General features: G+C 70.7%; 50 protein-coding genes and 1 pseudogene (2 of these 51 only partly in view). 33 read left to right on the top strand and 18 right to left on the bottom strand.

All coding sequences use genetic code 11. The features are described 5' to 3' along the window. A protein-coding gene (locus tag IE331_RS13425; RefSeq protein WP_318646824.1) for an ATP-dependent DNA helicase crosses the window boundary here: on the top strand, positions 1-2,022 show its 3' portion. 48 nt of this gene lie to the left of the window's left edge; the window shows 2,022 of its 2,070 coding nt (coding positions 49-2,070); the start codon falls outside the window, past its left edge; its stop codon occupies positions 2,020-2,022. A 113-nt stretch (positions 2,023-2,135) separates the two neighbouring features. Here the strand turns inward: IE331_RS13425 and IE331_RS13420 are convergent, their stop codons facing one another. From IE331_RS13420 to lexA, 4 genes are all read right to left on the bottom strand, one after another. Continuing rightward, complete coding sequence (locus IE331_RS13420) at positions 2,136-4,106, bottom strand: fibronectin type III domain-containing protein (protein WP_192143909.1); 1,971 nt, start codon at positions 4,104-4,106, stop codon at positions 2,136-2,138. A gap of 189 nt (positions 4,107-4,295) precedes the next feature. Beyond that, positions 4,296-5,609 (bottom strand): alkaline phosphatase family protein, encoded by a 1,314-nt coding sequence (locus tag IE331_RS13415; RefSeq protein ID WP_192143908.1) that lies wholly within the window; start codon positions 5,607-5,609, stop codon positions 4,296-4,298. Further along, on the bottom strand, positions 5,609-7,342 hold the full coding sequence (locus IE331_RS13410; RefSeq protein WP_192143907.1) for an alkaline phosphatase D family protein: 1,734 nt from the start codon (positions 7,340-7,342) through the stop codon (positions 5,609-5,611). Before IE331_RS13410 ends, IE331_RS13415 begins: the two co-directional genes overlap by 1 nt. A 78-nt stretch (positions 7,343-7,420) precedes the next feature. Then, the gene (gene lexA, locus IE331_RS13405) at positions 7,421-8,143 is read right to left on the bottom strand and encodes a transcriptional repressor LexA (RefSeq protein WP_192143906.1); all 723 of its coding nucleotides are present in this window, start codon (positions 8,141-8,143) and stop codon (positions 7,421-7,423) included. Positions 8,144-8,344: 201 nt separating this feature from the next. Here lexA and IE331_RS13400 point away from each other — a divergent pair, with 201 nt between their 5' ends. Beyond that, positions 8,345-9,148: an SDR family oxidoreductase gene (locus tag IE331_RS13400; protein WP_192143905.1), complete on the top strand. Its 804-nt coding sequence runs from the start codon at positions 8,345-8,347 to the stop codon at positions 9,146-9,148. A 167-nt stretch (positions 9,149-9,315) separates the two neighbouring features. Here the strand turns inward: IE331_RS13400 and IE331_RS13395 are convergent, their stop codons facing one another. From IE331_RS13395 to IE331_RS13385, 3 genes and pseudogenes are all read right to left on the bottom strand, one after another. Then, positions 9,316-9,675, bottom strand: a complete 360-nt coding sequence (locus IE331_RS13395) for a LysM peptidoglycan-binding domain-containing protein (protein WP_192143904.1) — start codon at positions 9,673-9,675, stop codon at positions 9,316-9,318. Between the two features lie 568 nt (positions 9,676-10,243). After that, a pseudogene (locus IE331_RS17100) lies at positions 10,244-10,495 on the bottom strand (thrombospondin type 3 repeat-containing protein); the annotation flags it as partial. 658 nt (positions 10,496-11,153) lie between these two features. Then, entirely contained in the window at positions 11,154-11,477 is a 324-nt protein-coding gene (locus IE331_RS13385; RefSeq protein WP_192143903.1) for a hypothetical protein, read from the bottom strand. A gap of 201 nt (positions 11,478-11,678) precedes the next feature. Between IE331_RS13385 and IE331_RS13380 the strand changes: the two genes are divergently transcribed. The 3 genes from IE331_RS13380 to IE331_RS13370 all read left to right on the top strand — a co-directional run bounded on the left by IE331_RS13380 (position 11,679) and on the right by IE331_RS13370 (position 16,178). Then, entirely contained in the window at positions 11,679-12,206 is a 528-nt protein-coding gene (locus tag IE331_RS13380) for a calcium-binding protein (protein ID WP_192143902.1), read from the top strand. Between the two features lie 461 nt (positions 12,207-12,667). After that, positions 12,668-13,138, top strand: coding sequence for a transcriptional regulator NrdR (gene nrdR / locus IE331_RS13375; RefSeq protein WP_192143901.1), 471 nt, complete (start codon positions 12,668-12,670; stop codon positions 13,136-13,138). A gap of 172 nt (positions 13,139-13,310) precedes the next feature. Then, on the top strand, positions 13,311-16,178 hold the full coding sequence (locus IE331_RS13370; protein ID WP_192143900.1) for a vitamin B12-dependent ribonucleotide reductase: 2,868 nt from the start codon (positions 13,311-13,313) through the stop codon (positions 16,176-16,178). 170 nt (positions 16,179-16,348) lie between these two features. Here the strand turns inward: IE331_RS13370 and IE331_RS13365 are convergent, their stop codons facing one another. Both IE331_RS13365 and IE331_RS13360 read right to left on the bottom strand, forming a co-directional pair. Beyond that, positions 16,349-16,558, bottom strand: coding sequence for a hypothetical protein (locus IE331_RS13365; protein WP_192143899.1), 210 nt, complete (start codon positions 16,556-16,558; stop codon positions 16,349-16,351). A 427-nt stretch (positions 16,559-16,985) separates the two neighbouring features. After that, positions 16,986-17,723 (bottom strand): DUF7255 family protein, encoded by a 738-nt coding sequence (locus IE331_RS13360; protein ID WP_201931772.1) that lies wholly within the window; start codon positions 17,721-17,723, stop codon positions 16,986-16,988. On the opposite strand from IE331_RS13360, the gene IE331_RS13355 reads away from it, so the two are divergent. From IE331_RS13355 to IE331_RS13305, 11 genes are all read left to right on the top strand, one after another. Continuing rightward, positions 17,722-19,215 carry a DUF3375 family protein gene (locus IE331_RS13355; protein ID WP_192143898.1) on the top strand — a complete coding sequence of 498 codons (1,494 nt, stop codon included), beginning with the start codon at positions 17,722-17,724 and terminating at the stop codon, positions 19,213-19,215. The two genes, IE331_RS13360 and IE331_RS13355, sit on opposite strands and share 2 nt — an antisense overlap. Beyond that, positions 19,208-20,029 carry a DUF4194 domain-containing protein gene (locus IE331_RS13350; protein ID WP_192143897.1) on the top strand — a complete coding sequence of 274 codons (822 nt, stop codon included), beginning with the start codon at positions 19,208-19,210 and terminating at the stop codon, positions 20,027-20,029. The genes IE331_RS13355 and IE331_RS13350 overlap by 8 nt, the downstream gene beginning before the upstream one ends. Continuing rightward, entirely contained in the window at positions 20,026-23,418 is a 3,393-nt protein-coding gene (locus IE331_RS13345) for an ATP-binding protein (protein ID WP_192143896.1), read from the top strand. The genes IE331_RS13350 and IE331_RS13345 overlap by 4 nt, the downstream gene beginning before the upstream one ends. Continuing rightward, positions 23,415-24,560, top strand: a complete 1,146-nt coding sequence (locus IE331_RS13340; protein WP_192143895.1) for a Wadjet anti-phage system protein JetD domain-containing protein — start codon at positions 23,415-23,417, stop codon at positions 24,558-24,560. Before IE331_RS13345 ends, IE331_RS13340 begins: the two co-directional genes overlap by 4 nt. After that, on the top strand, positions 24,557-25,540 hold the full coding sequence (locus tag IE331_RS13335; protein ID WP_192143894.1) for a hypothetical protein: 984 nt from the start codon (positions 24,557-24,559) through the stop codon (positions 25,538-25,540). The genes IE331_RS13340 and IE331_RS13335 overlap by 4 nt, the downstream gene beginning before the upstream one ends. Positions 25,541-25,874: 334 nt before the next feature. Then, a complete protein-coding gene (locus IE331_RS13330; RefSeq protein WP_192143893.1) occupies positions 25,875-26,846 on the top strand; it encodes an SMODS domain-containing nucleotidyltransferase in 972 nt (323 codons plus the stop codon). Continuing rightward, the gene (locus tag IE331_RS13325; protein ID WP_192143892.1) at positions 26,843-27,421 is read left to right on the top strand and encodes a hypothetical protein; all 579 of its coding nucleotides are present in this window, start codon (positions 26,843-26,845) and stop codon (positions 27,419-27,421) included. The genes IE331_RS13330 and IE331_RS13325 overlap by 4 nt, the downstream gene beginning before the upstream one ends. After that, positions 27,421-28,713: a HesA/MoeB/ThiF family protein gene (locus IE331_RS13320; RefSeq protein WP_192143891.1), complete on the top strand. Its 1,293-nt coding sequence runs from the start codon at positions 27,421-27,423 to the stop codon at positions 28,711-28,713. Before IE331_RS13325 ends, IE331_RS13320 begins: the two co-directional genes overlap by 1 nt. Next, entirely contained in the window at positions 28,698-29,186 is a 489-nt protein-coding gene (locus IE331_RS17095; protein WP_201931771.1) for a Mov34/MPN/PAD-1 family protein, read from the top strand. Before IE331_RS13320 ends, IE331_RS17095 begins: the two co-directional genes overlap by 16 nt. Before the next feature lie 46 nt (positions 29,187-29,232). Beyond that, the gene (locus IE331_RS13310; RefSeq protein WP_201931770.1) at positions 29,233-30,507 is read left to right on the top strand and encodes an SAVED domain-containing protein; all 1,275 of its coding nucleotides are present in this window, start codon (positions 29,233-29,235) and stop codon (positions 30,505-30,507) included. 503 nt (positions 30,508-31,010) lie between these two features. Next, the gene (locus IE331_RS13305) at positions 31,011-31,241 is read left to right on the top strand and encodes a zinc-binding dehydrogenase (protein ID WP_192143889.1); all 231 of its coding nucleotides are present in this window, start codon (positions 31,011-31,013) and stop codon (positions 31,239-31,241) included. Positions 31,242-31,291: 50 nt separating this feature from the next. Here IE331_RS13305 and IE331_RS13300 read toward each other — a convergent pair whose 3' ends face one another. From IE331_RS13300 to IE331_RS13290, 3 genes are all read right to left on the bottom strand, one after another. After that, entirely contained in the window at positions 31,292-32,746 is a 1,455-nt protein-coding gene (locus IE331_RS13300) for an MFS transporter (protein ID WP_192143888.1), read from the bottom strand. A 42-nt stretch (positions 32,747-32,788) separates the two neighbouring features. Continuing rightward, positions 32,789-34,129: an alpha/beta fold hydrolase gene (locus IE331_RS13295; protein ID WP_192143887.1), complete on the bottom strand. Its 1,341-nt coding sequence runs from the start codon at positions 34,127-34,129 to the stop codon at positions 32,789-32,791. Positions 34,130-34,220: 91 nt separating this feature from the next. Then, positions 34,221-36,935: a helix-turn-helix transcriptional regulator gene (locus IE331_RS13290; protein WP_192143886.1), complete on the bottom strand. Its 2,715-nt coding sequence runs from the start codon at positions 36,933-36,935 to the stop codon at positions 34,221-34,223. Positions 36,936-37,032: 97 nt separating this feature from the next. Between IE331_RS13290 and IE331_RS13285 the strand changes: the two genes are divergently transcribed. The 3 genes from IE331_RS13285 (at position 37,033) to IE331_RS13275 (ending at position 41,842) form a co-directional block, all read left to right on the top strand. Continuing rightward, a complete protein-coding gene (locus IE331_RS13285; RefSeq protein WP_192143885.1) occupies positions 37,033-37,674 on the top strand; it encodes a DJ-1/PfpI family protein in 642 nt (213 codons plus the stop codon). Between the two features lie 25 nt (positions 37,675-37,699). Next, positions 37,700-38,695, top strand: coding sequence for an NAD(P)-dependent alcohol dehydrogenase (locus tag IE331_RS13280; RefSeq protein WP_201931769.1), 996 nt, complete (start codon positions 37,700-37,702; stop codon positions 38,693-38,695). Between the two features lie 216 nt (positions 38,696-38,911). After that, complete coding sequence (locus IE331_RS13275; RefSeq protein WP_192143884.1) at positions 38,912-41,842, top strand: MFS transporter; 2,931 nt, start codon at positions 38,912-38,914, stop codon at positions 41,840-41,842. Between the two features lie 248 nt (positions 41,843-42,090). Here IE331_RS13275 and IE331_RS13270 read toward each other — a convergent pair whose 3' ends face one another. From IE331_RS13270 to IE331_RS13260, 3 genes are read right to left on the bottom strand one after another with little or no spacing between them, the layout of a single operon-like run. Next, positions 42,091-43,332, bottom strand: coding sequence for an alpha/beta hydrolase family protein (locus IE331_RS13270; protein WP_192143883.1), 1,242 nt, complete (start codon positions 43,330-43,332; stop codon positions 42,091-42,093). 26 nt (positions 43,333-43,358) lie between these two features. After that, positions 43,359-44,138, bottom strand: a complete 780-nt coding sequence (locus tag IE331_RS13265) for a DUF4386 domain-containing protein (protein ID WP_192143882.1) — start codon at positions 44,136-44,138, stop codon at positions 43,359-43,361. 27 nt (positions 44,139-44,165) lie between these two features. Beyond that, positions 44,166-45,149 (bottom strand): NAD(P)-dependent alcohol dehydrogenase, encoded by a 984-nt coding sequence (locus IE331_RS13260; RefSeq protein WP_192143881.1) that lies wholly within the window; start codon positions 45,147-45,149, stop codon positions 44,166-44,168. A 95-nt stretch (positions 45,150-45,244) separates the two neighbouring features. Between IE331_RS13260 and IE331_RS13255 the strand changes: the two genes are divergently transcribed. The 4 genes from IE331_RS13255 to IE331_RS16785 all read left to right on the top strand — a co-directional run bounded on the left by IE331_RS13255 (position 45,245) and on the right by IE331_RS16785 (position 47,408). Continuing rightward, positions 45,245-46,252 carry an AraC family transcriptional regulator gene (locus tag IE331_RS13255; protein WP_192143880.1) on the top strand — a complete coding sequence of 336 codons (1,008 nt, stop codon included), beginning with the start codon at positions 45,245-45,247 and terminating at the stop codon, positions 46,250-46,252. 594 nt (positions 46,253-46,846) lie between these two features. Further along, positions 46,847-46,969 (top strand): hypothetical protein, encoded by a 123-nt coding sequence (locus IE331_RS16795; protein ID WP_263863364.1) that lies wholly within the window; start codon positions 46,847-46,849, stop codon positions 46,967-46,969. A gap of 70 nt (positions 46,970-47,039) precedes the next feature. Continuing rightward, a complete protein-coding gene (locus IE331_RS16790; protein WP_263863363.1) occupies positions 47,040-47,162 on the top strand; it encodes a hypothetical protein in 123 nt (40 codons plus the stop codon). Positions 47,163-47,285: 123 nt separating this feature from the next. Continuing rightward, on the top strand, positions 47,286-47,408 hold the full coding sequence (locus tag IE331_RS16785) for a hypothetical protein (protein ID WP_263863363.1): 123 nt from the start codon (positions 47,286-47,288) through the stop codon (positions 47,406-47,408). A gap of 31 nt (positions 47,409-47,439) precedes the next feature. On the opposite strand, the gene IE331_RS13250 is transcribed toward IE331_RS16785, so the two are convergent. Continuing rightward, a complete protein-coding gene (locus tag IE331_RS13250) occupies positions 47,440-48,795 on the bottom strand; it encodes a helix-turn-helix domain-containing protein (RefSeq protein ID WP_192143879.1) in 1,356 nt (451 codons plus the stop codon). A gap of 103 nt (positions 48,796-48,898) precedes the next feature. After that, on the bottom strand, positions 48,899-49,285 hold the full coding sequence (locus IE331_RS13245; protein WP_192143878.1) for a VOC family protein: 387 nt from the start codon (positions 49,283-49,285) through the stop codon (positions 48,899-48,901). A 139-nt stretch (positions 49,286-49,424) separates the two neighbouring features. On the opposite strand from IE331_RS13245, the gene IE331_RS13240 reads away from it, so the two are divergent. From IE331_RS13240 to IE331_RS13205, 8 genes are all read left to right on the top strand, one after another. Next, the gene (locus tag IE331_RS13240; RefSeq protein ID WP_192143877.1) at positions 49,425-50,309 is read left to right on the top strand and encodes an ABC transporter ATP-binding protein; all 885 of its coding nucleotides are present in this window, start codon (positions 49,425-49,427) and stop codon (positions 50,307-50,309) included. Further along, positions 50,306-51,478 carry an ABC transporter permease gene (locus IE331_RS13235; RefSeq protein ID WP_192143876.1) on the top strand — a complete coding sequence of 391 codons (1,173 nt, stop codon included), beginning with the start codon at positions 50,306-50,308 and terminating at the stop codon, positions 51,476-51,478. Before IE331_RS13240 ends, IE331_RS13235 begins: the two co-directional genes overlap by 4 nt. 45 nt (positions 51,479-51,523) lie before the next feature. Then, positions 51,524-51,880: a TraR/DksA family transcriptional regulator gene (locus tag IE331_RS13230; protein WP_192143875.1), complete on the top strand. Its 357-nt coding sequence runs from the start codon at positions 51,524-51,526 to the stop codon at positions 51,878-51,880. A 72-nt stretch (positions 51,881-51,952) separates the two neighbouring features. After that, positions 51,953-52,135: a DUF1918 domain-containing protein gene (locus tag IE331_RS13225; protein WP_192143874.1), complete on the top strand. Its 183-nt coding sequence runs from the start codon at positions 51,953-51,955 to the stop codon at positions 52,133-52,135. A 70-nt stretch (positions 52,136-52,205) separates the two neighbouring features. After that, positions 52,206-52,607 (top strand): DUF2695 domain-containing protein, encoded by a 402-nt coding sequence (locus tag IE331_RS13220; RefSeq protein ID WP_192143873.1) that lies wholly within the window; start codon positions 52,206-52,208, stop codon positions 52,605-52,607. A 53-nt stretch (positions 52,608-52,660) separates the two neighbouring features. After that, positions 52,661-53,068, top strand: a complete 408-nt coding sequence (locus tag IE331_RS13215; protein WP_192143872.1) for a homing endonuclease associated repeat-containing protein — start codon at positions 52,661-52,663, stop codon at positions 53,066-53,068. Between the two features lie 134 nt (positions 53,069-53,202). Next, the gene (locus tag IE331_RS13210) at positions 53,203-53,820 is read left to right on the top strand and encodes an excalibur calcium-binding domain-containing protein (protein WP_201931768.1); all 618 of its coding nucleotides are present in this window, start codon (positions 53,203-53,205) and stop codon (positions 53,818-53,820) included. 101 nt (positions 53,821-53,921) lie between these two features. Then, positions 53,922-54,848 (top strand): hypothetical protein, encoded by a 927-nt coding sequence (locus IE331_RS13205; RefSeq protein ID WP_192143870.1) that lies wholly within the window; start codon positions 53,922-53,924, stop codon positions 54,846-54,848. A gap of 3 nt (positions 54,849-54,851) precedes the next feature. Here IE331_RS13205 and IE331_RS13200 read toward each other — a convergent pair whose 3' ends face one another. Further along, positions 54,852-55,241, bottom strand: coding sequence for a DUF2237 family protein (locus IE331_RS13200; protein WP_192143869.1), 390 nt, complete (start codon positions 55,239-55,241; stop codon positions 54,852-54,854). A gap of 120 nt (positions 55,242-55,361) precedes the next feature. Here IE331_RS13200 and IE331_RS13195 point away from each other — a divergent pair, with 120 nt between their 5' ends. Then, the gene (locus IE331_RS13195) at positions 55,362-56,618 is read left to right on the top strand and encodes a hypothetical protein (protein WP_192143868.1); all 1,257 of its coding nucleotides are present in this window, start codon (positions 55,362-55,364) and stop codon (positions 56,616-56,618) included. Between the two features lie 30 nt (positions 56,619-56,648). After that, positions 56,649-57,113, top strand: the 5' portion of a protein-coding gene (locus IE331_RS13190) for a dienelactone hydrolase family protein (protein WP_192143867.1). 267 nt of this gene lie beyond the right edge of the window; only the first 465 of its 732 coding nucleotides appear in the window; its start codon is at positions 56,649-56,651; its stop codon lies off the right edge, out of view.

Raw genomic sequence — 57,113 nt, 5'->3', positions numbered from 1 at the left:
GTGCTCGCCGAGGCGGTCTCCGCCCTCGGCGGCCAGGAGCGCCCCGGACAGGTGCAGATGGCCGAGGCGGTCGCCGACGCCCTGCGCGAGCGGCAGCACCTGCTCGTCCAGGCCGGCACCGGCACCGGCAAGTCGCTGGCCTACCTGGTCCCGAGCCTCCTGCACGGGGACCGCGTGGTCATCGCCACCGCGACCCTCGCCCTGCAGCACCAGCTGGTCGAGCGCGACCTGCCCCGGCTGGTGGAGGCGGTCGGCGGTCACGACGACGTCGACCCGTCGTACGCCGTCCTCAAGGGCCGCTCCAACTACGCGTGCCTGCACCGGATCCGGGAGGGCGTGCCCGACGACCAGGGCACCCTGGTCGACGTCCCGGCCGGCTCGCTGGGGGCCGAGGTGCTGGCGATGCGCGAGTGGGCCGAGGGCGAGGCGACGTCGCGGGGCACCGGTGAGCGCGACAACGCCCCCCGGCACACCGACCGGGTCTGGCGGCAGGTGTCGGTGTCGGCACGCGAGTGCCTCGGCAAGGCCCGGTGCCCGTTCGGCGAGGAGTGCTTCGCCGAGCTCGCGAAGGACCGCGCGGCCGACTCCCAGCTGGTGGTGACCAACCACTCCCTGCTGGCCATCGACGCCGTCGAGGGGATCCCGATGATCCCCGACTACGACGTCGTCGTGGTCGACGAGGCCCATGAGGTGGTCTCCCGGATCACCCAGGCGGCGACCGACGAGCTGAGCGCCAGCGAGGTGGAGCGGGCCGCCCGCCGGGCCCAGCGGCACGTCGACGGCGACGAGGCCAACGACCTGGACGACGCGGCCGGGGCGCTGGGCGACGCGCTCTCGGCACTCGCCCCGGGCCGGCTCGACTCCCTGCCCGGCGACCTCGGCGACGCGCTCGTCCTGGTCCGTGACGCGGCCCGGGCCTGTGTGGGCGCCATGCCGAAGGACAAGGACGCCGACGCGGACGCAGGACGGGCGCAGGCCAAGGCGATGGTGCAGGAGGTGTTCGACCACGCCGACCGGATGGCCGCCGACCTGGCCACCGACGTGCTCTGGCGCAACGACCGGGACCCGGCCCGTGGCGGTCCCCAGCTGTGTGTGGCGCCGCTCCAGGTGTGGGGTCCCATGCGCGACAAGCTGCTGGCCGAGAAGACGGTGGTGTTCACCTCCGCCACCCTGATGCTCGGCGGCGACTTCACGGCGGTGGCGACCTCGGTCGGGCTGAAGCCGACCGAGCGGGTGACGGCGCCGGAGGTGCCGGGCCCCGACCTGCCGGCCTCGGACCGGGGTCCGGGAGGCACCGACGGGGGCGACCGGGCCGACGGGGGCGACGGGGGCCAGGACCCGCAGCCGTGGCGGGGCCTGGACGTCGGCTCCCCGTTCGACTACGGCAAGCAGGCCATCCTGTACCTCGCCCGGCACCTGCCCCCACCGGGCCGGGACGGCCTCGGGTCTGCCCAGCTGGACGAGATCACCGACCTGGTCGACGCCGCCCAGGGTCGCACCCTCGGCCTGTTCTCGAGCCGTCGGGCCGCGGAGACCGCCGCCGAGGAGGTACGCCGCCGGCTGCCGCACCTGACCACCCTGGCCCAGGGGGACGCCCAGCTGGCCGAGCTCGGCCGCCAGTTCGTCGAGGACCCGCACACCTGTCTCTTCGGGACCCTCAGCCTCTGGCAGGGCCTCGACGTGCCGGGGGAGACCTGCCAGCTGGTGATCATCGACCGGATCCCGTTCCCCCGGCCCGACGACCCGTTGATGTCGGCCCGCCAACGCGCGGTCGACCAGGCCGGGGGCAACGGGTTCATGCAGGTCGCGGCCACCCATGCGGCGCTGCTGCTGGCCCAGGGCTCGGGTCGCCTGATCCGCACCACCGAGGACCGCGGCGTGGTCGCGGTGCTCGACCCGCGCCTGGCGACCGCCCGGTACGGCGGCTTCCTGAAGGCCAGCCTGCCCCCGATGTGGGCCACGCAGGACGCACAGGTGGTGCGCCAGGCGTTGACCCGCCTCGCCACCCCCAACGCCCCCTGACCCGTCGCTTGTGTAGGCCTCCAGACCGCCGACCTGTCGCTTGTGTCACCGAGCGCCCGACACAAGCGACGGGTCGAGGTGTCTCAACCCGACACAAGCGACGGGTCGGCGTCTCAGCGGGCTCGGACCCGGTTGGACTTCGGTGACCAGGGTCCGGCGCCGACCGCGTTCACCGCACGCACCCGGAACACGTACCGGCCCGGCGCCAGCTTCACGACCTTCTTGCGGCGGTCCGGGTCGACGGTGACGGTCTTCCGCCCCACGACGTCCCCGCTGGAGTCCACCCTCAACGCCCGGAGCTTGTACCGCGTGCGCGTCGAGCCACCGGACTCCAGGGGAGCCCGCCACCGGGCCTTCGCGGTCACCTTCCCGCCGGGGGAGCCAGCCACCGCGTCGCGGATCCGGGCCGCACCCGGCCGGGTGGCCGGGGTGCGCACCGAGATCGCCCGCTCGGGGCCGGCGCCGACGGCGTTCACCGCGTGCACCCGCAGGGCGTAGTCGGTGCCCGGTGCCAGGCCGGTGAAGGTGTGCTCCCGTGCGTCCGCGGCGAGCGAGACCGTCGTACCTCCGAACGTGAGGAGGTAGCCGGTGACGGCGGAGCCGCCGTTGCTGGTCGGAGGTCGCCACGTGGCGGTGACCGACGTCGGCGTGGCCGATCCGGTCAGGGAGTTGAGTTGGGTCGGTGCAGCCGCGACGGCGCAGGACGCATCGACGTCGAGCGAGTACCCGCCGATGCTGCCGTAGTCGGAGTAGCCCGTGCTCCGAGGATTGCCGGCACCGACGCCGTCGATCTCGAGGGTGTAGCTGCCGGCCGGCAGGTTGCTCGAGGTGACCTGCGCGTCGAGCCCGACCGCCTCGAAGTCGTTGGCGCCCCGGCCCGACGGCGGATCGTTGCTGCTCACCAAGGATCCGTCCGCGCTCCGCAATGTCAGCCGGATGTCGAGGTTCGGGCCGCGGGGAGCGGGGGAGGCAGTGGCGGTGAACGGGCCGGCGCAGCCCTGGGTGACCGCGAACGTGTCGGTGTCCGTGCGGCGGCCGATCACACCAGTCACCGCTCGTGAGAGAGGGGCTCCCGTGGGCACGGTGTGGTCGTCCTGCCGGTAGGCGATGCCAGACTTCGCCATCACGGCCAGGTCGTCCTGGAGGTTGTCCGGATCGACGTACTCACCCTTGCTGAACTGGGTGAGCGCGCCGTACGCCGCACCCATGACCGGGCTCCAGATGCCGTGTCCGACGTAGTAGGCGGACCCGCTGTTCTGCCCGTCGTGGTTCAGAGCGAGCGTGTGCCCGACCTCGTGCGTGATCGTCTCCGCGATCTGGATGGGGTCGTTGTCCACCTCGTCGGAGAAGGCCCACGCCGGCTGGAAGTACCCCGTCGACGACACCTTGTCGAACACGTCGACGTAGGCGACGCCGAGGCAGCCGCCGCCACACCAGTTCACGGGCGTGACCAGGGCGCGCACCCCGAAGACCTGGTCCCCGCTGCTGTCGCGGGTGAGCCCGGCCCGGCCCGGGTCCTGGGTGGTGACGTCGACGTCGTACGGCGCGAAGTCCTCACTGACCCGCAGCCACACGTCCTGGACGATGTCGCGCTCGGCATCGCTGAAGGTTGCCGATGCGTCGAGGCTGAGCCCCGGGTAGTTGCGCGCTTGCACCCCGGCCTGGTCGTTCCAGGCGGTGTCGACAACGCTGTGGCCGTCGAAGTCGAGGTAGATGGTCCGGTTCGACCCCGGGCGGCTGTGCAGGGTGAAGGTCTCGGCGTAGGGGAAAGGCGCCGCCGGTACGGCGCGGGCCGAGGTCGTCGGCCCCCCGCTCTCCGCGCCGCCCGCGGCACCCGCCTTGGCGGTGTCGCGGTAGAACAGCCGGCCGCCGCGGTCCAGCCGGGCCGCGGGGTCCCGCTCGAGCAGACGCTCGAGCCGGGTGGCGGACATCCCGTTGACCGCGGCGGCGGCGCGCAGCCGCGCGTCCGGGCCGATGCCGGGGCCGGGTGCGGGATCCGCCGACGGTCCGGCGAGGGCGGGCGTGGTGAGCGAGACGGCCAGCGCGATCCCGAGGACCAGCGGCACCAGGGGGAAGCGGCGCATGCGGTCATGATGGGGTCAGTCGCCCGTGCGTGTGGGCGGAACGGGCCGGAACCACCCGATCCGGCCACGCCGATCCGGCCACGCCGGTTCGGCGTGGTCGCCCGGGCCGCCCGGGTCCCACGGGGCGCCGGGAGGGGCCGGGGGCGGCGGACGCGCCAGCCGCAGATCCGCCGCCTCAGATCCGGCGCCTCAGATCCGGCGCCGGCCGTCCCAGCCGCCGGGCGGTGCGTCGAGGCCGAAGAACCGCGCCACCGTCGGCGCCACGTCGACGGTGTGCGCGTGCGCCGAGGAGGTGGTGCCCGCCCGGACCAGGCGGTGCCCGCCGGCGAGGAAGAACGGGATCGGGTACGACGCGGGGTGGCCGTGGTTGCCCGGGATCGGGTTGGCCGTGGCGTCGGGGTCGCTGAACCGCCAACCGGCCCGGCACCAGACCACGACGTCGCCGGCCCGGCGCCCCAGCCGGAGCGAGGACCGCTGCGCGGCGCGGTCGTGCGCCACCAGCACCCCCGGGTGCCGCTCGGCCAGTGCGCGCATCCGGGCCACCGCGGCCTCACGCCGCTTCGCCCCGCCGACCCAGTACAGCAGGTCGGCGCCGCCGTTCTGCGCGATCCGGACCTTGCCGGCGAGCAGCGGGTCGGCGTCCATGACCGGTTGCAGCGAGATCAGGTCGCCCGGCGTCGACCAGTCCATCGAGTGGTCGGCGAGCACCACGACCAGTGACCGCTCCCAGCGGCCCGTGTCCTTCAACAGGTCCACGAACCGCTTCACCTGCTGGTCGGTGGAGACCAGGGCGGCGCGGCGGGCCAGGGCGAGCGTGGTGCCACTGACGTCGCTGTGGCCGACCCGGTCCACGTCACCGAGGTTGACGAAGACCAGGTGCGGGTCGAACTCCTCGACCATGGAGATCGCGGCGTCCATCGTGAACTGATCCGGCGCGTGACCGGAGACCGGCACCAGCGGCTGCGGCTCCCAGCGGTGGCTGGCGCGCTCGCCGAAGATCCCGTGCAGGTACTCCTTGCTCAGCACCGTGCCGGTGGCCCGCCCGGTCCGGTTGAGCTGCTCGATGACGGTGTCCGCGCGCAGGTCGGAGGGCCGGTCGAGCTCGCGCACCTCGCCGAGCCGGCGGTCGTAGATCGTGTTCGCGGGCACGCCGCTGCGGTCGGGCCGCACACCGGTCATCATCATCACGTGGTTGGGGATGGTCTCGGCGACCGGCAGCGAGGAGGCCCGCGGGAAGCTCCGCCCGCCGTCGCGCAGCGCCCGCACGTTAGGCATCAGTCCGCCCGAGATCTCACCCGGGCGCAGCCCGTCGAGCACCAGCACGTAGCACCGCCTCCCGCCGGCCGCGGCCGCCGGTGCCCCGAGCGCGGAGGAGAACAGCAGGCCGGCGCCGCCGGCTCCGGCCACCTTGAGCAGGGATCGCCGGCCCACCCCACCGGTGACGCTGGCCGGGCCGGTCACGCTGGTCGAGCCGGTCGCGCTGGGCGAGCCCGTCGAGGCCATCACGCACCACCCTCCCGAGCCGGCACCTCGACCGGTCCCGTGACCGGCCCACCCACCGGGCGCACCCGCTGGGTGCCGGAGTCGCACGCGTAGGACGCGCTCCACCGCACCCCGGCCCGCCGGTCGGCCCGGTCGCCGATGACGTACCAGTCCATCTGCACCCGGGCCGGGGTGATGTCGAGGACCGAGTAGCCGTGGTTGTCGAAGTCGAGGTACCTCACGTGCCGGTTGCCGGCCATGATCGCGGTCTCCACCGCCCGGCTGCTGGTGCCGGGCGGGGTGCCGGTGATGTCCTTGAGGTTGTTGCTGGTCACCGAGGTGCACACGAACTCGACACCGGCGCTCTCCCGGGCGGCGGGGTAGGCCCCCACGTCGTACGGCAGGTCGCACGCCCAGCCGGAGTGGATGTCGCCGGTGAGGAAGACGGTGTCGGTGACGCCGCGGTCACGGATGTGGGCGAAGACCTCGCGCCGGTCGTCGGTGTAGCCGTCCCACTGGTCGGCGTTGTAGGCCAGGCCGTCGTCGGGCAGCAGGCCGGTCACGTCGTTGACCGGGCCGATCAGGTCGCGCGGCACCGAGCCGAACGTGACCGGCGCGATCATCACCGGGTTGCCGACCAGCTTCCACTGGGCGCGGTCGCGGGCCAGCGAGTCCTTGAGCCAGTCCATCTGCCGGCGTCCGGTGATGGTGCGGTCGGGGTCGCTGAGCTCGGGGTCGGCGTACGGCCCGACCGGCGACTCGGGCACGCTTGAGGCGACCTGCTGGTCGCGGTGGGTGCGCAGGTCGAGCATGCTCAGCTCCGCGAGCGTGCCGAACGACAGCCGCCGGAAGAGCCGGGTGCCGTCGCGCAGGTCCGCGGTGCCGTTCATCCGGACCGGCATCCACTCGTCGTACGCGCGGTGCGCCCGGGCCCGGCGGACCCGGTAGCCGCCCTCGTCGGCCTGGTGGTTCTCGGCGCCGTCGCGCCACTGGTCGTTGGTGACCTCGTGGTCGTCCCAGGTGACGATGAACGGGTACGCCGCGTGCAGGCGCTGCAGGTCGGGGTCGCGCTTGTACTGCCCGTGCCGCTGTCGGTAGTCGGCCAGCGAGACCATCTCCCGCGCCGGCCGGTGCGGTCGGATGTCGGCGTTCTCCCGGCCGTAGCCGTACTCGCCCGGGGCGTACTCGTAGAGGTAGTCGCCCAGGTGCAGCACGGCGTGCAGGTCGTCGCGGTCGGCGAGGTGCCGGTAGGCGCTGAACCAGCCGGCCTGGAGGTTCGCGCAGCTCACGACGCCCAGGCGCAGGTTGGCCACGTCGGCGTCGCGGGCCGGTGCGGTGCGGGTGCGCCCGACCGGGCTGGACTGGCCGCGGTGCCGGAAGCGGAAGTAGTACCAGCGTGCCGGCCGGAGCCCGGTCGCGTCGATCTTGACCGTGTGATCGCGGGCCGGCCCGGTCGCCGCCCGGCCCGAGCGGACCACGTTGCGGAACGCGCGGTCGGTGGCGACCTGCCAGGTGACCGATGTCCGCGGCCCCACCCCCGAGCCGGGGGTGGCGGCGTCGGTGGGGGTCACCCGAGTCCAGAGCACGACGGCGTGCGGGAGCGGGTCCCCGGAGGCGACGCCGTGCCGGAACGGCCCGCGGCTGGCCGTGGCCCGGCCGGAGCCGGCCACCAGGGTCGCGGCGCCGGCGGTGGCCGCGGAGGACTTCAGGACGGTACGTCGGTCGAGGCTGGTCGGTTGCGTAGACGTGGTCACGCGGGCTCAACGAGGCGCCCGCGGTTGCGTGACGGCAGCGCGGCCGATGTCACACGTCGTTCACCGTGCGGACACCGCTCAGACCCGGCGCAGCACCGCGGTGACAATGCCGAGGATCGTGGCGTGGGTGCCGTCGATCGGGTCGTAGGCCTCGTTGTGCGGGAGCAGCCAGACCTGCCCGTCCTTGCGCTGGAAGGTCTTCACGGTGGCCTCGCCGTCGATCATGGCGGCGACGAAGTCGCCGTTGTCCGCGGTGGGCTGCTGGCGGATCACGACGTAGTCGCCGTCGCAGATGGCCGCGTCGACCATCGAGTCGCCGGAGACCTCGAGCAGGAACAGGGTCCCGTCGCCGACCAGCTGCTTGGGCAGCGGGAAGACGTCCTCGACCCGCTCCTCGGCGAGGATCGGCCCGCCGGCGGCGATCCGGCCCACGACCGGCACGTAGCTGGCGGCCGGCATCGCGTCGCCGACGCCGGTCTCGTCGAAGCCGGTCTCCTCGGCGGCGCTGATCGACCGCCGTGCGGCCATGATCTCGGGGAGGAAGACCTCGAGCGCGCGCGGCCGGTTCGGGTCCCGCTTGAGGAACCCCTTCTGCTCCAGCACCTTGAGCTGGTGGGAGACCGAGGAGGAGCTGGTCAGGCCGACCAGGTCGCCGATCTCGCGCATGCTCGGCGGGTAGCCCCGGTGCTCGATGGCGTCGCGGATCACGGTCAGCACCCGCTGCTGGCGGGGGGTGAGGCCGGTGGCGTCGGGTGGGCCGTCGGGGAGCTCGGTGACCTTGTCGGGGGATCGGGGAGCCATGAGTGGTGCCTTCCGCAGTGCCGGCCGGTGTGGAGCTCCACGGTATCCGCCCGTACCGGGATGTTTCAAACACCTGTTCGAACGGCGTGTCGGGAGGTGCACGTAACCCCGCAATTGCGGCCGTTCGACATGTTCTCGGCGCGAGAACATGTCATTCGGCCGCAATTGCGGCTCTTCGGCGCCCTTGGTTGACTTCCGCGCATGAGCGAGACGAGCAGGGTGGCCGTGGTCACGGGAGCGGCGCGCGGGATCGGCCGCGGGATCGCCGAGCGGCTGGTGGAGCGCGGGTACGCGGTGCTGGTCACCGACGTGGACGGGGCGGCGGCCGAGGCGACCGCCGGCGAGATCGGGGCGGCCCTCGGGTCCGCCCTCGACGTCCGGGACCGGCAGGGGCACCTCGACCTGGCCCGGGTGGCGGCCGCGCACGGCACCCTGACCGCCTGGTTCAACAACGCCGGCGTCGGAGACGTCGGGACGCTCCGCGAGCTGGACCCGGACCAGATCGACCGACTTGTCGACGTCAACCTCAAGGGCGTGCTGTGGGGGACCCGGGCCGCCCTGGACGGCTTCGGGCCGCGCGGCGGGGACGTGGTGAACACGGCCTCGCTCAGCGGGCTCGGGCCGGTGCCCGGGTTGGGCGTGTACGCCGCCACGAAGGCCGCGGTGGTCTCTCTCAGCATGTCGGTCGCGGCCGAGGCGCCGAGCGGGGTCAGGGTGCACGCACTGTGCCCGGACGGGGTGGCCACCCGGATGGTCGACGAGATGCCCGACGAGAGCCTGGCCAAGGCGCTGGTGCACTCGGGCGGTCGGATCCTCACCGTCGACGAGGTGGCCGACGCCGCGCTCGCCCTCCTGGGGAGCTCCCGGGTGGTGCGCACCCTGCCGGGTTGGCGGGGCGCGCTGATGCGCTCCACGTCGGTCGCGCCGTCGCTGGCTGCGCGCGGTGCCGGCCTGTTCGCCGCGCAGGGCCGCCGGGCGATGCGACGGGGTCGCGCCGGCACCTGAGTCCCGCCCGCGCCGGGCGATCACCTGCCCGTCCCCGCCGTGACCTCGGCCGGGAACGGTGCGAGGGGCGGGACCAGCGCGTGGTCCCGCCCCTCGTCTTCCCCAGTGCCGCGGGCCGGGGTCGAGTCGGCCTGCGGACGTGTGTGCTCCGCGGTGCGCGGGGGCGGTCAGTCGACCGGGACGAACAGCTCCTGGCCGGCGAGCAGCATCGAGTCGCTGAGGGCGTTGAGCTCGCGGATCTCGTGCATCATCGCGCGGATCTCGCCCGGCTCGGCGCGCTCGGCGGCGATCGTCCACAGCGTCTGGCCGCTGCTGACGCGGATCATCTCCGTCGGCTGGTCGGCGGCGGGCCCGGAGTCGGAGGTGGCCATCGAGCCGGCCGCCAGCCAGAGGGCGGCGCCGAGCGCCAGCGTCAGCGCGAGGAGGAACACGACCAGGCGACCCCGACGGGTGAGCCGGACCTCGGCCCGGGCGGCGGACCGCGGGCGGGCGACGTACACGGCGGGGGAGAGGGTCATGGTGCTCATCGATGCCTCCGGGGAGTGGCTGGTTGCGTTCGACCCGATGTCTACCGGCGACCACCGACAACGGGTGATCCCGTCGAGTGGGCCTCCGGTGCCCAACGTGTTCGATCACAGGTTCGATCGAACATGTGTACGAAGGTAGAGCACCTGTTCGAACAAAGCAAGCACCACGCCGAACAGGTGTTCGACGTGGTGCCTGCCCAGGGAGGATCCGTGGGGGGGTGCCGCGCTCGGGGGGTCAGCGCAGCCGGAACCTCGCCGATCTCGCGACCAGGCACTCGCCGTGCTTGGCGCGGACCTCGCGGGGGACGACGACGTAGAACGTCCCGGCGCGAGCCTTGCGCGGCAGCGCCCACCGACCGCTCCTGGCGGTGCGGGTCGCGGCCAGCTGCGGGTCGGGGCCCGGTGCCCGGCGCATCAGCCGCACGCTCCGGCCGCGGTGGCAGCCGGCCGCGTCCGGGGCGGAGAGTCGGCCGACCACCTTCTCCTTGCCGGCCCGGTAGCGCGCGGTGACGGTGCGCTCGACCACCGGGCAGCCGGTCGCGGTGAAGGGTGCCCGGATCCGCGGGCACTCGTCCCCCCGGGAGAAGCCGTCGCCGTCGGCGTCCTCGTCACAGGGGTCGCCGATGCCGTCCTCGTCCAGGTCGGCCTGGCCGGCGTTGGGCCGCGCCGGGCAGTTGTCGGCCGCGTTGGCCAGCCCGTCGCCGTCCAGGTCGGGGTCGCAGGCGTCGCCGGTCCGGTCCGAGTCGAGGTCGGCCTGGTCGGGGTTGGCCGACGCCGGGCAGTTGTCACCGAGGTTCGGCACCCCGTCGAGGTCGCGGTCGCAGTCGTAGACCACGGTGACCTGCCAGGCGTCCAGCGTGCCGCCGCCGGCGCCGGTCTCGAACAGGCCCTCGGCGAGGCTGAGGGTCCAGGTGCCGCCGGCCTCCGTGCCGTCGAAGCTCGAGAGTGGGTCGCGCGGGCGGAGCGGTCCGGTGAACGGCGGCTCGGCCCCGTCCATGCCGGTGCCGGCCTCGTCGTCGAAGACGGTGTCGACGAGGTTGGCCTCGTTGGGCTCGAGGGCGTCGAGCGGTCCCTCCCAGGCCAGCGCGCTGGCGGCCTCGGTCGTGCTGAGTCGCAGGTTGAGCTTGTTCACCGCGGGATGGGTCGCGGTGACGGTGACGTCGACGTCCAGGATCGGGGCCGGTTCCGGCGCGACCAGGTCGAGCGTGACGACGGCGGTGCCCACGTCGGGGATCTCCGCGGCCGGGCCGGACTGGACCAGGGTGCAGGTCGCCGGTGTCGGGCTGCTGCTGGCGAGCGCCGCACCCCCGGTCAGGGTCGGGACGCCGAGTCCGGCGCCTCCGATCAGGAGCGCGAGCAGTCCGCGGGCGATGCCGCCGATGCGAGGGGACATGGCCTCAGGCTAGGACGATCCGAACGATTGGAGAGTGAGAATCCCCAAAATTGGCAAGTAAGAATTGCCAAGACTTGCCAGTCCGTCAGCGGGAGGCCCGCCGACCGCCCGGGAGGCGGGGTGCGCGCGGCTCGGAGAGCCCCAGCGCCCGGAGCAGTCGAGCTCCGAGCAGCAGCCCGGTGAACAGGCACGCGGCGGCGCCCAGGCAGGCCAGGGCGAGGAACCACCAGGCCTCGGACTCGCCCCCGCGGGCGGCCGCCCCGAAGTCGATCGCAGCCACGACCAGGTAGCCCCAGGCCACGACGCAGACGGTCAGGCCCAGGGTGAGCAGGAAGGCGCTGCGCAGGGACAGCGACCGCTTCCTCGGTGCTGCCCGTCTCGACCCCGCACGCTTGCCCCCCTGATCCACGCGGTCATTCTGGCACCCGGGGCCACGCCCCGCCGTGGGACGGCCGGACCGGCGCGTTGGAGGCGGCTCCGGGTACGTCGCCCGCGCGTGGTCGGCGCCGCGATGGCCCGAACCGCCCCGTCCGCCCGGAGTTCGTGCAAGGATCAACCAACGAGCCGGGGGGCTCGTGACCCGGGCCGGGGGGCCGGGGTCGGTTCTGAGATGGGGATCTCGATGCGCCGTGCGCTGATCGCTGCACTGCTCCTGGGGGGAGCACTCCTGGGCTCGACCGCGCCCGCCGCGGCCCAGCCGTTCGTGGGCACCGCGGGCGCGGACCGGGTGCTCGGCACCGCCGGCGACGACGTGGTCCACCTGCGAGGCGGTGCCGATCGGGCCCGCACGCGCGAGGGCGACGACCTGGTCCACGGCGGCGACGGCGCCGACCGGCTGCGCGGCGGCCGCGGTGACGATCGCCTGCACGGCGGGGCCGGATGGGACCTCCTCGTGGGGGCCGCCGGGGCCGACCGCATCCACGCCGGCCCGCAGGCCGACGTCGTGCGGCCTGGGACCGGCGCCGACCGGGTCCGGCTCGGCCGCGGCGACGACGAGGTGCTGCTCGAGCCGGACGGCGCCGTCGACGTCATCCGCTGCGGCAGTGGCCGCGACGTCGTGGTCGCCCTGCCCGAGCTCGAGGAGCACGACGTGCTGATCGGCTGCGAGCGGGTCGAGTTCCTCTCCATCGAGGCCTGAGCGCCCGCCCCCGCGGCGTACCAGGCATCCGCCCGGCCGGATCGCGGCCGGATCGCCGCCTGATCGCCGCCTGTCGGCGGCTGATGGTGGCGTGGACCCGACGCGCCTCCGCGGCCCGATCGCGGCGACACGCCCGGCGGCCGCGACACACCGCTGATCTCGGCGGTCCGGACCAGCCCAGACGCCGCTGACCTGCGGTTTTGTCCACGTACTCCGAGTACGTGGACTTTTCTCGTCAACCCGCTTGCACGGGTCCCGGGCCGGGCGTACGGTTACCACTACATCTAGTAGTTACACCGATGTAGTTATCCACATCTAGTCCACAGGGCCGGGGTGGTTCGCTCACAGGTGGCGACTGGTTGTCCACAGGAAAACGGCCTGGCTCCACAGCTCCGGCACCGGAATCAGGCACACCGTACCGACGTTGACCAGACGTCCGGAGACCAGGGAGGAGGCCCGCGATGCACTGTCCGTACTGCCGGAACTCCGACACCCGGGTCCTCGACTCCCGGGTCGCCGACGACGGCGGCGCGATCCGCCGGCGGCGCTCCTGCCCGAGCTGCGAGAAGCGGTTCACCACGGTGGAGCAGATGCAGCTCAGCGTCCTGAAGCGCTCCGGCGCGGTCGAGCCGTTCGCCCGCGACAAGGCGATCTCCGGGGCCCGCAAGGCGTGCAAGGGCCGCCCGGTCACCGAGGACCAGCTCGACTGCCTCGGCCAGACCGTGGAGGACACGCTGCGCGGCGAGGGCTGGGCCGAGGTGCCCGCCCACGAGGTCGGCCTGGCCATCCTCGGTCCGCTCCGCGAGCTCGACGAGGTCGCCTACCTGCGCTTCGCCAGCGTCTACCGCGCGTTCGAGTCGGCCGAGGACTTCGAGGCCGAGATCGCGGTGCTGCGCATGGAGCGCCAGCCACAACCTCAGCCCACGGGCTGACCACAGACCGCCCGGCGTGTGTAGTGGGGAAGCTGCACGCGCCGGGCGCACCAACCTCGACCTCGGTCGGGACGGTCGCCAGGCGACCCTCCCCGGGCGAACGTCGTCGGCGTCACCAGGCAACACACACACGACAGATCAGTCCAGGGATCGGCAGAGGGGAACAGGAAACATGACCGAGACGGTGAGCGGGCCGGCAAAGGCGCAGGGCTCGACGGCAGGTGTGAGGATCGAGCGGGTCTTCAGCACCGAGGGCGTCCACCCCTACGACGAGATCACCTGGGAGCGGCGCGACGTCGTCCAGACCAACTGGAAGACCGGCGAGGCCGTCTTCGAGCAGCGCGGCGTGGAGTACCCCGACTTCTGGAGCGTCAACGCCTCCACCATCGTCACCACGAAGTACTTCCGCGGCGCGGTGGGCACCGACGCTCGCGAATGGAGCCTCAAGCAGCTCATCGACCGGGTCGTGAAGACCTACCGCAAGGGCGGCGAGGACCACGGCTACTTCGCCTCGGTCGCCGACGCCGAGCTGTTCGAGCACGAGCTCACCTGGCTGCTGGTCCACCAGTACTTCTCGTTCAACTCCCCGGTCTGGTTCAACGTCGGTACGCCGTCGCCGCAGCAGGTCTCGGCCTGCTTCATCCTCTCCGTCGACGACTCGATGGACTCGATCCTGAACTGGTACAAGGAGGAGGGCTTCATCTTCAAGGGCGGCTCCGGCGCCGGCCTGAACCTCTCCCGGATCCGCTCCTCCAAGGAGCTGCTCTCCTCCGGTGGCACCGCGTCCGGCCCGGTCTCCTTCATGCGCGGCGCGGACGCCTCCGCGGGCACGATCAAGTCCGGCGGCGCCACGCGTCGGGCGGCGAAGATGGTCGTCCTGGACGTCGACCACCCCGACATCGAGGAGTTCGTGCAGACCAAGGCGCGCGAGGAGGACAAGATCCGCGCCCTGCGCGACGCCGGCTTCGACATGGACCTCGGCGGCGCCGACATCACCTCGGTGCAGTACCAGAACGCCAACAACTCGGTCCGGGTGACCGACGAGTTCATGCGGGCGGTCGAGGACGGCACCGAGTTCGGCCTGAGGTCGCGTGGCACCGGCGAGGTCATCGAGACCGTCGACGCCCGCGAGCTGTTCACGAAGATCAGCGCGGCCGCGTGGGAGTGCGCCGACCCCGGTCTGCAGTACGACGACACGATCAACGACTGGCACACCAACCCCGAGACCGGCCGGATCACCGCGTCCAACCCGTGCTCGGAGTACATGTCGCTGGACAACTCCTCGTGCAACCTCGCGTCGCTCAACCTGCTGAAGTTCCTCAAGGACGACGACACCTTCGACGCCGAGCTGTTCGCCAAGGCCGTCGAGGTGATCATCACCGCGATGGACATCTCGATCTGCTTCGCCGACTTCCCGACCGAGGCGATCGGCGACACCACCCGCGACTACCGCCAGCTCGGCATCGGCTACGCCAACCTCGGCGCGCTGCTGATGGCGATGGGCCTGGGCTACGACTCCGAGGGTGGCCGGTCGATGGCCGCCGCCCTGACGTCGCTGATGACCGGCACGTCGTACAAGCGCTCGGCGGAGATCGCCGGGGTGGTCGGCCCGTACGCCGGCTACGGCCGCAACGCGGAGGCCCACAAGCGGGTCATGCGCAAGCACCAGGCCGCCAACGACGCGGTCCGGACGCTGCACGTGGAGGACGCCCGGGTGCACAGGCTCGCGACCGCCGCGTGGGACGGCGTGATCAAGGGCGGCGAGGCGCACGGCTTCCGCAACGCCCAGGCCTCGGTGCTCGCGCCGACCGGCACGATCGGCTTCATGATGGACTGCGACACCACCGGCATCGAGCCGGACTTCTCGCTGGTGAAGTTCAAGAAGCTGGTCGGCGGCGGCTCGATGCAGATCGTCAACCAGACGATCCCGCGGGCGCTGCGGCGCATGGGCTACCAGCCCGAGCAGGTGGAGGCGATCGTCGACTACATCGCCGAGCACGGCCACGTGATCGACGCCCCGGGCCTGCGCCAGGAGCACTACGAGGTCTTCGACACCGCCATGGGCGCCCGGGCGCTGAAGCCGATGGGCCACGTGCGGATGATGGCCGCGGCGCAGCCGTTCCTCTCCGGCGCGATCTCGAAGACGGTGAACCTGCCGGAGTCGGCCTCGGTCGAGGAGATCGAGGACATCTACCTGCAGTCGTGGAAGCTGGGTCTCAAGGCGACCGCGATCTACCGCGACAACTGCAAGGTGGGCCAGCCGCTCTCCTCCGGCAAGGGGGAGAACAAGGGCACCGACTCCAACGCCTCGCAGGCCGGGCAGGGCGAGACCACGACGGTGGAGAAGATCGTCTACGCCCCCACCCGCAAGCGGCTCCCGAAGTCGCGGGTCTCGCGCACCACGTCGTTCACCGTCGGCGGCGCCGAGGGCTACATGACCTCGGGTGCCCACGACGACGGCCAGCTCGGCGAGGTGTTCCTCAAGCTCGGCAAGCAGGGCTCGACCCTGGCCGGCGTGATGGACGCCTTCTCGATCGCGGTCTCGATCGGCCTGCAGTACGGCGTCCCGCTGGAGACCTACGTCTCGAAGTTCACCAACCTGCGGTTCGAGCCGGCCGGCCTCACCGACGACCCGGACGTCCGGATGGCGCAGTCGCTGATGGACTACGTCTGGCGCCGCCTGGCCCTGGACTACCTGACCTTCGAGCAGCGCTCGATGCTCGGCATCTACACCGCCGAGGAGCGTCAGCGGCACCTCGAGACCGGCTCCTACGAGCCCGTCGAGGAGACCGGCTCCGCCGCCGAGCTCACCTCGTCGGTCGAGCTGGTCGAGACCGAGGCTGCGGTGGTCGAGGAGGTCGCGCAGCAGCCGTCCCGGGGCGAGGACGCCCGCGAGGCGCACACCTCGGCCGAGCTCCTGGAGAAGCTCACCGGCACCGCGGTCGACAGCCCGCTCTGCTTCACCTGCGGCACGAAGATGCGGCCCGCCGGCTCGTGCTTCGTCTGCGAGGGATGCGGGAGCACCAGCGGCTGCAGCTGATATCGAGACTCACGAGAATGGCAGCGGAATCTTACGATTCTGGCAGCACGTTCTCACGAGAATGGCAGCACTCGTTCTCACGGGAAATGGCAGCGGAGTGACCCGCTAGCAAACGCAAGAGGGCCAGCCACCTCCTCAGGTGGCTGGCCCTCTCGCATTTCTGGACCCGCTTACCGCAGGTCGGGGATGGCGGCGTGCAGGTCGTCGGTGGGCCGCCAGGCGGCCTTGTCGTCGAGTTCGATGCAGCCCATGTTCTTGAGTGCGCCGAGAATCACTCGTTCTGCGTTGCCGATGTTGCGTTTCGTGGAGTGCGTGCCGTCGACGACTCGTTTGAGCGTGGCGGCTTGCGTCACGGTGAGTCCCCGCGACTTGGTCTGCATGGTTGCAAGCGCACGTCGGATGTTCCCGGTGTTGCGCCGCGTGGGCAGGATCGCGACCTTGTCCTCGTCAGAGTGCAGGGCGAGACCGGTTCCTTCCAGCGCAGCGGGGATGGCCCCTATCGCATCGGCGGTGCGTGAGCGGTCCCATCCGCCGCGAGGACCTTGTTCTCCGACCAGCAGGCCCCGACCACTTCCGCGATCTCATTCTTGGTGACAGGCCCGCCGGTCATTCGATCCTCCCGCTCCTCCGAGTTGGTTCACCGTGGAATCCCGACCGCCGACCGCCAGTCCCTTCGCGAGGCACCAAGGTCGACGTGTGCCGGATACGCCGGGCGAGAGCCGCGCCTCGTCGACAGCATCCGGCCGACCGCACGATTTACGCAAGGCGCGTATTCGCCGACCGACGATCGTCCTCGGAACCGGCTGGTTAGCCGAGGAGTCCGAGCAAGCGGTTGCGAACCCGGTGATATGCCGCAGCACCGTCTCGGTCGGGAGCAGCGACCCGGATCACCGGGGGATGTCCCATCGCGGGGGTGACGAGGTCACGGAGCGCATCGTGATAGGCGCGCTGTCGCTGACGCCCGCCCTCCCCAAACCCCACTGCGGCCTTGCTCGCGCGGTACTTGTCCGACCGAGGCGACCACGTTGTGCACAGCCCCCGGTACTCCTCGATGTCGAACCCCAGCGGACAGTCGGTCGGATAGAGGTTCAAGGTCGTGAGCCGGTGGGTGGTGAAGTGCTGGGACTCGTCTACTTCGATGAACGTGCCCGTTGGCTCATGGATGAAGTCGCCGGGCAGTGCAGTGAGTCGCTTGGTCGCCTGAGCCTCGGAGTCACCCTTCAACGCCCCGAAGATGTCGGCGAGGACGCGGCGAGCAGACTCGGCCCGCTCGGGTAGCCCGAGGTGTCCTCGCTGATTCAGCCACGGCACCCGAGCCCGCGTTAGCGCGACACCGTCGTCGCCCGCCGCAGCAACGAACGCCCTCTCGCAATCTCCGACCGGCATGCAGGCAGCCAACCACACTCCGCCGACTCCCGGTTTCTTCTCGGGATGGCTGCCGCCAGCATCGGCACTGGAACCCCTCTCTTGCCCGATCGTCCCTGATGTGTCGGTGGGGTCACTTAGCCTGCCGATGACATGCGCGGACAGGACGGGGGTGGGCATGAGCGACATCGAAGGCGAGGTGGCGCGCGTCAAGGACGCGCTCGACCGCCCCACGCTGCAACTGCTGGACCGGAAGTGGGCAGCGGTTGCCCTGCCCATCTTCGTCTGCTCGTTCAGCCAAGAAGTTCGGTCTCTACCGGCCGAGCGGCTCCATGCGCAGGTCGGCACCTACCTGGATGAACTGCAGACGGCTGGGCACCCGGTGCCTGCGGGCAACGGGAAGAGCCTGTGCATGCAGTGGGTCCGGCAGCAGTGGCTCTACCGCGAACCCGGTGCGGACGGGCAGGAGCAGTACCGGCTCACGTCCCACGCGCAGGATGCGCTCAACATCATCGAGGAGATGACCCGCGAACGTTCCTTCCTCAGCGGGTCGCGCATCACCACCATCATGGAAACCGTCTCGCGTGTCGCGATGGACGCAAACCCGGACCGGGAGGCGCGCATCAACCGGCTCGACGAGCAGATTGCCGCGCTGACCGCTGAACGAGAGCGGCTCGCGTTGGGCGGCGAAATCGTCGACGCCTCCGAGAATGACCTGATCTCCGGGTTCGTTGAGGTGCTGCGCAACCTCGACGGCCTGCCCGGCGACTTCAAGCGGGTCGAGGAGTCGGTCACCGCGATGCACCGGAGCATCCTGCGGAACCTCCGCGAAGACGAACGGCCCATCGGCGAGGTGCTTGATGAGTACCTGCACACCTCGCGCAACCTCCTCAAGACCACCCCCGAAGGGCAAGCGTTCGAGGGTGCCTTCGAATTGCTTCGCAACAAGGACTGGCTCTCGCGACTGCGCCGCGACATCGACACCATCCTGACCCACCCCTACGCCGGGACACTCCTCCCTGACGAGCAGAAGAAAATGCGAGCCACCGTCGAAGTCATCCGCTCAGGCATCGACGACGTCCTGAACCGGCGTACCCGGCTCAGTGCGACGCTGCGCGAGCACATCGAGAACTACGACCAGATCAGGAACCGGGAATTGGACGCGACGCTGCGCGGCATCGACCGGGAACTGCGGACCTGGATGCAGACGGCCCGTGCCCGCTCCAACGTCGAGGTGGAACTGTTCCCGCCCGCGCTCGATGTGGACCACCTGCGGCTGCGGACCTATGACACCGATTCCGAGCGGGCACCGGAGCCGCTCGAAGACGTGTCCGGCGACGCCCCGGAGCCGCTGTCCCTCGCCGAGATTCGACAACAAGGCGGCCCTTCGCTGGGCGACCTGCGACGCGAACTCGACCAGGCGCTCACCACGGGTGACACCGATACCGCCGCCGCCCTGTTCAACCGGCTTCCGGGGGACCTGCGCCGCCCGGTCGAAATCCTCGGCCTGATGCACCTGCTGGCGCGCCTCGACGCGATGCCCGAGGCCGACCGGGAACCGGTGGAGGCCATCCGGCCCGACGGGAGCCGTCGAGAGTTCCACATGCCGAAGTTCGCGCTGGTCCCGACCAGCGAGCAACCTGCCGATGCACGAGGGGATGCAGATGACTGACACCTGGGCCAGCGGCGAGCCCGCCACGCTCGACGATCTCGACGAGCAGGTGGATGACCTGTCGGAGATGGACCTCGACCTCGACGCCCTCACAGTGGACCCTGCCCCCTTGAACGACGGTCCGACCGACCCCTTCGAGGATGACGACGAAGGCACGTCTCTGGCCTGCTTCGAGGGCGACACCGGGCGGCTCGACTACGCCCAGCGACGGGTCCTGCACGCCTTGATGAAGAACCGCTACATCTCCGCTGACCGGCACCACGACCAGTGGGTCGCGCTCCTGGACAACGAAGACCTCATCAAGAGCCGCCTCAATGACCTGTTCCTCGACCTGCACATCGACAGGACCTACCAGGTGGCGTTCAAGCGGCAGGCTGTCGCGGAGACGGGCGCTCCCTTGCCGACCCTGCTACACGAGGTCGCGCACAACAAGGAAGAGACCATCATGCTGGTTGCGCTGCGCGGCAGGTTCTTCCGACAGCGCCAAGACGGCGACAACGTCGTGTACGTCGAGAAGTCCGCGCTCCTCGACGAGGTTGCAGGGATGCGCCCCGAGCATGCCACCGACCGGGCCTTCAACCAGAAGAAGACCGAACGAGCCGTCGAGGGTCTTCGCAAGGCAGGAGTGCTGCTCAAGACACCCGACCCCGATCGGTTCCGCATCTCCCCGGTCATCGAAGTGCTCCTCCCGCTGCCGAAACTGCGCGAACTCATGACCTGGCTGATGACCCAGAACGGCGGCGACGACGTATCCCGCACGACCGAGCAGGCCGCCCTCGACGAGGCTGAGGTAGAGAGCGGTGATGACGCATGACGCAGGTAGCGCTCCTCCACATTGACGGAGCCACGGAAGGGACCACCCAGTGGCGGGCCGAGACGCTCCAGATGGTCAATTGGGGCGGCTTTCACGGACACCACACGGTGCGGCTCTCACCCGGCGCGACCTTGCTCTCCGGGGCATCCGGCACCGGTAAGTCCACCCTGCTGGACGCCTACATCGCACTCATGATGCCTTCCGACACCCCCTTCAACGGCGCATCGAACGACGCGACCGTCGGGCGAGCCCGGTCCGCCGACCAGCGCAACCTGCTGACCTACCTGCGCGGCAAGACCGACACCAGTCGCATCGAAGGCACCGACGAACTCCGTGACCAAGTGCTGCGCGGCATCGACGGCGCACCCACCTGGGGTGCGGTCGCCATGACCTTCGTCAACGACATCGACCGCCGCTACACCGTCACCCGCATCTACTTCGTCCGCGCCGGTGCCTCTACGAACTCCGATGTCACCACCACGTTCGCGGCCACCGACGGTTACCTCGACCTGGCCCGGCTCGCTCCCATCGCCGCATCCCGGTTCGACAAGCGCACCCTCAAGGCGAACTTCCCGACCCTCCAGCCGTTCGACAAGTTCTGGGAGTTCGAACAGAACCTGCACACCCGACTCGGCATTGGCGCGAACGGCGACGGCAGGAAAGCCCAACGACTGCTCGCCCGCGTCCAGGCAGGCATGCAAGTTAAGACCGTCGACGGACTCTACAAGTCCATGGTTCTCGAAGAGCCCGTCACCTACCAGCACGCCGACCGGGCCATCGAGCACTTCGCCGACCTCGAAGCCGCCTACGAGAAGATGCTCGACGAGGCCGACAAGGTTCACGTCCTGCGTCGCCTGCCCGAACTCCAAGCAGACCTTGCCAAGGCGCAGGCAGAGGCCCTGCTCCTCGACCAGTTCGGCATCCACCGCGACGGCGACTCACCGTTCCTGCTGTGGAAACTCCTCGCCGAACGGGCGCTCCTCGACACCGCCGTCGACGACAACCGACGCCGTCACCGCGAAGAGACAACCCGGCTTACCACCGCCACCGGCGAAGAACGTCGGCTGCGGGAACGGCTCCAAGCCATCGACAAAGACAAGGCAGCCAACGGCGGCGACGCCATCAACGCGCTCACCGACCAGATTCAAGACCTCCAAGAGCAGCGCCGCGTCGCCTACCAGGCCAACCTCAAGTTCCAGCACAACACCGAAACCATCGGGCTGCCGGTCCCCGAAACCGCCGAGGAGTTCGCCGACGCACAGGCCGCCTCACAGGTATTCCTGGGAGAGTGCGCCAACCGGGAGAAGGAACTCGACGACGAGATCCGCCGCATCGGGCAAGACGAGGAGTACCCGCTCGCGCGGGAACGGAGCGAACTCGTCAGCGACCTCGAATCGCTCAAGGGCCGCAACGGCATGGTGCCCCGCCATCTGCACCGGGCTCGCGTCGACATGGCCGAGGCAGCCGGGCTGGACCCGATGAACGACCTCCCGTTCGTCGCCGAACTCATCGACGTGCTCCCCAACGAGGAACCCTGGCGCAAGGCCATCGAAACCACCCTCGGCGGGCTCGCCCGCGTCGTCCTCGTGGACCGGAACACCCGCGACCACCTCTCCCGCAGCATCGACGGCGTAACCATCCGGCCCCGCATCAACTACGAGGCCGTCACGCTCCAGCCCCACCGCGACGAGCAGGGCAACCCCGACTATGTGTCGGGGAAACTCGCATTCAAGGACTCCCCGTTCTCCACCTGGGTTCAAGGGCGGGTCTCCGACAACAACGTCGACCATCTCTGCGTCCCGAACGCTGACGCCCTCAGCGGACGCGAACCCCGCGTCACCCGCTCCGGGCAGACCCGCCACGGAGACAAGGGAGCCCACGGTGAATCCAGCGACGGCAACATCATCGGTTTCTCCAACGAACGCCGCCTCGCCGAGCTCACCGACAAGATCACCGCACTCGACGAGCGCCTGCGCACCATCCAAGGAAGGGCGAAGGAACTGCGAGACCGTCTCAGCGCCCTGCGGCGGCACCGGGACGACCACCAGTACGTCGTCAACGCCCAGTGGGCCGACATCGACTACGCCAGCATCGACACCACCATCGAAGAACTCAGCGCCCAGAAGGAACGCATCGTCGCCGCCAGCGACATCCTCACCACGCTGCAGCAAGAAGAAGACCTCCTTCGCCCCCAGCACGAGAAGGCGAACAGCGAGATGGTGCTCGCCAAGAAGGCCATCGAGGACCTCGACAAGGATCACGTTCGGCTCTGCGACGACCAGGACACAGTCACCGACGCCACCGACCGCATCGAGAACGCGCAGACCGTCACCCTCACCGACGAGCAGACCGGCTACCTGAACACCCTGTTCTCCCGCGAATGGGACGCCACCGACTTGCGCGGCTTCCACGCCAACATGAAACACCTCAAAGCCCGGCTCGCACAGGAATCACTTGCTGCCCAGAAGGCCGTGCGCGACACCAGCACAGCCATGACGACCATGTTCGAAGCTTTCCAAGCCCACCCCGGCTGGCACGACCCCAACCTCGGCACCAGCCCAGACTCAGCCGACGGATACCGCGAAATCCTCGACCGCATCCAGTCCACCGGCCTGCACGACCGCAAGGAAGAATGGCGACGCAGCCTGTCCGAGTGGTCCAGCGAAGACCTCGTCCGGGTCAACGGTGCCTTCGACAGCGCCATCGAAGACATCGAGGAACGCCTCGACCCCATCAACGCAATCCTCCGTGGACTGCCGTTCGGCGGGAAGGGACACCTGCAAATCAACCTCCGTCGTCTCCACAACGACGACGTGGCAAAGTTCCGCAAGATGCTCCGCGCCCTTGCCGCCGGTGTCGCAGAGGAGCAGAGCGAGCCCCAAGTCGAAGAGCGCTTCAAGCGGCTGCGCACCTTCATGAACCTGATCCGCATCCCCGAGGGACACACCAAGACCTCCACCTCGCAACGCGACAAGTACCTCGACGTGCGCCAACACGTCGTCATCACCGCCGCATGCGTCGACGACCAGGGCCACGAGGTCGCCACCTACGCCGCACTGGGCGGCAAGTCCGGCGGCGAAACCCAAGAACTTGTCGCCTTCATCGTCGGAGCCGCCCTCCGATTCCAACTCGGAGACGAGTCACGCACCCGGCCCCGCTTCGCACCCGTATTCCTCGACGAAGCCTTCGTCAAGGCCGACAGCGAGTTCGCCCGTCGAGGGGTCCAGGCATGGCAGAAACTCGGCTTCCAACTCATCATCGGGGCCCCACTCGACAAGGTCACCGCACTGGAGCGGTACATGGACCTCATCCTGACCGTCAACAAGAACACAAAGGGCCACTCGTTCGTCACCGACCTGCCGTCGCCCACCGGGGGAGAGAGCGCGTGAAGACCCCCGAACAGGTCCGCGCCGCCATCGCGACCCGCCTTGGCAACAACTGGCACACCGACACGACCTGCGAGACCGTCTCCTGGCCGCACACCTTCCCGCTCGGGCAGCCCACCAAGACTGACCTCGAAGCCAACTACGGCGACTTCCACCGCCGCAAAGTCGCCCTACAAGACTGGGCGCAGGGACACGGGGCGTCCCTCACCTACGCCAACCGGGTCGTCCTCGGCACCACGCAGCCCGTGCCCACCCACGTCACCGTCCCCGACATCACCACGGCAGCGACCATCGCGGCAGGGGAGTGGCCCCACCGCCTGCGCCGCGCCACCGCCCGACTCGCAATGATCCGGGACCGCTTCCCGCACACCGCAGACCCAGCCCGGCTCCTTCGCGGCGTCGACGGCTACACCGACACCGACTTCACCCTTCTCCTCGACGCAGCCGACTGGCTCACCCGCAACGACCCGACCGGGCTTACCCCACGACAAGTTCCCGTCCCCGGCCTCCACGCCAAATGGCTAAACAGCCACGGACGCGAACTCCTCGCCCTCACATGTCGCGACAACCTCGGACTCCTCCCGCGACACCCGGCACGCATCCACTTCACCTACCTCGACCCAGCCCACCGTGCCGCCGGGGGACGTGTCCACGACTCCGCCACCGTGGACGACCCGTTCACGCCCGCCTACCAGCCACAAGTCGTCGTCATCTCCGAGAACAAGGACACCGCCATCCACTTCCCGCCCATCCCCGGCGGCATCGCCGTCGAAGGCGACGGCTTCGGCGGCAAGACCGTCGCCAAGTTCCCCTGGCTCATCAGCGCGCCACGCCTCTACTACTGGGGCGACATCGACGCCCACGGCTACGAAATCCTCAACGGCTGGCGCGCCGACGGCGTACCCGTCAAGAGCATCCTGATGGACCCCGCCACCTACGACACGTACGAACCGTTCGGCACCAACACAGACAAGAACAACAAGCCCCTCGGGCCGGGGACACCGAAGCCGCTGCCGTTCCTCACTGACGACGAGCGCACCGTCTACGAACTCGTGCTCGCTTACGACCACCAAGGACACCGACGTGTGGAACAGGAACGAATCCCGCTCCGAGTCGCCCTCGGCCTTGTGGGAGGCCGCCCATGACTAAGGCCGACGACACGACGAACGGTGGCTACGTGTACAGCAAACTCACCGCCGCCATCGACGACAAGCAATCCCCGCTCCGCCACTACCTCGACACCACCTACCCGAACACGCGCCTCATCACCACCCCTCACTCACAAACCAGCCCCGACATCAAGGTGCCCGGTACGCCCGGGGTGAATCCCGGCACCATCGGCACCGCCTTCGACGTACTGATCGGTCTCCGGTACCAGCCCAACACCATCCCCGCTACCGCACGGCCCTTCGCACGCTGGAAGCCCGACCTCGCCGAGGGATGGGCCAACATCCTCAACCTCATCGCCGAAGACCCCACCCTCATCGAAGCAGCAGCCTGGGCCTACGCCCTCGCCATCGAGGCGTACCGCTCACCGGTGACCCCGTACGCCATCGCCGACCTCCTCGACGAGAAGGGCCGCTTCAACGAGCACGACCTCCTCGCCATCGCCTCCGCCGAGGCCGTCGCAGAACTCGCCGCCCTCGAAGAACTCGCCGAAGCCAACCTCTACCCCCACCTCGGCACCCCGCCCGAACCCGACCCGTCCATCGAACACGGATGGCGTCGCGCCGCCGCATGGACCGACCCCAACCCGACGGCAGGTGACAGGCGACGACGGTTCGGACTCACCTTCGCCGCTTCTAGGTTGTGCCAGGCCGATGCGGACCTCATCCACGACGGGACCCTCTACGAGTTCAAGACACGCCTCGGCACGAAGAAGAAGCCCACCGGCGAGCGGGTCGACGTCCTGCCCCTCATCGACCTCTACCAAGCCATCGCGTACGCGCTCTTTGACACCAACGACGAGAACGGCATCAACCACATCGCCGTCTACCCCGCCCGATACGGACGCCACACCCGATGGGCGGTGGAAGACCTACTCACCACGCTCGCTGGACGACCCATCAACATCGCCGAGGAACGAGCGACCGTCTGGCACCTGCTCGGAGGCAAGGACGCCTGATTCCGGGCCTCGCGGTGGCGAACTTGCCAACGCGTATGCGGCGCGCCTCCCACGACACAGGCGTGCGGTCATGTAAGCCAGAAGAGGCGACGCGTCCGCGTCGTCACACGTCAGGCGTTCCTTCCCCACGCCAACGGCCTTGGGGAGCCTGCATGCCCGGAGAGCCCGGACTCCGCCACGTCGGCGGTGCACCGCACGCTAGCGACGCCGTGCGTCCTCACGCCGCAGACACGCCGTACGACGAGGCCATCAGCCTGCCGATGACGATCGTCAGGACTGTCGGTGGCCGACCCTACTGTGGCGTCAGCACACGACCCGAGATCAGGAGACCCGCATGAGCGTCGACGACGCATTCGAAACCTTCCAGAGGACCGTCAACGTCCCTCCGGAAGCCGTCACGCTCGCGGTCAAGCGCCGCAAGTTCTTTCATGACGCGCTCGGTGGCGAGGATGATGTTCGCGAAGTAGTCCCGAGTGGCTCGCTGGCGCGTGGGACGCACAAGGACCCCATCAACGACGTCGACGTCATCGTCATCTTCGACGAAGAGCACCACCCGGACTGGGGGGTCGAGGGGGAGTCGGCGGGGGAAGCGCTCTCCTACACCGGCAAGCGCATCAACGAACTACTCGGCGCAACGAACGGTTCGTTCGCCAAGGAGGTTCGCCGGGCGTCCCCTCGCAACCACGCGGTGAAGTGCTTCCTTGACGATCCCGAAGATCCCGAGGCGTTCACCGTCGATGTCATGCCCGCTTTCCGTCGCCACGGCGCGCTGCTCGTGCCGGAGAAGAGCTCCAACCGCTGGGTCACGACCGACCCCGAATACCTCATCAGTGAGGTCGAGGCGCGACACAAGGAGTGGAGGAAGTACGCAGGGACCGTGCGCATGCTCAAGTGGTGGGCGGCTGACCAGGACATCAAGATCAAGTCGCTGGTGATGGAAGTGCTCGCCCTCGACAACCTCCCGCTCGGGCCGAACCGCCCCGCTGCGCTCAAGGAGTTCTTCAACAAGGCATGGAACCACGTCTGGCTCGGCTACAACGTCGAAGACCCTGCGGGCCACTGCGGCGTGATTCAGCGCGACCTCGACCTCACCGCCTTCTCCGTGCGACTGGAGGCGGCTCGCGACCTTGCCAACAAGGCGTTCCAGGCGCAGGCGCGCGGAGAGACGACGCTCGCCCACCGGTTCTGGAAGGAACTGTTCGGCGACGACTTCCCGCCCCCGCCCTCGGGCGGCGGTGGTGGCAAGCCTGCGGTCGTTCCTCCGGTGCTGCCCCCTCGACCGGTCAAGGACACTCCGCAGGGATGAGCAACGAAGGAGGCGCTGCGGCTCCAGCGCCTGTGCTGTGGATGGAGGACGAACCCGAACGGCTTGCACGGGACCAGCGGGAAGTCGCGTCCTTCGCGCCCGACTTGGAGTATCTGCCGCCCAGGGCAAACCCACTGATGCCCCACGGCGGGTGGACGGGACGGCTCCCCCTTTGGCCCTTCGAGCGCTCAGAGCCCCACGGCGCACGCGCGCTACTCGACGGAGAAGGCATGACCATTGCCCTTGTCTACTCAGCGGCCCACCCGATGGTCCCCCCGACCATCTTTCCGATCACCCCGGAGCCAACCATCGACGAGTGCACCCAAAACGCCTGGCACGTAGCCCCGATCGGATCGCTATGCCTGCTCCAAACCCAAGGGGACTGGGCTCCCGAGGCGAGCATCACCGAACTGTTGGAGAAGGCAGCCGGTTGGCGCATCGAGTACGCACTCATGAAGGCCGGGGCCCTCGACAAGATGACCACCAGCGGCATTGCGCTGGACGACACTCTCGACACCCTCATCACCGAAGTAGGACAGCAGCAACTCTCACCTGATGACGAGAGCACCGGCTGATGTCCCACGCCACCTTCCTCATCCCCCGAGATGCCCTCTCAAGAATCGCTGGCGCAGAAGCCAGCGGCGGCGAACTGCGCTTCCGCCATGTGACGGCGGACGACTTCTATGTCGTGACTCGCGTTGAGGTGGCGTCGGGACTCCGACTACCCGTCGACATTCCGAAGAGTTACCAGCGACTCGCGTGGGGCGACGACGACTTGATTGGTCAGTGGCTCCGCACACCCGAACGCGGAGTCAACCACAACCACTGGTACCTCCTTCGCCGCCCCGGTGCCTCCATGCCGTACGACGCATTCAGAGAACTCGTGCCGGGTGCTCGCGATCCCGGCGCGAACGTCGGCTTCCTCATCACCCACGAACCCGACCTACCCGAGGAACACGTCGAGGCAGGCATTCCGGAGTTCGCTGCATGGTTCCTTACCCGAGACGAAGTTCGACCAGCGCACGTCGCCATCGAGCCGAGCACTCTCGGGATCCAACAACTCGACGGCGCTTGGCCAATCCAGTCGCTCGCCTCACACTCCGCCCTCATCGTGGGTTGCGGAAGCATCGGGAGCGCAGCCGCCAACGCCCTCGCCGCGTACGGGGTCGGACATCTCAATCTCGTGGATCCTGACCGGCTCCTGTGGGACAACCTCATCCGCCACACACTCGGACCCGAACACGTCGGACGCCACAAAGTGGACGGCCTCAAGACCCAACTGGGCCAACGCTGGCCAGCGACCACCGTCACCCCGCACCCACTCGACGTAGTGGACGACGCCCACCGCATCCGTCCAATGATCAAGGACATCGACATCGTGGTTTGCGCAGCAGACGGCATCGCGCCGCGCAGGGTAGTAAGCCACCTGTCCCGACGCGCACGCAAGACCGCGATCCTGGCTTGCGTGCTGGACCACGGACGCATCGGCGAGATCATTCGCCTGCGCCCAAGCCCACGCTTCGGGTGTCTTCTATGTCTTCGCGCCAACCTCGCCCAGCAAGGAGCCATGGACGCCGAAGCCGACCAAGAACTCGACTATGGGACAGGACAGGTCCACCAACCCATGACCGCCACACCGCCGGACCTGCACCTTGTGGGCACTCTCGCGGCCAAGACAGCAGTCGCCACCCTGCTGGAAACTCATCATGGCGATGACACCCAACGGTTCCCCGGCGAGCACGCCATCCTGGGTCTCCATCCCACGGGCGACCTCGCCGCACCATTCGACATGCGCCAAGCGGGCGACATCAGGTGGAGCACTCTGCCGTCGCCGCGCCCCCACTGCCCGACATGTTCCGCAGCATGACGGAGCACAGCACCGCCCCGAGTGTCTCGATCACTGACAGCGCCCTCGCGGCGATCGCCTCCGAGTCCCGACGCTCAGCCGACGGTCTCGAAACGGGAGGAATCCTCCTCGGCACCGAAAGCCCGAACGGGATTTCCGTACGACATGCCGGAGGCCCCGGACCGAACGCCCGCCGAGCACCCCGGAGATTCCTCCGCGACCTCCAACACGCGCAGCAACTCGCTGCTGAGGCATGGACACGCGATGGCAGCCAGTGGATAGGGGAGTGGCACACCCATCCCTCGGGCGACCTTGCCCCTAGTGACCTTGACCTCGACTCGTACTTGCGCCACCTGCACGATCCCGACCTACGACTCGACCGCTTCGTGGCAATCATCGTCGGAGGCGTCTCCGACCATGACCCCATCGCCGCGACCTGGCTCATCGAACGACACCAAGCACAAGCAATGTCCCTCAGGAGAGAGCATGAATGACGACGGCACCAGCCCGGCACCTTCCCCAGTCGACCTGACTGATCCCGTGTTCATCTCCTACCGCCAAAGCGACGGCACCGACATCACTGCCGAACTGGCATGGATGCTGCGCGCGGCGGGAATCCCAGTCTGGCGAGACCGAGACGACCTTCCGCCCGGTGACACCGAGGCACGACTGGAACAAGCCATCGCCGACGGGCTCTCCGGAGCCATACTCGTAGTCACTCCTGATGTAGAGAAGAGCGAGATCGTTCGATTCGTCGAGGCACCCCGGCTCATCGACCTGCACAAGGCCCACCCGGCGTTCGCACTCGGCATCGCGAATGCCATCGAACGTGTGCCCGGCAAACTGGACTATGACGCCCCCGACCTTGTACTGGCTCAGAGACCTAAGACTCTTGGCGGTGTCGACCAACACCCCAGCGACCGGGCGGGGCTGAGGCTGCTTGTTCAGAAGATGCTTTGGCATCGGATCGCCTGGCAGCGCGATGCGATCGCGGCGGCTGGCGAGACGTTCCACCTCAGCGTGCAGACAAGGAACGCGCCGCAGGTCTACGACCGCACCGGACATCAACTCGACATCCGCATTCGACCGTCCCTCCACGAGAAGTTGCCCAGCCCCGACGGACTTCGCGACCTCAAGGACACCCTAGGTCTGTTGCCCGACGCCATCACCCGAGCGGGAGCAAGCAGGGTTCGCGTCCACGGGGGAGCCCACCTCTCTGTCGCATTCGCGTTGGGCGCAGCCATGCCGTCCTCGCGAGTAGGCGAGATTCAAGTCATCGACCAGCGTCAGCAGACCTGGGCGAGCAGCCACGAAGCCAAGGTCGGGATCTCGCCGCTCCTGCTCGTCAACGCAGAGGGCACCAACCCTGCTCCCGCCACCACCGGTCGTCCTTCAGTGGCCGTCTACCTCGACCTCCTGCCACAACGCAGTGATGACGCGTTCGCTAGGTACCGCGAGGAGAACCAGCACGTCGTGACCGCCTGGGAGCACCTCGTCTACGCCAGCGACGACCTTCTCGACCACACGGCAGCAGGTGAAATCGCGGCGGAAGCCGCCGCTCGCATCCGAACCCTTTCGAACAACATCGGGAACGCAGAGGTGCACCTACTCCTGAGGTGTCCCTTCCCAATCGCGGTCCTTCTCGGCAGGCTCCTGAACACTCTGAGGTTCGTCACGTACGAATGGGATGACTCAGTCGTGCCCAGCGGCGATGACTACCGAGCGCGCTACGTCCCCAGCATGCGCGTTCGGCCCTCGGCAGCGGGGGGAGCCATCGAGGAGGTCCTCCTCGCCGATGGCTCCGACGCGCCCTGAACAGGCCGCCGCAGCCCTTCGTGAGATTCGGAGTGACATTCGGATGAGATTCGACAGCTGATGTGAACGGACACGTGATGTCCCGGGTGAGTGCGCCAGCAATGTCTTGGATCCGGACGGCAATGGCCGCGTAGCGGTCAACGGGACATTTCCTCTGACGGAGCGACAACTGCGCTGAAGAGCGCCAGCGCAACCCGGCCCGGCCTGCCCCGCGAGGGGTGGGTCGGGCCGATGTGCTTTTCGCCCGCCGGCGCCTCGCGAGATGCGCTGCATCCTGCTGATCCCTCGTCTCTCGGTTCGCGCTGGGCGGCACGGGGCATACGCCTGTGCGGCCGCCAGCGGCTACGCCACCGACACCGCGGTCGCGACCACAAGCCTCGGCCGTGGAGGTGAACATGAAGGGCCATGCTGGGCTGGCAGCAGATCCGGACGCCGAGGGCGAGTTGACCCGGGAGTCACAGCTAGGGCGGCGGCAACTCCGGTGAGGATGGCTCCAAGGGCCGATGAAGCTGCTGATCGGTGCCATGGCACTGGCCAGGTTCCAGCCGTTCGAGGTCCGCGCACCCCAGTCCGTATCAACCCCGGAGGTGCTCGATCGGGTCTCGGGCATGGTGGCCGCCCGTCAGATCCGACCGGTGGCGGACCGGACCTTCGCCCTCGAGGACACCGCGGCTGCGATCTGCCGCATGGAGACCGAACACACCCGCGGCAAGGTCATCATCACGACCGGATGAGCTGTGACTTGGCCGGCCCACCGTTCCCGCGGCAGGCCGGTCGAGTTGCCTCAGTGCAGGCGCATGCCTGCAGCCGCCTCCATGCGGGCGGCCGGCATCCAGAGCACGGCCACCACGGCGAACCCAGCCGCCATGGCGGCAGCCGCGACGAATCCGCGTGCGAAGGCGTCGGCCGCCCCTGCCTGGGTCACCAGGGAACCGGCCGTGCTGGCAACCGCGGAAAGCACGGCGACGCCCAGGGCCGCGCCGATCTCGTGACCGGTCATCAGGAAGCCTGACGCGACTCCGGCGTGGGAGTGCGGGATGCCGGCCATGGACGAGACGGAGACCGGGACGAACACCATCCCGACTCCGACCCCGAGGCCGATCAGACCAGGGAGCAGGTCGACGGCGTACCCGGCGTCCGGGGGCGCGTGTGAGAGCAGGAGCGCAGCGCCCGCAACGAGGACGAGACCCGAGGCCGCGACCGCTCGAGGGCTGAGGTGTGCCAGCAGGTGACGCGCGGCCACGGTGCCGATCGTGATGGCCAGGGCGAATGGCAGGAACGCCACCCCGGTACGCACCGCCGAGTAGCCCAGCACTGTCTGCATGAAGATCGAGCCGAGGAAGACGGCCCCGACGAGGATCCCGGTGACCCCGAGCATGACCGCGGTGCCAGACACGAGTGCCCGCAGCCTCCAGACGTGCGGCGGGAACAGCGGTCGCTCCGCGCGGCGCTCGACGGCCAGGAAGGTGCCAAGCAGGACGACGGCAAGCCCGAGGCCGACGGCGGTCCTCACGGACCACCAGCCGTGCGTGGCGGTGCCGGCGAGCACGTAGACGAGCGTGCTCAGGCCGGCGATGACGGTGCCCGCGCCTGGGAGGTCGAAGTCGCGCAGCCGGGGACGGTCGACGAGGTCACGCTCGAGCACCCGGCTCCCGGCGACGAACGCCACCAGGCCCACAGGTGCGTTGACCCAGAAGATGAACTGCCAGCTGGTCCAAGTCGTCAGTGCACCACCGACGAGCACGCCGGCCGCTACGCCCAGGCTGCCGACGGCGCCCCACAGGGCCAGGGCGGCCTTCTGCTGGTGCCCGGCGTAGGTCGTGGTGATCAGTGACAGCGCCGACGGGGTCAGGACTGCGGCGCTCAGTCCCTGTGCTGCCCGCGCCGCGACGAGTTGCGCCCCGGTGTCAGCCAGGCCGCTGGCGACCGAGGCCAGGGTGAAGAGGGCCAGGCCGGTGAGGAAGACGCCGCGCCGGGAGAGGAGGTCGTTCACACGTCCACCGAGCAGGAGCCCGCCGCCGGAGAGCATCACGTAGGCGGTGACCAGCCACTGGAGGTCCTCGCCGGCGAGGCCGAGGGAGCTGCCGATGCTCGGGAGTGCGGTGTTGACGACGGAGATGTCGAGGACGACGAGGACCTGGGCCGCGAGCGTGACCGCGAGGACGGTCCACGGCCTGTGTTGTCCGTCCCCCGCTGCCGGGTGGGTCTGGTCGTGGTGGTGGGTGGGTATCTGGGACATGGGTGCTCCTCGGTCAGTTCGGATCGGGGTGGTGCTCAGGCGTCAGGGGGCTGCGGCGGCGACGGCCTGTACGACGGCGCTGATGGCGGCGGCCGACGCTGTGGCGCCGGGGGCGTCCTCGAGGAGGCCCTGGTGCGTGGTCACTGCGGTCGTGTGGGTGCTGTCGCTCGAGAGCTGAGCGAGCCGCTCCTGCTCACCCGGCCAGCCCGGGGTGGTGAGGTTCTCCGAGGCCGTGACCACCGCCAGGGGGCGGTCATCCAGGGTCGTGAGCTGGTCGGCCTGCTCGAAGACGGACGGGACCATGGTCAGCTCGTCGCGAGCGGTGCGCTTGGCTCGGACGGTGGACCCGAGGGCGCGCGCGAACTCGGCCGCAGCGCCGGACAGGCCGGAGGTCGGGGTGAGCACGGGCCCGAGACCGATCCGGGCCAGGGTGGGAACGAGGGCCAGGCCCCGTCTCATCAGGGCGTACTGCACCGGATAGTCCGGCATGGCGGTGAGCTGGCGGGGACTGGAGCTGTCGAGCAGCACCATCCCGGCGACCTCACCCGGGTACTGCGCGGCGTAGGTGAGGGCGTAGGGGCCGCCCGTCGAGTGACCGACGAGGACGTAGGGGCCTGCCTCCCCGGCGCGGTCGAGCAGCGTGTGCAGGTCGGCTGCGGCCGCGACTCCGTCCTGGGGCTCGCTGGCCTCGTCGCTCCAGCCCTGGCCGGCGCGGTCGTAGGCGCATACTCGGGTCGCGTCGCCGAGCTGCTCGACCACGCGGGCCCACGACCCGGAGAACTCGCCGAGGCCGTTGAGCAGAACGACGGTGGGGGCGTCCGTACCGCGGCAGTCGAGGTGGAGGCGGTGGCCGGCGACGGTGATGAGGCTCCCTGGGGCCGGGTAGGCGTCCCTGATGCGGGACTCGTGGACGCCGGCCACGACCCCGCCCGCGGCGATTGCGACAAGGACGGTGACCGCCGGCGCGAGGAGCCAGCGCGCGGGACGGGTGAGGTGCCGGCGCCCCCGGATCCAGGTCCACGCGGCGAGCGCCATCAGCACCGGGGGCCAGACCCAGCTCAGTTGTGCCATCGCGCCGGCTCCCGGGGAGAGGACGACGAGCCCGGCGCCGGTCACGGCCATCACGGCCGCGGGGACGCGGGCCCACGGTTGCGGGCGGCCGGTACGACGTGCGGCTGCGACCAGCACCGCCCAGCCGGCGGCGAAGCCCAAGAGCAGTGAGCCGGTCACCACCGACTCGGTCGCGCCCGGGAAGACGACGAGGGCCAGGGCCAGCGCGGCAGCCGCGCCGGCCGCCAGGGATCCCGCCAAGGCGGCCGTCAGGGAGCGAGTGCGCCTGCCGCGCACCTGGGTCGCGTCGCTCGGTGGTGCGTACGTCGTCATCGGGGACCTCGCTCTCGCAGTGGTGGTGCACTGCTCACGAGCGTGGTCTCGCGCTGGCCCGGTCACCCCGGTCAGATGGCCGGGATCCGGGTCACCTCAGGTCGAGCTGGGCGAGCTCCCCCCGGGAGGTGATGCCTGTCTTGGTGAAGACGTTGCGCAGGTGGAAGGCCACCGTGCGCGGTGAGACCCAGCACTGGGCTGCGACGTCCTTGTTGGACAGGCCGGTGGTCACCAAGCGGGCGATCTGTAGCTCGGTGGGGGTGAGCTTGACCAGCGTCGACGGGTCACGCTTGCGGGCAGTTTCGCCGGAGGCCCGGAGTTCCTGGTCAGCACGCGTGGCCCAGGCCTCGGCCCGCAGGTCATGGAAGGTGTCGAGGGCCTCGCGCAGGTGCTGCCGGGCGTCGACGCGGCGCTGGCTGCGGCGCAACCACTCGCCGAGCGCCAGGTGGGCCCGGGCCGCATCGAACGGCCGCGCGGCATCCGCGTGATGGGTGAGTGCTTCGCGATAGTGGTCCTCGGCGCCGTGAACGGTCGTCAGCGCGCGCCCGAGCGACACCGCGGCCAGGGCCCAGGGTCGGTGCGTGTCGGCGGCGAACGCGGCCAGCTCTTCGACCCAGCGGCGGGCGGACTCGTCGTCCCCCGCCCGGACGGCGGCCTCGACGCGTTCAGTGACGGACATGCGCTGCAGGACGGGCATGCGGAATCTCGACAGGTGGTGCAACGCGCCGGCGTGATCGCCCCCGGCGGCCGCGCACAGTCCGCGTGCCCACCGGCCGAGGTCGTGCACGGGATCGTCCAGGATGCCGAGCGGGTACGAGGCGACGAGCTGGTCGAGCCGGGCGAGGTGACGGTCGTGGTCGTCGCTGCCCTGGACGGCCGCGAGGAGCGCGAGCCACGCGACCGGGGGAGCGGTCATCGCGGGCTGGCCGATGCTGTGCCCGAGCGAGATCGCCTCCTCCGCGCTGCTCCGGACCGCGACGAGGTTGCCGGCCAGGTAGTGGCTGAAGCACAGCCGCTGGAGGCAGTAGATCACCGCCGTGACGGCGCCTGCCTCGCGCGCCCGGGCCAGCGCCCGGCCGTAGAAGTGCTGCTGCGCAGAGTCGTCGCCCAGCTGGAGGGCCGCGTTCCCGAGATTCCACAGCAGGTCGCGGTCGTCGATCTGCTCACCGAGGGCGAGGGCCTGGTCGAGGGCGTCGACGGCAGCCGCCCGGTCGCCCTCCGACACCCGGGTCATCGAGACCAGCAGGTGGCGCAGGCACCCGGTGCGGATGTCGTCCCCCGAAGTCGGGGTGCCGAGCGCGTCGGCGACCCGGAGCGGGGTGCCGCTGTCGGCGCCGAAGGTCCGCATGACGGCAGCGGCGACGGCGATGTCGAGGGAGCGCCCCGGGTCGTCGCCGTGGACCGCGTTGGCAGCCTCCACGAAGATCCGGTGCGCCTCGGGCGCGGAACCGAGATTTACCTCGATGTGGCCGCGCAGCCGCGCCACGTCGGCCTGCAGCCGGGGGTCCGTCGTCGCCACGCGCACCCGCTGCAGCAGGCCCTGGGCGTGGGTCGCCTGGCCGCACGCCCAAGCGCTCCTGGCCGCGGCGAAGGTGAGCGAGGTCCGGCGGGTGGGATCGTCGCTGAGGCCGGCTGCGCGCTCGTACGCCGCCAGGGCGGCCGCGTGCCCTCCCCGTCGTTGCGCGCGACTGCCGACCTGCTCGAGCGCGGCCACCACCAGTGGGTCCGGTCCGTCGGCTGCTGCGGCGCGGTGCCAGGTCTCCCGGTCTGGGTCTCCCGCACCGGCGAGCGAGGTGGCGAGGGCCGCGTGGACCTGGCGACGCTGCCCGGCGCTGGCGGTCTGGTGGAGCGCGGACCGGACCAGCGGGTGTCGCAGGGCCAGGGATGACGGACCGCGCCGGAGCAGGCCGGAGTCGAGCGCGGCGTCGACGTGCGCCTCGAGCAGCCCGAGCTCGGTGACGGCGCGGCGCACGACCTCCTCATCGCCGCTGTCGTCCGCGGCGAGGAGCAGCAGCACGGTCTGCACCGGTTCCGGGAGCCGGCGGGCCCTGTCGAGGAAGATCTGCTCGACGCGGGCGGTGAGGTGGAGCTGGGTCGGCAGGACGTCGGTACCGCTGAGCTGCTCCGGGGTGAGCTCGGTGGGGAGCTCCAGTAGTGCGAGGGGGTTGCCGCCGGTCTCGCTGATGATCCGGTCCTCGACGGCGGGCTGGGCCTCGCCCCGGTGGGCCCGGAGCAGCGCTCGGGACGCCTCTGGTGCGAGCCCGGTCAGGGTCATCTCGCGGATGCCCTGGGGGTCAAAGCTCCCCCAGGAGCCCTCGCGGGCGGCAAGCACAATCGCCACTCGGTCCGCCCCTAGCCGTCGGGCGCAGAACAGCAGAGCGCCCGAGGTGGCCGCGTCGAGCCAGTGTGCGTCGTCGACGACGCACAGCATCGGGTCCTCCTCGGCCGCGGCGGTGAGCAGCGACAAGGTTGCGGCGCCGACGAGGAACGGCTCCACGGCGTCGCCCTCCTCCTCCCCGAAGGTCATGCGAAGGGCGCGGGCCTGCGGTGCGGGCAGGCCCGCCCGGAGCCGGTCGAGGGGTCGCAGCAGCCGGTGCAGGGCTGCGAATGCGAGAGGGGCCTCGGCCTCGAGCCCTTGGGCGGTGAGCACCGTGAGGTCACCCGCCGCGGCGACGAGGGCCCCGAGGAGTGCCGACTTGCCGACCCCCGGCTCGCCGCGGACGACGAGCGCTGCGGCGGAGCCCTGTCGGGCCTCGTCGAGGAGCACCTCCAGGAGCTGTTGCTCCGGCTCACGGCCGACCAGCACGCTCGAAACCTACACCGCCCGACGACTGGCGAGGAGCGGTGAGATCCCGGCACTTTGGCCGGGGCGACCCCGGCCGGCCGGCCCGAGGCTTCTCGACATGACTGATGCCTACGACCACACCGCCGACGAGCCGACGTGGCCAGCGGGCAGACGACGCCAGATCGGGGTCCTCGTGTTCGACGGGGTCGAGGAGCTCGACGCCGTCGGCCCCTGGGAGGTGCTGTCCACCTGGACCCAGCAACATCCGCAGGACGGGTGGGACGCCTTCTGCCTCTCCCTCGACGGCCGACCCGTCGCCGGGGCCAAGACCCTCGAGCTCGGAGCCCACCACTCCTTCGCCGACGCACCCGACATGGACGTTCTGGTCCACCCCGGCGGCCCCGGCACGCGTCTGATGCTGCACGACAGCGACCACCTCGCCTGGGTACGCCGCCAACGCGCGACGGTCCCGCTGATGGCCTCGGTGTGCACCGGCAGCCTCGTCTACGCCGCCGCCGGGCTGCTCATCGGGCGCCGGGCCACCACCCACTGGGCGTCGCTCAATCTGCTGTCCGAGTTGGACCCCACAGTGATCACCGACGTGGCCTCCCGCTTCGTCGACGACGGCGACCTCGTGACGAGCGCAGGCGTCAGCGCCGGCATCGACATGGCCCTGCACCTCGTGGCCCGCCTGGCAGGTGTCGACCGCGCACGCGAGGTGCGACGCGAGATCCAGTACAACCCGCTGCCCCCCGTCTGACCCTTCGACCGACAAGGACTGAACCATGACCACCACAGCCGACAGCACGATGCGCGCCGTCGTCCACGACCGCTACGGCACCTCCAAGGTGCTCCGCACCGCACGCATCGTGCGGCCCTCACCCGGCGACCACGAGGTCCTCGTCGAGGTGCACGCCGCCGGGCTGGACCGCGGCACCGAGCACCTGCTCACCGGAAAGCCGTACGCCATGCGGCTCGCGATGGGCCTGACCCGCCCGAAGAACCCCGTCCCCGGCCGCGACGTCGCCGGCATCGTGGTCGAGGCCGGCGCCGGGGTCACCCGCTTCGCCGTCGGCGACGAGGTCTACGGCGTCGCCCCGGGCTCGTTCGCCGACTATGCCGTGGCCCACGAGACGCGGCTCGCCCACAAGCCCACCAACCTGACCTTCCTCGAGGCGGCCGTCGTACCCGTCTCGGCGGGCACAGCGCTGCGAGCCCTGGTCGACGTCGGCGGGGTACAGCCCGGCCAGAACGTGCTGGTGGTAGGGGCGTCCGGCGGGGTCGGCAGCTACGCCGTCCAGCTCGCCAAGGCCTTCGGCGCCGAGGTCACCGGCGTCTGCAGTGCCGCCAAGGCCGACCTGGTCACCTCCCTCGGCGCCGCCAACGTTCTCGACTACGACCGCGAGGACTTCGCCAACGGGACCCACCGCTACGACCTCGTGCTCGACATCGCCGGCAACTCCTCGCTCCGGCGCCTGCGCCGGGCACTCCGGCCGCGCGGCACGGTGGTGTTCGTCGGCGGTGAGGACGCCGGCGCCCTGCTGGGGATGGGGAGGCAGGTTCGCGGGCTGATGCTCTCAAGGCTCGTCCGGCAACGGCTCGCGCTGCTGGTCGCCAAGGAGCGCGGCAGCGACTACAACCGCCTCGCTGGCCTCATCGAGGAGGGCCGGATCGTGCCGGCCCTCGACCGCAGCTACCCGCTCGAGGACACCCCGCTCGCCGTCCACCAGCTCGAGACCGGGCGGGTGCGCGGCAAGGTCGCCATCTCCGTGCGGAAGTGACCGGGATCCCGGTCATTCGACCGGCGCGACCGGCGCGGAATCGCAGGACCGTGGACCCATCGAACAGCCCCACCACGACCGAGGTGAAGGAACCATGAATGCGACTCTCACGATCAGCACGATCGCCGCCCCCGACCACCCCCGCGCAACCCAGGTCGCCACGACCTGCTGGTGCGGCCAGGACCTCGACCACGTGTCGCGCAGCCACTGCCCGCGATGCGGCCGCACAACACCGCGGGGGGCGACCCGGTGATGACCCACCACCGCACCCTGCTGGCGCTCCTCGTCTCCGCCCAGCTCGTCGTCATGCTCGACGTCTCCATCGTCAACGTCGCGCTCCCGTCCATCCAGGCCGACCTGACCACCGGGCCCGTGGCGCTGACCTGGGTCGTGAACGCTTACGCCCTCGCCTTCGGAGGGCTCCTGCTTCTGGCCGGTCGGGCGACGGACCTTCTCGGACGCCGACGGATGTTCGTCGTCGGCTCGGCGGTCTTCACCGTCGGGACACTGCTGGCCGCGGCCTCGGACCACGCGTGGTTGCTGATCGCGGCCCGTGCCGTCCAGGGCGTGGGCGCCTCCGCGCTCAGCCCCGCGGCCCTCTCCCTGCTGGTGCTCAGCTTCCCCGGACCCGCTCGGGCCAGGGCCATGGGGATGTGGAGCGCAGCCTCGGCGGTCGGCGGCGCCGCCGGCGTCGTCGCCGGCGGAGTCCTCGCCGGGTCGCTGGGCTGGCGCGCGACCTTCCTGGTCACCGTCCCGATCACACTCGTCGCGGCCGTCGCGGCGCGACGGGTGCTCCCGGCCGACGACGAGCCCACCCACGCCGGCCTCGACGCCAAGGGGGCCGTGCTCCTCGCGGCCGCGACGATCGCCCTGGTGCACGGAGTCCTGGACGCCGCTGAGCGGGGGTGGGCCACGGCGCCGGTCCTGGTGGCGGTCGCCGTCGCCGCCGCCTCCGCCCTGGCGTTCCTCGGCGTCGAGCGCCGTTCGGCCCAGCCCCTGGTGCCGCTTGGGCTGTTCCGCTCGCGCACGCTTTCCCTCGGGGTGGGGGCCGCGCTGCTCGGGGGCGCCGCCCGGGCCTCCACGTTCGTCCTCACCGCCCTCTACCTGCAGCAGGCGCTGCACCTGGCTCCCATGCGTGCCGGCCTGGCGATGGTGCCGACCTCGGCCACGGTGTTCGTGGTCTCCCTCGTCGCACTGCCACGCCTCCTCCGGGCGCACGGCGTACGACGCACGATGATCACCGGCCTCCTCGTGCTGGCCGCCGGCCACCTGTGGCTCGCCCAAGCGCCCGGCGGCGGGGGGTACGCCGTCTCCGTCCTGCCCGGACTCGTTCTGGTCGCCGTCGGGGTGGCGCTCAGCTTCACCCCGACGACCATGGCCATCACCTCGGCAGTCCCGCCGGAGCACACGGGCCTGGCATCGGGCATGGCAGGCTCGGCCACCCAGGTCGGAGCGGCCCTCGGGACCGCGGGATTCGTCTCCCTCGGCGTGGCGGCCGGGGGAGCCGGTGACACCCTCACCCCAGCCGGCTTCGCGGCCGCCTTCACGGCTGCCGCGGCCGTCGCGCTGGCGACCGCCGGTCTGGCGACGCTGCTGCCACGACCCCTGCCCGACGTCCCAGGGACACCGCGCCGCCCCCGTCGGGTCGCGGCCGCTACGGTCGTCATCGCCGCGGCCGGTGTCCTGCTCGCGCCCGCCGCCACCCGAATCGCCTCGAGCGACGCCACCGGCCCGGTGGCCGCCGCGGGATCCCCCGCGCGCGACGCCGTAGACCTCGACGCGGTGGACCGCTACGTGCAGGTGCAGATCGAGGCAGCCTCGATTCCCGGGGCCGCGCTGGCCGTCACCCACGGTAACCGCGTGGTCCACCTGGCCGGGTTCGGCCACGACGCCGAGGGTGTCGACGTCACCCCCGACTCGCTGTTCAGGGTGGCATCGCTGAGCAAGTCGTTCACCGCCCTCGCCGTCCTCCAGCTGGTCGACGACGGGCTCCTCGGGCTCGACGACCCCGTCGTCGACCACCTCGCGGAGTTCCGAATCTCCGACCCACGTGGCTCCCTCATCACCGTTCGGCAGCTGCTCGACCAGACATCCGGGCTCACAGACTCAACGGTGCACCCGATGTCGCGGCCGCAGCCGGCGACGCTCGAAGACGCGGTGGCGGACCTTGCCCCCGTCCGGCTCGCGGCCGCGCCCGGCACGCGGTGGAGCTATCACAACCCCAACTACCAGGTCGCCGCGCGCCTTATCGAGGTCGTCTCGGGTCAACCCTTCGACGCTTACCTCCACGACCACGTGTTCGCCCCCGCCGGCATGGGCTCCAGCACCACCGTCGACCGCGACGACGACCCGGTGACCGGCTTAGCCGACGGCCATGTGGTCGGCTGGGGCCACGCCTTCGCTGTCGGCGGACCTGGCACGTTCGACGCCGGCGACGGCGGCGTGGTCTCCAGCGCCGCCGACCTGGCGCGATGGCTCGTGGTGCAGACCAACCGGGGCCGCGCCGTCGACGGCACCCGCATTCTCAGCCCATCCCGACTCGAGGAGCAGCACACCCCGGGTGACGGCGCGCAGGGCTATGGATTGGGCTGGGACACCGACGGCCCCGCCGGCGCACCGACCCGACTGGCCCACAGCGGCAACCTGCTCACCTGGAGCGCCTACATGGAGGTGCTGCCAAGGACCGGCTACGGCTTCGTGATCCTGCTCAACGCGGGCTCCGGCCTGATGGTCGACCAGCTCCGCATCTTCGACGGTCTCAGCAGCATCATCGAGGGAACCGACCCTGCCCCTGCCGGGGCCGCCGACATCACCCGGCTCGACCTGCTGCTGGGCGCCGTGACCGTGGGCGTCGCCGTCCTCGGGACGCTCGGAGTCATGCGCGCCGGACGGTGGTCACGCAGGGCGCGGGCTCGCGTCTCCGTCTCGGTCGGCCTCCGCGCGGCACCCCACGCCTTCGTGCTGCTCGTCGTCCTGCTCTACCCCCACCTCGCCGAGCAGCTGGTCGGCGGGCGGGAGGTCACCTGGGAGGCAGCGGCATACGGCTGGCCCGCGCTGACCGCGCTCGTGGCGACAGTGGCTGCTGCGCTGGGCGCCACCTGGATCGTCCGCACCTGGTTCCTGGGTCGGTCGGGGGCACGGCCGTGACTCTCGATCTCCGCCGGTCGTGCATGCCCTTGGCGACGTCAGCACCCTGGACCGTGGCGAGTCGTGACAGACCGGCCCTCTGCCAGGGGCACCACCCGGACCACAGCCGACTGGGTCCACACCTCGAAGGGCGCAGGGGTGGCCCGTGGAGTTGGACGACTCCCACTCGACCTGAGGCCGCCGGAGGAGCCGCTCGGTCCACGGCCGGTGGACCTATGCCCCGTGGGACGCCTAGCTCCCAGTCGCGCTCACCGCGACGGCTCCGCGGAGCGTAGCCGAACCCCGGACGGCTCAGCTGGGTCGGTGAGCGCAGTCCGTGCGGCGGTGGCCCCGGTGAGTTCGGCTAGCAGGAATGCCGCGACGTAGTGCTGAGTGACGGCTCGGGCCTTCGCACGCTCCCAGGCGGGGTCGTCGCAGAAGCCGGTCGTGACGAGCCTGAGGATCCGCCGGGTGCGGTCGCACCCGCCGGTGAAGACGAAGTGCCCGGCGCCCCGCAGCGACACTTCGACCTTGTGCCTGCTGGCGGCGCTCTCGTAGGCCAGTCGGGTGGTCCAGTCGAAGGGCGAGTCGTGGTCGGCGGTTCCGCCGATGACGAGCAGGGGTGCGGTGACGGCAGCGAGGCCGGTCTCGCCGAACATGGCGGCGTCCCCGGCGAGGGAGACGACGGCATCGACGGGTTCCGGCTCGGTCGTGCGGGCAACGACGATGTCATCGAGGTGCGGCTGGAGGGCGTCGCAGAGGAACACGATCGGGTCGTCGTCCGCGCGCGCGGTGGCGCAGCCGGAGGTGAACGCGTCGGGGTCGAGCTGAGCACCGGCCGCGGCGAGCGCGGTGTAGCCGCCGTAGGAGTGCCCGACGACGGCGACTGTCTTGGGGTCGACCAGCCCGGCGAGGTCGCCGCCGGGCGTCGCGGCCGTCTCGACGTGCGCGCGGGTCTGCGCCACGACCTCGGGCCGGTCGATGGCGGAGCGCCACAGGGTGGAGGGGTCGAGGGTCTCCGCGTGCTGGGGTGCGACCACGACCAGGCCGTGGGAGGCGAGGTGCTCGGCCAGCCAGGCGTAGCTGGCGGGGCTGATGGCGAACCCCGCGGAGAGCACCACCAGCGGGTAGGGCCCGCCGGCCAGGTCAGCCTCGACGCCGTGCCGGGCGACGCCGGGGTAGGTCGCCAACGCCGTGGCGGTCTGCGTGCCGAGCACCGTGAGCGAGTAGGAGTAGCGCGTCGCCGGCTCCGAATCGGTCGAGTCGCTCGCGGGGTACCAGACGGTCATCGCGACGGGGGCGTCGTCGGGCCCGATCCGGCGTATCCCGACCGGGTGGCGACCTGGGGCGGCGTGGCTGAGCATGGGGTCTGCGTCCTGGGAGGCCGTAGCGCTGGGTTGGGTGAACCCGAACAGGTAGGAGCCGGCGTGTGCCGCGAGTCCGATCATCACGATCCCGACCAGGGTGGCGTACAAGACTGCCCAGCGGCCGGCTCGGCGGACGGCGTTCATGGCGTGCTCCTTCGGGTGTAGGCGGGTCAGAGCTGGCTCTGCCGGGCGCGGTCGGCGGCAGCCGACCAGTTGACGTGGTCGACGCCCCTGGTGAGAAGCCAGAGCGCGAAGATCAGCTCGCCGGGGACGGCGAGCACGAGCACCACCAGCTGCCAGGTGTCGGCCAGGTCGGGGGCCAGGAAGGTGCCGAAGCTCTGCACGAGGTAGCCGACGCCGGCCAGCGCGAGCAGGATGCCCGTGAACCGCGGCAGGAAGCCCGAGCGGTGGACCAGCCAGCCGGTGAGCAGCAGCGAGAGCGCGAAGAAGAAGCCCCACACCAGGACGATGTGCTCGTTGGCCTCTTGGAAGAAGAGGGCCAGGGCGTTGCGCTGGTCGGCGTCGAAGGCGGCGAGGGAGCCGCTGTCGCCGAGCGCGACCATGGTGAAGACACCGGTGGCCAGGCAGCCGGCGGCCATCACGACCGCCTCGGCGACGCGGGCCAGCGCCCCGGCCAGGGACACCGACCGGCTGACGGGTCGCAGTAGCGCGTAGAGCACGCCGGCCAGGGCGACCTCGACGAGCACGATCGTGGCCTCACCGGCCAAGCCCCACCGGAACAGGGTCTCCTGGGCGCGGATGTTGTCCGCCGTCGCAGCGGCATCCCCGGGCACGACGAGGCTGGAGCGGACGAGCGTGGAGAGCGGGTAGATCACGAAGATCGCGAGGTAGAGCGCGCCGGCGACCTTGCTGAGCCGGCGCAGCCGCGGGTGCTGGGTCGGGTTCGGTGCAGCGGTGGGCTGCGCGATGGCGGTGGCGGCGGTTGACATGACTCCTCCTGATGGTGGATGGGGCATTCAGGCGACGAGGACGACTCGGCCGCGGGCCTTCCCGCGACTGACGAAGTCGATGGCGTCGGCGGTGTCGCGCAGGGCGTAGGCCGCTTCGACGAATGGGCGGACCTGGCCGGAGGCCAGGTAGGAGAGGACCGTGGCGAGGTCGGCGCGCTTCGGGGTCGCGAAGAGGGGTCGGATCCGCTGAGGTCCGAGCGGTGAGAGCAGGGCCGCAGCCGCGAACCGTCGCATCCCGGTGAGCGTCCGCGCGGTGCCGCCACCGACGACGACGTAGCAGCCGTCGCGCGTCGCCATCCGGCGGGCGCGCACCAGGGGCAGCTTCCCGACGAGGTCGACGACCAGGTCGTGGCCGGTGCAGCTGGTGACGTCCTGGGTCACGTAGTCGACGACGTGGTGGGCACCGAAGGACCGGATCAGGGAGACGTTTCGGGTGGAGCAGACGCCGGTCACCTCCGCGCCGTACGCTGCGGCGAGTTGGACCGCGAACGATCCCACGCCCCCGGAGGCGCCGATCACCAGCACCCGCCGAGCCGTCGCGATACCACCGGCGCGCAGCGCTTGGAGCGCGGTCACTGCCGAGGTGGGGGTGGCCGCAGCCTCCTCGAAGGTGACGCCTTCAGGCATGGCCAGCAGTGAGGACGCCGATGCGGTGGTGTACTCGGCGAAGGCGCCCTTCGCCCAGCCGGTCACGGCGTCCCCGGGCCGCCAGCCGGTCACGGCGCGGCCCACGGCCACGACGGTGCCGGCGACGTCGGTGCCGGGAACGGAGCGCTTGGGTCGGGGGAACCCGTAGGAGAGCCGGGCGGCGTAGGGCAGGCCCTCGACGGCCAGCGCGTCGCCACGGTTGATGCCGGCGGCGCGGACGCGGAGGACGACCTGCTCCGCAGGCGGTGTGGGCATCGCGATTCGGCGCTGCGCGAGATGGGCGGGCGGTCCGTAGTGGCTGTGGTGGACGGCTTGAACGGTGTCGGGAAGCTGGGTGGCCATGTCCTCGACGCTAGAAGTCTGCGGCCGGCGGTGGCTTGGCATCGGCGGCCGTCCCGTTGACCGTTGCGGCCACGCGGTCACTAGGCTGCTCTGGTGTGAGCAGCGTGCGGAGCTCGGTGGTCCGGGTGGTCGCGCGCGTGGCCAGCGCCCCGGTCAGTCCTGCGGAATTGCTGGCGAGCATCGGGCTGACGCCGGAGGTCGACCCTCAGCGGGCGTCGGCAGAGAAGGTTGCCGCCGAGGACTACTACGACTTCCTCGAGCGTGCCACGGTGCCCGGCGACCACGGCCTGCCCTACCGGTACGCCGCTGAGCTCAAGCCTGACGACTTCAGCGCCATGGGGCTCGGCCTGAAGACGGCGCAAACGCTGCGCGACTCCTTGCAACGCCTGGTCCGATACATCGTGCTGCTGAGCGACACTCTGGAGTACGAGCTGCTCGACGAACCTGAGCGGGTGACGACGCTGATCCTCACCCGACCGTCGCCTCGACGCGGCGCCAGGCTGGCCAACGAGTGCGCCCTGGCGGCGGTGGTCGGGGTGATGACCGAGGCCGCAGGCCGCCGGGTGGTGCCGCGCGCGGTGACCTTCACCCACCCCCGCCCGGCGTCCATCGTCGAGGCCCACTCCTACTTCGGCTGCCCTGTGACCTACGACTCCCGCCGCAACTCCCTCGAGTTCGATGCAGCCACCCTCGCCGTCCGCGGCCGTCTGGCGGACCAGGGTCTGTCATCGTTCCTGCTGGCCCACCTCGAGCAGCTCCGGTCCGAACAGGAAGAGCGCTCCCTGGTCGACTCGGTGCACGCCACCATCACCGACCTGCTCCCGGACGGGTTGCCCAAGAAGTCGGTGATCGCCCGCCGCCTCGGGATGAGCGAACGCACTCTGCACCGACGCCTGGCCGAGGAGGGGGAAACCTTCCAGGGGCTCACGACCAGAGCTCGCCGTGAGGCATCCGAGGCACTCCTCGCCGACAACCGTCACTCCCTCGCCGAGGTGGCGTTCCTGGTCGGCTTCTCCGACCAGAGCTCGTTCCAGCGGGCCTTCAAGGGCTGGACGAACCAGACGCCCTTGTCCTTCCGCGGTAGCGCGTCCGCGTCGCCGTGATCCAGCGTCGTAGACCCCGGCGGGGGGGGGCAGGCGAGCCCCCGGCGCCACAGGGATCGCGAGCACACGAGCATCTATTCGCAGGCCTGATCCCGCGCCGACGTGTCAAAGCACTCGGAGTGAACCCTCGCCTTGGAGTCCAGCATGTCGGCCGTTCAGCCCCCAACCAGTGTGACCCCGCGCGAGTGTCCCGCTGGCCGTTGGATGGACATTGGGAGTCCGACAACAGCTGTGCGGTGCGGGCATCGCCAGACGCGACCGGTCGTGTGCCTCACGACGCGCTATGGGGCGTTCTCAGGCACACGACCCATGCCCGAAACGCAGAAGCCCCCCGCGACCATGGGGGACGCGGGGGGCCTAGGCGCAGCTGGGGGGAGTGCCGCGCATCGCTCGTGGCCGTCGGGGGGGGTGACGCCTCGAGTTCTGTTGTGTTCCGCCGGCTGGCTGATGGGGGGTTGCCAACCTTTGTTGCCTGAACTTTACAGTTCCCTATCGCGCCCGTCTGCTTTTTGCGAAGATTCGTGGTGAGGACAACATCTCGGGGCTGTCCTCACCCCCACCCGAAGAGCACGACTCACTCCCCAGGAGAACACCATGCGCAGCATCGCCACCAAGTTCGTCGCCGCCGCCGCCGTCGCCGTCATCGCCTCGCTCGGCGTGGCCGCCCCCGCTGAGGCCGGCGGCAAGCAGGAGTCCCGCACGATCTGGTGCTGCTGATCGCTCAGCGCCACACCAGCTGCATCCCTCAACTCAGGTATCGCCCAACACTCGTTCCCAGGAGAGAATCATGCGCAGTATCACCACGAAGTTCATCGCCGCCGCCGCCGTTGCCGTCATCGCCTCGCTCGGCGTGGCCGCCCCCGCCGAGGCCGGCGGCAAGCAGGAGTCCCGCACCATCTGGTGCTGCTGAACGCCCGATCCGGCACCTGCTGATCTAGACCAGTAGTCAGGCTGGGTGCGATCCTCCGGGGACGCGAACCAGCCGCAGTTCCCACTCCACGTATCGCTCGAACTCATTCTCAGGAGAGAAATCATGCGCAGTATCACCACGAAGTTCATCGCCGCCGCCGCCGTTGCCGTCATCGCCTCGCTCGGCGTGGCCGCCCCCGCCGAGGCCGGCGGCAAGCAGGAGTCCCGCACCATCTGGTGCTGCTGACCCCTGTGCGAGTCTCTTCTGGTTCTCGGGATCAGACCAGCGTGCGGGACGGCGTACTCGTCCTCGCACGCAGACCGGCCGAAGCCGCCGCACGACGGTAGGCATCACGGGCTTCCTCGGCGAGACCGTACTCGTCGAGGAGCCCGGCCAGGTCGAACCACAGCTGAGCAGCCCCGCGGTCCGCGCCGACCCCCGTGAGCACCCGGGTCGCCTGCAGGAAGGCCGCAGTCGCACCGGCGGTGTCACCGGCGCAGGCGCAGAGCTGCCCCTCCAGGGCCTTGGCGTCAGCTGCCAGGAGCGGCGCGTCGCCGGCCACCGCCGCCTGGACCTGCATGAGCAGGTCCCGCGAGGCCCGGAGGTCGCCGGCGAGGTAGTGCGCCCTGGCCAGCTCCAGCTCGATCGAGGCGAACTCGGCCGGGCTGGCACTCGACCAGGCGAGGTCCTGCGTGGCCTGCTCGAGGTTGCCGCGCGCGTGCTCGAGCTCCGGCGGGTCGAGGGCGAGCTGCATCCGGCCCAGCTGCGCCCGGAGGCGGGAGAGGTTGCGGGCGTCGCGACCCTCGCTGAGCAGGTTCAGCGCCATCTCGGCGAGCGGCACTGCGGCGCGGACGTCGCCACGCTCGGCCTGCATGGCGCTGGCGTTCCAGTAGGCGGAGGCGCGGGCCGTTGCCGACCCCAGCGCCTCCGCCTTGGCGATGGCCGTGCGGCAGATCCGGACGGCGTGGCCCGAGTCCCCCCGTTCGAAGTGGGCCGAGGCCACGGACACCGCCAGCTGGACGGACTCGTCCGAGCTGTCCAGACCTGTGTCGGCGAGATTCGCAAGGATCTTCTCGCCGTTGTCGATCGCCCGGGTGAGGTCACCGGACTCGCGGTAGGTGCGGCTGAGCCCGATCCCGGCCTTGAGGTGGACCAGACCAGTGGCGCCGCCGTTGACCAGTGCCTCGTAGGCGAGGATCGCGTCGTCGGTGAGGCCCTGAGCCTCGAAGCAGCGGGCCAGCAGGAAGCGGCCCCGCTCCGCCAGGTCCTCGAGGGAGCCGGGCTGGATGCGCTCCAGGGCGTCGCGGACCTTGGCCTCGGCCTCGACCGGCTCGCCGGACTCCAGCGACAGCTCGGCGTAGTCGAGCGTCAGCCGGATCTCGTCGACCTCGCGCGGCGCGACGCCGCCGAGGAACTGCTCCAGGGGCGCGCCCAGTCGGCCGGCGAGCTCGGTGAGCACCTTCGCGGTGGGGCGACGCTGCCCGGACTCCATCCGCGAGACGTAGCCGACGGACATGCCCGGGCCGGACAGATCCGCCTGGGTCAGACCTTGGGCGATGCGGGCAGCGCGCAGTCGGCGGCCGAGCTCCGCGGGGTCGATGGCGCTGAGCAACTCAGCCTGACGCGTGTCCATCTGGCCATTGTGACTTAGTGAGCCGCGAAGGTGGCGATTTTTGTCAAGTTTTCTTCAAGCGAGTGCTGATATCCGTCGGTCAACTCGCGCCGGACCGACCATCTCAGCCGGGTTGGGCGCTCTGCCACAGCCCCATGAGGTTGCCCTCTGAGTCGTGGAAGTACGCCGCCCAGCCCATGTCGGCGACCTGGCTGGTCTCGCCGACCTGCTTGCCGCCGGCGGCGCTCAACCGGTCTAGAGCAGCGGACATGTCGTCGACGTTGATGGTGATCACCGGCCGGTCGATGTCGCTCGACCGCTCGAACATCCCGCCGCCGATGTAGCCCGCCGACGTGGGCATGCCCTGCTCGTCGGTCGCGCCGGTCTGCACGATCGTGTAGTCGATGTCTGGCATCGGCGTGATCTCCCAGCCGAAGACGTCGCGGTAGAACCCCCGGGCTCGGTCCGCGTCGTCGTAGGGCACCTCGAAGTGGACGACCGAGTCGCTCATGATGGCCTCGTTCCTTATCGGCCACGCCGGCCGTGGCCTGCTCCTGCGAGGCTAGTCCCGGCCGACGCCGCCCGCCATCTCCCCGACACCTAGCCCGCACATCCCGGGGCAGACCCCCGGTATCTCCTAGGGTCGGGGCGTGCTGAGCGTTCTCGGACTGACCCGCGACTACGACGGAACCACCGTGCTCGACGACGTCTCGTTCGACGTCCGTCCGGGCCGCATGACCGGCTTCGTCGGCGCGAACGGGGCCGGCAAGACGACCACCATGCGGATCATCGTGGGGGTGCTCGCCGCGACCCGTGGCAGCGTCACCTGGGGCGGTGAGCCGATCAGCGTGGAGCAGCGGCGCCGGATCGGCTACCTGCCGGAGGAGCGCGGGCTCTACCCCAAGATGAAGGTGCACGAGCAGCTGGTCTACTTCGCCCGGCTGCACGGCCGGGCGACCGCGGAGGCCGCGGCCCGGGCCCACGAGCTGCTCGATCGCCTCGGCCTGGCGGAGCGGGCCGGCGACCTGCTCGAGACGCTTTCGCTCGGCAACCAGCAGCGGGTCCAGGTCGCCGCGGCGCTCATGCACGAGCCCGAGGCGCTGGTGATGGACGAGCCGTTCAGCGGTCTCGACCCGATCGCGGTCGACGCCATGGTCTCGCTGCTGCGCGACGAGGTGACGCCGCACATGCCGGTGCTCTTCTCCAGTCACCAGCTCGAGCTCGTCGAGGGCCTGTGCGACGACCTCGTGATCCTCTCCCACGGCCGGCTCGTGGCCGCCGGCTCGGTGGCCGACCTGCGCGGACGCGAGGCCGACCGGTTCCGCGTCGTACTCGCCGGAGACGCCGACGCGAGCACCCTGCGCGACGTACCGGAGGTCGTCCTCCTCGATGCCCGCGGCCCCGAGGCGACCGTCGAGCTGCGGGACGGGCCGCCGGAGGAGGTGCTCCGGGCGCTCCAGTCGGTGGCGCCGGTCGCGGAGTTCGCCCGGGTCGTCCGGCCGCTCGCCCAGATCTACCGGGAGGCCGTCCAGTGAGCACGCCGGTCTGGCGGATCGTCGCCGAGCGCGAGGTCAGCACGCGACTGCGGGACAAGACGTTCGTGGGCGCGACGATCTTCACGATGCTGTTCCTGGTGGGCTTCTTCGTCGTGATCTCGGTCGTCGACGGCGGCGCGGAGGAGTACGACGTCGCCATCACCCAGCCCGCGGACACCCGGATCCTCGACGTCGCCCAGGCGTCGTTGCGAAGCACCGGCTCGGAGGATGCCGAGATCACCGCCGCCGACGCCGTCGACGCCGACGCGGCCGAGGCACTGGTGCGCGACGGCGACGTGGACGCCGCGCTGCTCCCGACCGGCGGCGGCTACGAGATCGTCGGCGACGAGGGGATCGGTGCGTCGCTGCGCGCGGCGCTCGCCTCGGCGGTGGCGTCGCAGGCGCTGACCGCGAACGCCGCCGAGCAGGACGTCGACCTCGACGCCCTCAACGCCGACACCCAGGTGGGGCAGCGTCTCCTCGACCCGAACGCCGAGGAGAGCTCCGCCCGCTCGGGGGTGGCCTTCGCCTTCGCCCTGGTCTTCTTCATCACCGCACTGGGGTTCGGGATGACGATCGCGCAGAGCGTCGCCCGGGAGAAGGAGTCCCGGGTCGTGGAGATCCTGGCCGCCGCGGTCCCGATCCGGGCGCTGCTGTGGGGCAAGATCATCGGCAACACGGCCCTCGCGCTGGGGCAGGTGCTGCTGTTCGTGACGATCGGGCTCGTGGGGCTGGCCGTGACCGGGCGGGGCGAGCTGCTCGCCGGGATCAGCTGGGCGGTCGCGTGGTACGTCGCCTTCTTCGTGCTCGGCTTCGTCGCCCTCGCCGCGCTGTGGTCGGTGGCCGGCGCGCTGGCCAGCCGTCAGGAGGACCTCCAGTCCACGACCCTCCCCGGTCAGCTGATCCTGATCGTGCCCTACTTCGTCTCCACCCTCGCCAGCGACAAGGTCCAGGCCGTGGTCTCCGTGCTGCCGATCGTCTCGACGATGGTGATGCCCGGCCGGATGGCCCAGGGCGAGGTGCCGTGGTGGCAGGTGGCGATCGCGGTGCTGGTCACCGTGGCCGCGGCGGTGGCGTTCGTCCGGGTCGGGAGCCGGCTCTACGAGCGGACGCTGCTGCGGACCGGTGGCCGGATCAAGTACGGCGAGGCGTTCCGGCTGAGCGACTGACGCGGACCGGGCTGATGGAGACTGGGCTTCATGGAGACTGGGCCGATGCAGGATTCCCGCCCCGAGCACCTCCACCGGGTCACGACACGGCTGGCCGAGGAACGCGCCGCCATCGAGGGTCGGCTCGCGGCCCTGAGGGCCGAGCACGCCGAGCTGGTCGCGGCCGCTCGGGACAGCAACGCCGACGACGAGCACGACCCGGAGGGCACGACGCTGGCCTTCGAGCGCTCCCAGCTGCGCACCGTGCTGCGGCAGACCGAGCGGCATCTGGCAGAGGTGGATGCCGCGGCGGCCCGGGTCGCGGACGGCAGCTGGGGGGTCTGTCAGGGGTGCGGTCGGCCCATCGCGGCCGAGCGGCTGGAGGCCAGACCGACCGCCACCCGCTGCGTCACCTGCGCCTGAGACGCGACCGGGCCTTGCCGCCGCCCCGAGAGCGGAGCATCGTGGGAGGTGGATGCGAGGAGGTGCGGTGACGTGCAAGCCAAGGTGGGTGACCGGCTGGTCACGGAGAGCAACAAGGTCGACAGCCCTCGCCGGGAGGGCGAGATCGTCGAGGTGCGCGGGGGCGACGGTGGCCCGCCGTTCCTCGTGCGGTGGGACGACGGGCACGAGGGGCTGACCTTCCCGGGGCCGGACGCCCACGTCGTGCCCGGCTGAGGGGAGCCGTTGTCGGTGGTCGCTCCTAGCGTGGAGGGACCCTGACGAGGACCTTGACGAGGAGGTGGGCATGGACGGCATCGCCGACGAGGCCGAGCGGATCGTGCGCGTCAGCGAGGACGTGTTGACCCGGCCGGCGGACGGTGAGTGTCTGGCCTGCTTCGTGGCGCGGATGCTGGAGGAGTTCGGGTGCGACACCACGCTGCGGTTCGCCCGCCGCTACCGGGACGTGATGGTGCCGCGGGCCACCGCGCTCGAGCGCCGGCTCGGGCGGATGGGTGGCTTCTGCGACTGCGAGATCTTCCTCAACGGGTTGGTGCGGGTCCGCCCGTCCGGCGACCCCTCCGACCTCCCGGGTCTCGACCCCTCGCCGGTGTCGGCGGAGTCCGGGCGTCCGGGCTGCGCCGGTGTGCGCCGCGGCTCGGCCCGGGCCTGCGCCCGCTGGGCCCGACGCGACCAGCCGATCTACTGACGGATCGGGCGGCACGGTCGGTTGCCGGTCGGTGACGTGGAACCATGCTGGCCATGGCCGTCCAGCGCTACACCGAAGCCGAGCTGCTCGCCGGCGTCCGTGCCGCCGCGGCGGAATTGGGCGAGCCGCTGACCGTGCTCGGCTATGACCGGCACCGCACGGAGCACGGCGGCGCATCCGGCCAGCTCGTCGTCCGCCGGTTCGGCAGCTGGTCGGCGGCCTGCGAGGCCGCCGGGGTCAAGGCGAACGCCAGCCGCTCCTGGTCCCGCCGCTGGAGCGAGGCGGAGCTGGTCGCCCATGTCGCGACCTACCTGGCCTCGCCGGGCGCTCGCGGCACCTACAACGACTACGCGGCGTGGGCGCGGGAGACCGAGGGCGTGCCCAGCGGACCGACGATCCGCAACTCCTTCCCGCGGTGGGCCGAGCTCAAGGAGCTCGCCGAGAGGCAGGGCCGGTCGTAGGCGGAGGTGTGGCCGCCGCTGCGTCCCGCCTACTCCCGCGTGGGTCGGCAACTCCAATGTCGCCGAATTGCTGCGCGCTCGAGCCGCATGGCTTACACAGGAGGGGTCCCCACTACGCGCCTCTCGGAGTTCCCATGGCAGATTCATCGAACGGACCATCGCTGGAGCAGTACCCCGGCTACTTCCCAGCCGCCAAGCCACCGTTCTGGAGTCGCCTCAAGGTCGGGCTGGCAGCCGGGGTCTTCGGGCTAGTCGTCGGAGCCAGTGGTTCGGGAACAAGCGAGGACGTTCGTCCTGCCGCGGCCTCGACCCCCGACGCCGTGAGCTCGGCGTCGGTCGAGCAAGCAGTCGACGAAGCAACTGAGGAGCTCCAGGACGAGATCCAGGAGCGCGACGACTTGCTGGACAAGCAGGAGCAGGTCGTGGAGCAGAAGACCGACAAGGTCAAGGCGGTGCGACGGACCCTCGTGTCGGCACGCAAGGAGGCCAAGGCGTCGCTGGCCAAGGCGGTCGCCCAGGCGCTCAGCAAGGAGCGGGCTCGTGTTGCTGCACTGGCGCCACCCGCACCCGCACCCACACCTGCACCTGCGCCGAAGGCGCCAGCTCCGGCCGCCAGCACCGGAACGGACCCACGGTTCAGCTACTGCTACGAGGCGAATGACGCGGGCTACGGCGAGTACGTCCGAGGCAAGGACCCCGAGTACGACTGGTACAGAGACAACGACAACGACGGAATCGTCTGCGAGTTCTAGTCGTGGGGCGATTGTTCTCCTCGGTCCGCGTCGCGCCCGGCCTACGCGTATCGACCAGCCTGCGAGGCGTCCGGGCGCACGTCGGGCCACGGGCGCTGCGCATGCACGTCGTCGGCGGCGGGACCGGCGTGTCCACCGGGGCCGGACCAGTGACCGTCTATGAGTCGCTCTCGACCAAGGGTTCGTCGCGCGCCAGCGCTACCACCGACCAACGTGCCGAGCTCCACCGAGAGGCCCAGCGAAGGCTCGAGCAGATCTCGGGGCTGCACCGGGCGGTGTTCCCCACGGTCGAGAGGGGGCGGGCGCCGGTCCCGGAGCTGGCCCCATTCCGCCACCTCCTCGCGGCCGCAGAGAAGCAGGAGTTCAAGCGCGTGAGGTGGTGGGACCGCTCCGGCCGCAAACAGGCGAGGGCGGCGGCCCGCACCCGGGCCGAACGCTGGGCGACTGACCTCCTGACCCTCAGGGAGAAAGAGGGACGAGCGGAGCAGGCTCGGCTGGACGCGCACTGGGCGTCGCTGCGAGACAACGACGTACGAGTTCTGTGCAGCGCCCTCGACATGGCGTTCAGGTCGACCGGCGCCCCCGTCGAGTCGTTCTCCGCTCATGGCGACGAGACCCGACTGATCGTGATCGGCCCTGGCGTGACGGACATGCCCACGCACAAGCCGACGGTGACGGCGGGCGGAGCACTCGGCGCCGCCAGACTGAACAAGACGGAGACCGCGGACATCCATCACGATCTGCTCGCCGCGAGGGTGTTGCTCGTGGCCAAGCAGTCCTTCGCCACCGGGGTCGGGCTGCGCGCGGTGCGGATCGTGGTGCGAGAGCCCGAGACGGGGGAGTTCCTCCTCGGAGTCGGCATTCGTCGGGAGGGGCTCCCTGGCGTGGACTGGAACCGATCGGCCTGGCAGATCCTGAGCACGCTGGACCCGGAGATCGTGGTCAAGGAACGTGGGCGGACCCGGGCGCTCCACGCCGTCGACCTGTCGGCGCACCCGGCCTACTCGGGCTTCGTCCCGACGGACTGAGCCCTACTCCAGCGAGCTGAGGTCCGGCGGGACGTCGACCGAGTTCGCGACCAGCACGTCGAGCGGGATCAGCTCGAGCGCCCGCTCGTGGGTGGCGGCGAGCACGACTGGCGCGGCCACCCCGGCGTCGTACGCCTGGAGCCAACGCATCGCCACCACGCACCAGCGGTCCCCGGGGCGCAGGCCCGGGAAGTGCCACTGCGGTCGCGGGGTGGACAGGTCGTTCCCGACCGACTCCTGGTGCGTCAGGAACTCGGGGGTCATCACGGCGCAGACCGCGTGCACGCCGACGTCCTCGGGGCCCACCGTGCAGTAGCCGTCGCGGTAGAAGCCGGTCAGCGGGTCGGTGCCGCACGACTCGAGCTCCCCGCCGAGGACGTTGTGTTCGGTCACGCCCACCAGCCTGACATGTCGCCGGGTCCGTGCGCCTGGGGGCGGGTCGTCCGGGCGCTCCTCCACAGGGGCGGCCGACGGCGCTGGCGGTCGGAGGGGAGCCGCTGTCTCGTGGGGTGCATGCCGAAGTCACGCAACCGCGAGAAGCGCAACCGCTCGCACGCCGAGCGGCGGCGGGCCAGGGAGCGGCGGGACCGGGCCGGTCGCCGGCTGGCGGCGGAGACCGCGGAGGAGTTCCGGGCCGCGCATCCGTTGACCGCCGAGGAGCACCGGCACTTCGTGCTCACCGCCGCGGCGGAGGCCGCCGGTGACGCCGAGCGCGCCTGGCTGCACTGCTCGCTGGTGGGCCGCTTCGCCGGCACCGAGCGCGAGCGGCGTCTGCGCCAGCTCGCCGACCTGACGCCGACGGCGCCGGGGTGGGTGTGGTCGCGGTGGGTGCTCGAGCAGGCCTGCCGGGATGTCTCAGACGCCGCTCACGAGCGTCAGGCGTGGGCCGTCGACGGCACCGTGCGCGCGGCGTACGGCGAGTGGCTCCGGCCCGGCGACGGCGGCATCGACCCGCTGGCCCTTCTGCTGGAGATCCTGGCCCGGGACTGGGTCTACCGGCAGCTGTTCCTCTACGACGGAGGCGGCCTCCGGCACTTCCTGGACACGGGCGCCCGCGCCCCACTGCTGGCGAGGTCGGACCGGATCGACGGGTGGAGCGGGGCGCCGATGGGGGGATACAGGCTGCTCGGCGAGTCGGCGACCCGGGTCGTCTTCCGCGACCTCGAGACCCGCGAGGACGTGGAGGTGCCCAACATCGGCACGGCCTCCGAGCTCTGCCCCGGCGAGCACTCCATCGGCAGGCTGGTGCCGATCTCCACCGAGTCGGGACTGATGTTCGAGTCCGCACCGATGCCGGTGCCCGGGTCGGTGGCCCGGGCGGTGGCCGCCGCACCGGATCACTGGCTGGACTCGATCGGCGTCGCCTGTCGGGCCGACCAGCTGCCGTCCGGGTTCAGCCGCCGGCTGCACCACCCGCTGGTCACCGACGTCCCGATGCTCGCGTGGCGGTTCGCCGCCTACCCCAGCACCGAGGAGGCGGTGGCCGCGATCGCCGGCACCGGGGCCCAGCGGATCGTGGACGACGCGGTGCGGCTGTGCCGGCTCGCCCTCCTCAGGCTCGAGGAGCTGCACCGCGGCGGAGACGCCGCCTGGCCGCTGCTCGGCGCCGCCCTGCTCGAGCCCGGCGTGGTCCGGGCGGTGCGCGGCGAGCTGGTGGCACCGGAGTACGCCGCCGCCTGGGCACGACTCGCCGACCTGCTCGTCGAGCCGGCCCGCGGCACCTGCCTGCGACTGGCCGAGGAGTGCCGGCCCTGGGGCGATGCCGCGTGAGGAGGATGCCAGCGGCCCTACGCTGGGCGGATGAGCCCCCTCGACTCGTGGACCCGCGCCACGCACACGGCCGACGGCATCAGTCACGACACCTACCGCAAGGGCACCGGGCCGGGGGTGATCGTGATCCACGAGATCCCGGGGATGACGGCGGAGGTGATCGCGTTCGGCGAGGAGGTGGTCGCCGCGGGGTACACCGTGGTCATGCCTCACCTCTTCGGCGAGGCCGGGGGCGCGATGTCACTGGGCGCGGTGGCGAAGGTCTTCCCCAGGCTGTGCGTGAACAAGGAGTTCACGAAGATCGCCCTCAACGAGACGACGCCGATCGCGACCTGGCTGCGGACCCTGGCCGCGGGCCTGCACGACGAGCTCGGTGGCCCCGGTGTCGGAGCCCTGGGCATGTGCTTCACCGGCGGCTACGCGCTGGCGATGATGGTCGACTCCTCGGTCGCCGCGCCGGTCCTGTGCCAGCCCAGCACTCCGCTGCCCCTGGGC

It is taken from the genome of Nocardioides donggukensis (genome assembly GCF_014842875.1).
Classification (GTDB): Bacteria; Actinomycetota; Actinomycetes; order Propionibacteriales; family Nocardioidaceae; genus Nocardioides; species Nocardioides donggukensis.
Note: the sequence above shows the minus strand (reverse complement) of the source record. Positions and strands in the feature narration are given on the sequence as shown.

What these genes read in the sequence shown, in the direction of transcription:
- IE331_RS13320 (WP_192143891.1), top strand. Translation starts at nt 27,421, where the DNA reads ATGTCCCACGCCACCTTCCTCATCCCCCGAGATGCCCTCTCAAGAATC.
- IE331_RS13295 (WP_192143887.1), bottom strand. Translation starts at nt 34,129, where the DNA reads ATGACGACGTACGCACCACCGAGCGACGCGACCCAGGTGCGCGGCAGG.
- IE331_RS13250 (WP_192143879.1), bottom strand. Translation starts at nt 48,795, where the DNA reads ATGGACACGCGTCAGGCTGAGTTGCTCAGCGCCATCGACCCCGCGGAG.
- IE331_RS13400 (WP_192143905.1), top strand. Translation starts at nt 8,345, where the DNA reads ATGAGCGAGACGAGCAGGGTGGCCGTGGTCACGGGAGCGGCGCGCGGG.
- IE331_RS13205 (WP_192143870.1), top strand. Translation starts at nt 53,922, where the DNA reads ATGCACGTCGTCGGCGGCGGGACCGGCGTGTCCACCGGGGCCGGACCA.
- IE331_RS13215 (WP_192143872.1), top strand. Translation starts at nt 52,661, where the DNA reads ATGGCCGTCCAGCGCTACACCGAAGCCGAGCTGCTCGCCGGCGTCCGT.
- IE331_RS16790 (WP_263863363.1), top strand. Translation starts at nt 47,040, where the DNA reads ATGCGCAGTATCACCACGAAGTTCATCGCCGCCGCCGCCGTTGCCGTC.
- IE331_RS13335 (WP_192143894.1), top strand. Translation starts at nt 24,557, where the DNA reads ATGACTAAGGCCGACGACACGACGAACGGTGGCTACGTGTACAGCAAA.
- IE331_RS16785 (WP_263863363.1), top strand. Translation starts at nt 47,286, where the DNA reads ATGCGCAGTATCACCACGAAGTTCATCGCCGCCGCCGCCGTTGCCGTC.
- IE331_RS13345 (WP_192143896.1), top strand. Translation starts at nt 20,026, where the DNA reads ATGACGCAGGTAGCGCTCCTCCACATTGACGGAGCCACGGAAGGGACC.
- IE331_RS13355 (WP_192143898.1), top strand. Translation starts at nt 17,722, where the DNA reads ATGAGCGACATCGAAGGCGAGGTGGCGCGCGTCAAGGACGCGCTCGAC.
- IE331_RS13305 (WP_192143889.1), top strand. Translation starts at nt 31,011, where the DNA reads ATGAAGCTGCTGATCGGTGCCATGGCACTGGCCAGGTTCCAGCCGTTC.
- IE331_RS13265 (WP_192143882.1), bottom strand. Translation starts at nt 44,138, where the DNA reads ATGTCAACCGCCGCCACCGCCATCGCGCAGCCCACCGCTGCACCGAAC.
- IE331_RS13380 (WP_192143902.1), top strand. Translation starts at nt 11,679, where the DNA reads ATGGGGATCTCGATGCGCCGTGCGCTGATCGCTGCACTGCTCCTGGGG.
- IE331_RS13220 (WP_192143873.1), top strand. Translation starts at nt 52,206, where the DNA reads ATGGACGGCATCGCCGACGAGGCCGAGCGGATCGTGCGCGTCAGCGAG.
- IE331_RS13395 (WP_192143904.1), bottom strand. Translation starts at nt 9,675, where the DNA reads ATGAGCACCATGACCCTCTCCCCCGCCGTGTACGTCGCCCGCCCGCGG.
- IE331_RS13275 (WP_192143884.1), top strand. Translation starts at nt 38,912, where the DNA reads ATGCGGCCGCACAACACCGCGGGGGGCGACCCGGTGATGACCCACCAC.
- IE331_RS13270 (WP_192143883.1), bottom strand. Translation starts at nt 43,332, where the DNA reads ATGAACGCCGTCCGCCGAGCCGGCCGCTGGGCAGTCTTGTACGCCACC.
- IE331_RS13360 (WP_201931772.1), bottom strand. Translation starts at nt 17,723, where the DNA reads ATGCCCACCCCCGTCCTGTCCGCGCATGTCATCGGCAGGCTAAGTGAC.
- IE331_RS13195 (WP_192143868.1), top strand. Translation starts at nt 55,362, where the DNA reads ATGCCGAAGTCACGCAACCGCGAGAAGCGCAACCGCTCGCACGCCGAG.
- IE331_RS13350 (WP_192143897.1), top strand. Translation starts at nt 19,208, where the DNA reads ATGACTGACACCTGGGCCAGCGGCGAGCCCGCCACGCTCGACGATCTC.
- IE331_RS13260 (WP_192143881.1), bottom strand. Translation starts at nt 45,149, where the DNA reads ATGGCCACCCAGCTTCCCGACACCGTTCAAGCCGTCCACCACAGCCAC.
- IE331_RS13280 (WP_201931769.1), top strand. Translation starts at nt 37,700, where the DNA reads ATGACCACCACAGCCGACAGCACGATGCGCGCCGTCGTCCACGACCGC.
- IE331_RS13370 (WP_192143900.1), top strand. Translation starts at nt 13,311, where the DNA reads ATGACCGAGACGGTGAGCGGGCCGGCAAAGGCGCAGGGCTCGACGGCA.
- IE331_RS16795 (WP_263863364.1), top strand. Translation starts at nt 46,847, where the DNA reads ATGCGCAGCATCGCCACCAAGTTCGTCGCCGCCGCCGCCGTCGCCGTC.
- IE331_RS13245 (WP_192143878.1), bottom strand. Translation starts at nt 49,285, where the DNA reads ATGAGCGACTCGGTCGTCCACTTCGAGGTGCCCTACGACGACGCGGAC.
- IE331_RS13210 (WP_201931768.1), top strand. Translation starts at nt 53,203, where the DNA reads ATGGCAGATTCATCGAACGGACCATCGCTGGAGCAGTACCCCGGCTAC.
- IE331_RS13325 (WP_192143892.1), top strand. Translation starts at nt 26,843, where the DNA reads ATGAGCAACGAAGGAGGCGCTGCGGCTCCAGCGCCTGTGCTGTGGATG.
- IE331_RS13285 (WP_192143885.1), top strand. Translation starts at nt 37,033, where the DNA reads ATGACTGATGCCTACGACCACACCGCCGACGAGCCGACGTGGCCAGCG.
- IE331_RS13330 (WP_192143893.1), top strand. Translation starts at nt 25,875, where the DNA reads ATGAGCGTCGACGACGCATTCGAAACCTTCCAGAGGACCGTCAACGTC.
- IE331_RS13365 (WP_192143899.1), bottom strand. Translation starts at nt 16,558, where the DNA reads ATGCAGACCAAGTCGCGGGGACTCACCGTGACGCAAGCCGCCACGCTC.
- IE331_RS13300 (WP_192143888.1), bottom strand. Translation starts at nt 32,746, where the DNA reads ATGTCCCAGATACCCACCCACCACCACGACCAGACCCACCCGGCAGCG.
- IE331_RS17095 (WP_201931771.1), top strand. Translation starts at nt 28,698, where the DNA reads ATGTTCCGCAGCATGACGGAGCACAGCACCGCCCCGAGTGTCTCGATC.
- nrdR (WP_192143901.1), top strand. Translation starts at nt 12,668, where the DNA reads ATGCACTGTCCGTACTGCCGGAACTCCGACACCCGGGTCCTCGACTCC.
- lexA (WP_192143906.1), bottom strand. Translation starts at nt 8,143, where the DNA reads ATGGCTCCCCGATCCCCCGACAAGGTCACCGAGCTCCCCGACGGCCCA.
- IE331_RS13230 (WP_192143875.1), top strand. Translation starts at nt 51,524, where the DNA reads ATGCAGGATTCCCGCCCCGAGCACCTCCACCGGGTCACGACACGGCTG.
- IE331_RS13415 (WP_192143908.1), bottom strand. Translation starts at nt 5,609, where the DNA reads ATGGCCTCGACGGGCTCGCCCAGCGCGACCGGCTCGACCAGCGTGACC.
- IE331_RS13420 (WP_192143909.1), bottom strand. Translation starts at nt 4,106, where the DNA reads ATGCGCCGCTTCCCCCTGGTGCCGCTGGTCCTCGGGATCGCGCTGGCC.